This is a genomic window from Caproicibacter fermentans, from assembly GCF_009746625.1.
GTDB classification, from domain to species: domain Bacteria; phylum Bacillota; class Clostridia; order Oscillospirales; family Acutalibacteraceae; genus Caproicibacter; species Caproicibacter fermentans.
In genome coordinates this window covers 1-57671 of sequence record NZ_VWXL01000106.1, presented here as the reverse complement: position 1 = coordinate 57671, position 57671 = coordinate 1, and the positions used below count along the sequence as shown (strand labels likewise).

General features: G+C 51.6%; 54 protein-coding genes, 1 tRNA gene and 1 pseudogene (1 of these 56 running past the window's edge). 12 read left to right on the top strand and 44 right to left on the bottom strand.

Annotated elements, in window-relative coordinates; all coding sequences use genetic code 11:
* The 8 genes from der to hisH form a co-directional block, all read right to left on the bottom strand.
* On the bottom strand, positions 1 to 684 hold the 5' portion of the coding sequence (gene der, locus CAFE_RS18240; protein WP_066644077.1) for a ribosome biogenesis GTPase Der. It extends 636 nt beyond the left edge of the window; only the first 684 of its 1320 coding nucleotides appear in the window; the start codon lies at positions 682 to 684; the stop codon falls past the left edge of the window.
* Between the two features lie 153 nt (positions 685 to 837).
* Positions 838 to 1020 (bottom strand): 50S ribosomal protein L32, encoded by a 183-nt coding sequence (gene rpmF, locus CAFE_RS18235; RefSeq protein ID WP_066644076.1) that lies wholly within the window; start codon positions 1018 to 1020, stop codon positions 838 to 840.
* A gap of 30 nt (positions 1021 to 1050) precedes the next feature.
* Positions 1051 to 1548, bottom strand: coding sequence for a YceD family protein (locus CAFE_RS18230; RefSeq protein ID WP_066644075.1), 498 nt, complete (start codon positions 1546 to 1548; stop codon positions 1051 to 1053).
* Positions 1549 to 1683: 135 nt separating this feature from the next.
* Positions 1684 to 2100: a hypothetical protein gene (locus tag CAFE_RS18225; RefSeq protein ID WP_066644074.1), complete on the bottom strand. Its 417-nt coding sequence runs from the start codon at positions 2098 to 2100 to the stop codon at positions 1684 to 1686.
* Positions 2101 to 2150: 50 nt separating this feature from the next.
* A complete protein-coding gene (locus CAFE_RS18220; protein ID WP_066644073.1) occupies positions 2151 to 3485 on the bottom strand; it encodes a glucose-6-phosphate isomerase in 1335 nt (444 codons plus the stop codon).
* Positions 3486 to 3587: 102 nt separating this feature from the next.
* Entirely contained in the window at positions 3588 to 4736 is a 1149-nt protein-coding gene (locus tag CAFE_RS18215; protein ID WP_066644072.1) for a D-alanyl-D-alanine carboxypeptidase family protein, read from the bottom strand.
* Between the two features lie 103 nt (positions 4737 to 4839).
* Complete coding sequence (gene hisF / locus CAFE_RS18210; protein WP_066644071.1) at positions 4840 to 5598, bottom strand: imidazole glycerol phosphate synthase subunit HisF; 759 nt, start codon at positions 5596 to 5598, stop codon at positions 4840 to 4842.
* A gap of 2 nt (positions 5599 to 5600) precedes the next feature.
* On the bottom strand, positions 5601 to 6221 hold the full coding sequence (gene hisH, locus CAFE_RS18205) for an imidazole glycerol phosphate synthase subunit HisH (protein WP_066644070.1): 621 nt from the start codon (positions 6219 to 6221) through the stop codon (positions 5601 to 5603).
* Between the two features lie 154 nt (positions 6222 to 6375).
* On the opposite strand from hisH, the gene CAFE_RS18200 reads away from it, so the two are divergent.
* A complete protein-coding gene (locus CAFE_RS18200; RefSeq protein WP_066644069.1) occupies positions 6376 to 6960 on the top strand; it encodes a manganese efflux pump MntP in 585 nt (194 codons plus the stop codon).
* On the opposite strand, the gene CAFE_RS18195 is transcribed toward CAFE_RS18200, so the two are convergent.
* The 7 genes from CAFE_RS18195 to CAFE_RS18165 form a co-directional block, all read right to left on the bottom strand.
* Positions 6957 to 7958 carry a helix-turn-helix transcriptional regulator gene (locus CAFE_RS18195; RefSeq protein WP_066644068.1) on the bottom strand — a complete coding sequence of 334 codons (1002 nt, stop codon included), beginning with the start codon at positions 7956 to 7958 and terminating at the stop codon, positions 6957 to 6959. The two genes, CAFE_RS18200 and CAFE_RS18195, sit on opposite strands and share 4 nt — an antisense overlap.
* Positions 7959 to 8055: 97 nt before the next feature.
* Positions 8056 to 8997, bottom strand: a complete 942-nt coding sequence (locus CAFE_RS18190) for a transketolase family protein (RefSeq protein WP_066644067.1) — start codon at positions 8995 to 8997, stop codon at positions 8056 to 8058.
* A complete protein-coding gene (locus CAFE_RS18185) occupies positions 8998 to 9843 on the bottom strand; it encodes a transketolase (protein WP_066644066.1) in 846 nt (281 codons plus the stop codon).
* A 90-nt stretch (positions 9844 to 9933) separates the two neighbouring features.
* Positions 9934 to 11226 (bottom strand): uracil permease, encoded by a 1293-nt coding sequence (gene uraA, locus CAFE_RS18180; protein ID WP_156991398.1) that lies wholly within the window; start codon positions 11224 to 11226, stop codon positions 9934 to 9936.
* A 116-nt stretch (positions 11227 to 11342) separates the two neighbouring features.
* Positions 11343 to 12002 carry a flavin reductase gene (locus tag CAFE_RS18175; RefSeq protein WP_207708901.1) on the bottom strand — a complete coding sequence of 220 codons (660 nt, stop codon included), beginning with the start codon at positions 12000 to 12002 and terminating at the stop codon, positions 11343 to 11345.
* A gap of 66 nt (positions 12003 to 12068) precedes the next feature.
* Positions 12069 to 13337: a replication-associated recombination protein A gene (locus CAFE_RS18170; protein ID WP_066644064.1), complete on the bottom strand. Its 1269-nt coding sequence runs from the start codon at positions 13335 to 13337 to the stop codon at positions 12069 to 12071.
* A 20-nt stretch (positions 13338 to 13357) separates the two neighbouring features.
* The gene (locus CAFE_RS18165; protein ID WP_066644063.1) at positions 13358 to 14611 is read right to left on the bottom strand and encodes a serine hydroxymethyltransferase; all 1254 of its coding nucleotides are present in this window, start codon (positions 14609 to 14611) and stop codon (positions 13358 to 13360) included.
* Positions 14612 to 14804: 193 nt separating this feature from the next.
* Between CAFE_RS18165 and nth the strand changes: the two genes are divergently transcribed.
* The gene (gene nth, locus CAFE_RS18160; protein ID WP_066644062.1) at positions 14805 to 15440 is read left to right on the top strand and encodes an endonuclease III; all 636 of its coding nucleotides are present in this window, start codon (positions 14805 to 14807) and stop codon (positions 15438 to 15440) included.
* A gap of 244 nt (positions 15441 to 15684) precedes the next feature.
* Here nth and CAFE_RS18155 read toward each other — a convergent pair whose 3' ends face one another.
* Complete coding sequence (locus CAFE_RS18155) at positions 15685 to 16395, bottom strand: hypothetical protein (RefSeq protein ID WP_083209993.1); 711 nt, start codon at positions 16393 to 16395, stop codon at positions 15685 to 15687.
* 86 nt (positions 16396 to 16481) lie between these two features.
* Positions 16482 to 16557: transfer RNA gene (locus CAFE_RS18150), tRNA-Thr, on the bottom strand.
* 197 nt (positions 16558 to 16754) lie between these two features.
* On the opposite strand from CAFE_RS18150, the gene CAFE_RS18145 reads away from it, so the two are divergent.
* From CAFE_RS18145 to CAFE_RS18135, 3 genes are all read left to right on the top strand, one after another.
* Positions 16755 to 17153: a helix-turn-helix transcriptional regulator gene (locus CAFE_RS18145; RefSeq protein WP_066644061.1), complete on the top strand. Its 399-nt coding sequence runs from the start codon at positions 16755 to 16757 to the stop codon at positions 17151 to 17153.
* Between the two features lie 112 nt (positions 17154 to 17265).
* Positions 17266 to 17862: a DUF4364 family protein gene (locus tag CAFE_RS18140; RefSeq protein WP_066644060.1), complete on the top strand. Its 597-nt coding sequence runs from the start codon at positions 17266 to 17268 to the stop codon at positions 17860 to 17862.
* A 254-nt stretch (positions 17863 to 18116) separates the two neighbouring features.
* Entirely contained in the window at positions 18117 to 19574 is a 1458-nt protein-coding gene (locus CAFE_RS18135) for a carbon starvation CstA family protein (RefSeq protein WP_066644059.1), read from the top strand.
* Positions 19575 to 19702: 128 nt separating this feature from the next.
* Here the strand turns inward: CAFE_RS18135 and CAFE_RS18130 are convergent, their stop codons facing one another.
* The 13 genes from CAFE_RS18130 to CAFE_RS18070 form a co-directional block, all read right to left on the bottom strand.
* Entirely contained in the window at positions 19703 to 19966 is a 264-nt protein-coding gene (locus CAFE_RS18130) for a pro-sigmaK processing inhibitor BofA family protein (RefSeq protein ID WP_066644058.1), read from the bottom strand.
* A 17-nt stretch (positions 19967 to 19983) separates the two neighbouring features.
* Entirely contained in the window at positions 19984 to 20244 is a 261-nt protein-coding gene (locus CAFE_RS18125) for a DUF2508 family protein (protein ID WP_156991397.1), read from the bottom strand.
* Positions 20245 to 20334: 90 nt separating this feature from the next.
* Positions 20335 to 22440: a ribonuclease R gene (gene rnr / locus CAFE_RS18120; RefSeq protein WP_066644056.1), complete on the bottom strand. Its 2106-nt coding sequence runs from the start codon at positions 22438 to 22440 to the stop codon at positions 20335 to 20337.
* 150 nt (positions 22441 to 22590) lie between these two features.
* Positions 22591 to 22839: a preprotein translocase subunit SecG gene (gene secG, locus CAFE_RS18115; protein ID WP_066644055.1), complete on the bottom strand. Its 249-nt coding sequence runs from the start codon at positions 22837 to 22839 to the stop codon at positions 22591 to 22593.
* Positions 22840 to 23075: 236 nt separating this feature from the next.
* Positions 23076 to 25301: a DNA gyrase/topoisomerase IV subunit A gene (locus tag CAFE_RS18110; protein WP_066644054.1), complete on the bottom strand. Its 2226-nt coding sequence runs from the start codon at positions 25299 to 25301 to the stop codon at positions 23076 to 23078.
* Positions 25302 to 25344: 43 nt separating this feature from the next.
* The gene (locus CAFE_RS18105; protein WP_156991396.1) at positions 25345 to 27324 is read right to left on the bottom strand and encodes a DNA gyrase/topoisomerase IV subunit B; all 1980 of its coding nucleotides are present in this window, start codon (positions 27322 to 27324) and stop codon (positions 25345 to 25347) included.
* 106 nt (positions 27325 to 27430) lie between these two features.
* Positions 27431 to 29305: an ATP-dependent zinc metalloprotease FtsH gene (ftsH, locus tag CAFE_RS18100; RefSeq protein ID WP_175391672.1), complete on the bottom strand. Its 1875-nt coding sequence runs from the start codon at positions 29303 to 29305 to the stop codon at positions 27431 to 27433.
* A gap of 76 nt (positions 29306 to 29381) precedes the next feature.
* Positions 29382 to 29921, bottom strand: coding sequence for a hypoxanthine phosphoribosyltransferase (hpt, locus tag CAFE_RS18095; RefSeq protein ID WP_066644233.1), 540 nt, complete (start codon positions 29919 to 29921; stop codon positions 29382 to 29384).
* Between the two features lie 14 nt (positions 29922 to 29935).
* Positions 29936 to 31309 carry a tRNA lysidine(34) synthetase TilS gene (tilS, locus tag CAFE_RS18090; RefSeq protein ID WP_166525183.1) on the bottom strand — a complete coding sequence of 458 codons (1374 nt, stop codon included), beginning with the start codon at positions 31307 to 31309 and terminating at the stop codon, positions 29936 to 29938.
* Entirely contained in the window at positions 31302 to 32666 is a 1365-nt protein-coding gene (gene dnaB / locus CAFE_RS18085) for a replicative DNA helicase (protein WP_066644051.1), read from the bottom strand. The genes tilS and dnaB overlap by 8 nt, the downstream gene beginning before the upstream one ends.
* A gap of 40 nt (positions 32667 to 32706) precedes the next feature.
* Positions 32707 to 33156 (bottom strand): 50S ribosomal protein L9, encoded by a 450-nt coding sequence (gene rplI, locus CAFE_RS18080; protein WP_066644050.1) that lies wholly within the window; start codon positions 33154 to 33156, stop codon positions 32707 to 32709.
* Between the two features lie 11 nt (positions 33157 to 33167).
* Entirely contained in the window at positions 33168 to 35147 is a 1980-nt protein-coding gene (locus tag CAFE_RS18075) for a DHH family phosphoesterase (protein ID WP_066644049.1), read from the bottom strand.
* A gap of 32 nt (positions 35148 to 35179) precedes the next feature.
* Entirely contained in the window at positions 35180 to 37465 is a 2286-nt protein-coding gene (locus tag CAFE_RS18070; RefSeq protein ID WP_321173030.1) for an RNase J family beta-CASP ribonuclease, read from the bottom strand.
* A gap of 386 nt (positions 37466 to 37851) precedes the next feature.
* Between CAFE_RS18070 and rnhA the strand changes: the two genes are divergently transcribed.
* Together rnhA and CAFE_RS18060 are read left to right on the top strand one after the other, a co-directional pair.
* A complete protein-coding gene (gene rnhA / locus CAFE_RS18065; RefSeq protein WP_066644048.1) occupies positions 37852 to 38307 on the top strand; it encodes a ribonuclease HI in 456 nt (151 codons plus the stop codon).
* Positions 38304 to 39449: a cysteine desulfurase family protein gene (locus CAFE_RS18060; RefSeq protein WP_156991393.1), complete on the top strand. Its 1146-nt coding sequence runs from the start codon at positions 38304 to 38306 to the stop codon at positions 39447 to 39449. The genes rnhA and CAFE_RS18060 overlap by 4 nt, the downstream gene beginning before the upstream one ends.
* A gap of 48 nt (positions 39450 to 39497) precedes the next feature.
* Here CAFE_RS18060 and CAFE_RS18055 read toward each other — a convergent pair whose 3' ends face one another.
* Together CAFE_RS18055 and CAFE_RS18050 are read right to left on the bottom strand one after the other, a co-directional pair.
* Positions 39498 to 40580 carry a radical SAM/SPASM domain-containing protein gene (locus tag CAFE_RS18055; protein ID WP_156991392.1) on the bottom strand — a complete coding sequence of 361 codons (1083 nt, stop codon included), beginning with the start codon at positions 40578 to 40580 and terminating at the stop codon, positions 39498 to 39500.
* Positions 40577 to 41149, bottom strand: a complete 573-nt coding sequence (locus tag CAFE_RS18050; RefSeq protein ID WP_066644045.1) for a TetR/AcrR family transcriptional regulator — start codon at positions 41147 to 41149, stop codon at positions 40577 to 40579. Before CAFE_RS18050 ends, CAFE_RS18055 begins: the two co-directional genes overlap by 4 nt.
* 132 nt (positions 41150 to 41281) lie before the next feature.
* Between CAFE_RS18050 and CAFE_RS18045 the strand changes: the two genes are divergently transcribed.
* Positions 41282 to 41620 (top strand): DUF6054 family protein, encoded by a 339-nt coding sequence (locus CAFE_RS18045; RefSeq protein WP_066644044.1) that lies wholly within the window; start codon positions 41282 to 41284, stop codon positions 41618 to 41620.
* A gap of 77 nt (positions 41621 to 41697) precedes the next feature.
* Here CAFE_RS18045 and CAFE_RS18040 read toward each other — a convergent pair whose 3' ends face one another.
* From CAFE_RS18040 to CAFE_RS18000, 9 genes are all read right to left on the bottom strand, one after another.
* Positions 41698 to 42714 (bottom strand): electron transfer flavoprotein subunit alpha/FixB family protein, encoded by a 1017-nt coding sequence (locus CAFE_RS18040; protein WP_066644043.1) that lies wholly within the window; start codon positions 42712 to 42714, stop codon positions 41698 to 41700.
* 18 nt (positions 42715 to 42732) lie between these two features.
* Complete coding sequence (locus CAFE_RS18035) at positions 42733 to 43515, bottom strand: electron transfer flavoprotein subunit beta/FixA family protein (protein WP_066644042.1); 783 nt, start codon at positions 43513 to 43515, stop codon at positions 42733 to 42735.
* Between the two features lie 27 nt (positions 43516 to 43542).
* Positions 43543 to 44682, bottom strand: a complete 1140-nt coding sequence (locus CAFE_RS18030; RefSeq protein WP_066644041.1) for an acyl-CoA dehydrogenase — start codon at positions 44680 to 44682, stop codon at positions 43543 to 43545.
* Between the two features lie 36 nt (positions 44683 to 44718).
* Positions 44719 to 45558 carry a 3-hydroxyacyl-CoA dehydrogenase family protein gene (locus tag CAFE_RS18025; RefSeq protein WP_066644040.1) on the bottom strand — a complete coding sequence of 280 codons (840 nt, stop codon included), beginning with the start codon at positions 45556 to 45558 and terminating at the stop codon, positions 44719 to 44721.
* Positions 45559 to 45594: 36 nt separating this feature from the next.
* Positions 45595 to 46371 carry an enoyl-CoA hydratase-related protein gene (locus tag CAFE_RS18020; RefSeq protein ID WP_066644230.1) on the bottom strand — a complete coding sequence of 259 codons (777 nt, stop codon included), beginning with the start codon at positions 46369 to 46371 and terminating at the stop codon, positions 45595 to 45597.
* Positions 46372 to 46415: 44 nt separating this feature from the next.
* Complete coding sequence (locus CAFE_RS18015) at positions 46416 to 47600, bottom strand: acetyl-CoA C-acetyltransferase (RefSeq protein WP_066644039.1); 1185 nt, start codon at positions 47598 to 47600, stop codon at positions 46416 to 46418.
* A 216-nt stretch (positions 47601 to 47816) separates the two neighbouring features.
* Positions 47817 to 48461, bottom strand: coding sequence for a phosphoribosyltransferase (locus CAFE_RS18010; RefSeq protein WP_207708900.1), 645 nt, complete (start codon positions 48459 to 48461; stop codon positions 47817 to 47819).
* 114 nt (positions 48462 to 48575) lie between these two features.
* Positions 48576 to 49757: an alanyl-tRNA editing protein gene (locus CAFE_RS18005; protein WP_066644038.1), complete on the bottom strand. Its 1182-nt coding sequence runs from the start codon at positions 49755 to 49757 to the stop codon at positions 48576 to 48578.
* Positions 49747 to 50007, bottom strand: a complete 261-nt coding sequence (locus tag CAFE_RS18000) for an NUDIX hydrolase (RefSeq protein WP_066644037.1) — start codon at positions 50005 to 50007, stop codon at positions 49747 to 49749. The genes CAFE_RS18005 and CAFE_RS18000 overlap by 11 nt, the downstream gene beginning before the upstream one ends.
* Positions 50008 to 50257: 250 nt before the next feature.
* On the opposite strand from CAFE_RS18000, the pseudogene CAFE_RS17995 reads away from it, so the two are divergent.
* From CAFE_RS17995 to CAFE_RS17980, 4 genes and pseudogenes are all read left to right on the top strand, one after another.
* Positions 50258 to 51103: pseudogene (locus CAFE_RS17995) on the top strand (IS30 family transposase); the annotation flags it as partial.
* Positions 51104 to 51503: 400 nt separating this feature from the next.
* Entirely contained in the window at positions 51504 to 52007 is a 504-nt protein-coding gene (locus CAFE_RS17990) for a DUF2975 domain-containing protein (RefSeq protein WP_066644769.1), read from the top strand.
* Positions 52008 to 52018: 11 nt separating this feature from the next.
* Positions 52019 to 52249, top strand: coding sequence for a helix-turn-helix domain-containing protein (locus CAFE_RS17985; protein ID WP_156991391.1), 231 nt, complete (start codon positions 52019 to 52021; stop codon positions 52247 to 52249).
* 18 nt (positions 52250 to 52267) lie between these two features.
* The gene (locus CAFE_RS17980; RefSeq protein ID WP_156991390.1) at positions 52268 to 52816 is read left to right on the top strand and encodes a hypothetical protein; all 549 of its coding nucleotides are present in this window, start codon (positions 52268 to 52270) and stop codon (positions 52814 to 52816) included.
* Positions 52817 to 52863: 47 nt separating this feature from the next.
* On the opposite strand, the gene cphA is transcribed toward CAFE_RS17980, so the two are convergent.
* The 3 genes from cphA to iadA are packed head-to-tail and all read right to left on the bottom strand — an operon-like array spanning position 52864 to position 57441.
* The gene (cphA, locus tag CAFE_RS17975; protein ID WP_207708899.1) at positions 52864 to 55512 is read right to left on the bottom strand and encodes a cyanophycin synthetase; all 2649 of its coding nucleotides are present in this window, start codon (positions 55510 to 55512) and stop codon (positions 52864 to 52866) included.
* The gene (locus tag CAFE_RS17970; protein ID WP_156991389.1) at positions 55496 to 56314 is read right to left on the bottom strand and encodes a cyanophycinase; all 819 of its coding nucleotides are present in this window, start codon (positions 56312 to 56314) and stop codon (positions 55496 to 55498) included. Before CAFE_RS17970 ends, cphA begins: the two co-directional genes overlap by 17 nt.
* A gap of 5 nt (positions 56315 to 56319) precedes the next feature.
* Positions 56320 to 57441, bottom strand: a complete 1122-nt coding sequence (gene iadA / locus CAFE_RS17965; protein WP_166525182.1) for a beta-aspartyl-peptidase — start codon at positions 57439 to 57441, stop codon at positions 56320 to 56322.
* Between the last annotated feature and the right edge of the window lie 230 nt (positions 57442 to 57671).

The window sequence follows — 57671 nt, the reverse complement described above, 5'->3', positions numbered from 1 at the left end:
CAGAAGAAAACGGCCGAACTCATTTTCCACGGCGATGTCCACCGCGTCACGCGTTGTTCCGGCCACATCGGAAACAATGCAGCGCTCTTCACCGGCAATTTTATTGACCAGCGACGATTTTCCGGCATTCGGCTTGCCGATCACAGCGACCCGGATCATCTCATCGGGCCCCGCGTCGCCGTTTTGATCCGGAAATAATGAAACCACGCGGTCCAAAAGGTCGCCGGTACCATGTCCGTGAACGGAGGACACCCCAACGGGGTCGCCCAGCCCCAGATTGTAAAACTCGTAGAATTCGGCCGGCGGATCGCCGATGCTGTCACATTTATTGACGCACAGCACGACGGGCTTTCCGCTTTTCATCAGCATGGCGGCAATTTCGTGGTCGGCGGCAACCGGCCCGGTGCGAACATCCGTCACAAAAACGATCACGTCGGCCGCTTCCATCGCAAGGCGCGCCTGCGCCCTTGTCTGAGCAAGGATCACATCCTCGCCCGGTTCGATGCCGCCCGTGTCCACAATGGAAAACCGACGGGATTCCCATTCGCTTTCCGCATACACACGGTCACGGGTCACGCCGGGCGTGTCATCCACAATGGAAAGACGCTGCCCCGCAAGTTTATTAAAAAGAGTCGATTTGCCGACGTTCGGCCGGCCGACAATCGCAACTACCGGTAAAGCCATAATTGATTACCCCTCCCTGCTTATCATCTTTTCCAGCCCCCGAAAAACTATGAATCGGGGACATTTTTCCTTGGTCCGGTATTTTGGGCAGTCCCGCAGACAAAAAAGAAGAGAAGGATTGCTCCTTCTCCGACTTTCTAAAACGGAAACGAATTACGCTTCCTTTTTAATTACTTCCCTGCCATTGTAGTAACCGCAGTTGCCGCAAACTTTATGCGGGACTGTCAGTTCTCCGCATTTCGGGCATTTTACCAGAGCGGGCGCGCTAATTTTCCAAACATTGGAACGCCTTTTGTTCTGTCTGGCGCTCGACTGTTTTCTTTTTGGTACCGCCATCCTCAGCACCTCCTTACAAGATCTATTCCATTAATGAAGCAGTTTTTCCAAAACTTCCAGCCGGGGATCCGTGGGATGCCCGCCGCAATCGCAGGGCCCCTCATTCAGGTTTTTCCCGCAGATCGGGCACAGTCCCCTGCAGTCGTCGATGCATAAAAATTTGGTCGGAAGTTCAAGCAGAATATCTTCCCGCATTAGTTTGTCCAGATCCAGTTTTTCATCCCGAACCTCGATAAACCGGTCGTCGTCCTCGTTATTTTCAAGAGAACGGACAAGAACATGGGAAAAAGCAAAATCATAGTGCCTGTCGATCCGTTCCGCACAGCGGTCGCATGGAATTGAAAAATCGAACGAAACGTTCGCCTTCAGCCTTGCGGAACCGTCACGGCTCTCAACGATACCTTTCACAGCCACCGGGGAAACAAACGGAAAAACCCCGTTTAATCCGGTAGAAGACAGGTCCATGCTGTAATCGAATGAGCAGCTTTCACTTTCCTGAGAGAATATTTTTTTTAAATCCAGCAGCATACTCCACCTCGGCGCTACAGTTCTTAATTATAGAGATTTTTCCCTCTTTTGTCAATAAAAATTTATAGGTTCGGGTTTTTCCCCAAGAAAATGTGCCGGAGTACTGGTCTCCGGCACATTTTTGTTGCTTGACCCTCAGACCACAGCAGAAACAGCCTTGATTTCCTGCGGCAGAATACCCTCGTCCGCAGAAATCAACAGTGTAATTTTAATATTGGACAGAGAGGATAACGCATCCATTTTCTCCGCGAAAGAGGTGAGGCCGCCCATATCCTGGCCGATGATTTTCAGCGTGGAGTCCACATAAATATCCGTAACGTCATAGTTGCCGGCGCAAATGCCGCAGATAAACCCGCCAAGCGCATCCGCTCCCTGAATCCCGTATTCATCAATATCGATCAGCCGTGCGTCGTGGGAAATATCATAGGTCAGCTTATTGCCCTTTTCAATCACAACGACATTGCCGCTGGATTTCGAAACCGATTCGTTGGCGCGCTCAATCAGCTTTTTGGTTTTTCCGGACCCCTTTTTTCCTACGATAACATTAATCATGATGATGCTCCTCCTATATAATTTTTGCGTCCCCGGTAAAACAACCGGGTTTATTTCAGTCGGGCTTCCAACACGGCTTTTTCGTTTTCATAACCCGGCTTGCCCAAAAGAGCAAACATGTTTTTCTTGTAGCTTTCCACACCGGGCTGGTCGAAAGGATTAATCCCCAACAGATAGCCGGAAACCGCAACCGAACGTTCAAAGAAATAGATCAGTCCGCCCAGGGATTTTTCTGAAAAATCAGGAACCCGGATGACAAGATTGGGAACGCCGCCGTCCGTATGGGCAAGCACCGTACCTTCAAATGCCTTTTGGTTGACAAAGGACATTTTCTTTCCCGAAAGGAAATTCAGCCCGTCCGCATTGTCGGCGTCCTCTCCGATTGTGAAGTCGGCGGCCGGTTCGTCGACCAGGACCACGGTTTCAAACAGGTTTCTCTTTCCCTGCTGAATATACTGCCCCATGGAATGCAGGTCGGTGGAGAATACGACGGAAGCCGGGAAAAGCCCCTTGCCGTTCTTTCCCTCGCTTTCGCCGCAGAGCTGCTTCCACCATTCGCACATCATCTGAAAACGCGGTTCATAGCTGACAAGGATTTCGGTCTCCTTACCCTTTCGGTACAGGATATTCCTGGCCGCGGCATACAGGCAGGAGGCGTCGGACACGGGATCTCCGCTCAGTTCGGACCGCTCTTCGGCGGCACCTGCCATCAGTTCGCCGATATCGGCGCCTGCCACCGCGATCGGCAAAAGACCAACGGCGGTCAGAACCGAATATCTGCCTCCGACGTCGTCCGGGACAACGAAGGTTTCAAACCCTTCCCGGTCCGCAAGCTGTTTCAGCGTTCCCCGGGCACGGTCGGTTGTGCAGTAAATCCGTTCCGCAGCGCCCTTTTTGCCGTATTTCTTTTCCAGCAGGCCGCGGAAAACGCGGAACGCCACCGCCGGCTCCGTGGTGGTGCCGGATTTGGAAATCACATTAATAGAAAAGTCCTTCTCCCCACAAAGCTCCATGATTTCAGAAAGGGCGGAAGGACTTAAACTGTTGCCGGCAAAATAAATCTGAGGTCCGGCTTTTTTCAGACTGTTGTAATTCTGGGACTGCAGATACTCAATCGCGGCACGTGCCCCAAGATAGGAGCCGCCGATGCCGATGACGACGAAGACTTCCGAATCGGAGCGGATTTTATCCGCCGCAGCGCGAATGCGGGAAAATTCTTCCCGGTCATATTTTACCGGCAGATCCAGCCAGCCCAGAAAATCGCTGCCGGCGCCGGTCCCGTTAGAAAGCGTTTCTTGCGCAAGACGTACCTGAGGAGCGATTGCCGTAAATTCACTATCGTCGATAAAACCTGTAAGATGGTGCAAATCAATTTTAACAGACATTTCTTTTCCCCCTACCTATTGCAGTTCTTGCAACTATATTTTACAATAGGCGGGCTGAGTTTGCAAGGCGGATTCACATTATTCAGGAAAAATTAAGAATTTTTACGGGTCCATCATGGTCAGACGGAACAGCAGGAAGAACGCCGAAGCAAACGTAATGGCCTCCACCGCTTTCTTTGCGCGAATCTCCGATTCCTTCAAGACCTCATTATTCAACGAATAAGTGATTTTTCCAAGGACCTGCCCTTGCTCCACCGGCGCGCGGATTTCGCTGTTGAGAGAAACCTTGGATTTCACATCCCCGGCCTTTCCCTTTGGAACCAGAATGCTCTCGTTGCTGTTGACATTGGGCTCCACAACTGCGTTCATGCCGTTTTCCACAACGATCGGCACGTTTGCTTCCGGCGGTATCTGCGGTTTGACGACCGACCAGTTGGCGAAGCCGTAATCCAGCAGAGTTGATGCCGCGTTAAAGCGGTCGGATGTGCTGGAGCTTCCGAGAACCACCGCAACGAGGCTGACCCCGTCCCTCTCTGCCGTGGCGGAGATGCAGCTGCCCGCCTTGCCGGTCGTGCCGGTTTTCAGTCCTGTAATCCCTTTGTAGCTTTTCAAAAGCTTGTTGGTGTTAACCAGCTGGGTTTTTCCGCCTCTTACATTATCCATCCACGTTTTCGTGTAGTCGTAGATTTTTTTATGCTTGATTAATTCTTTTGACATCAGCGCGATATCATAAGCGGATGTTACATGCCCGTCTTCGTCAAGTCCGTTGACGTTTTTAAAGACGGTGTCTTTCATTCCAAGCTCTTTGGCACGCTGATTCATCTGCGCGACAAACTCGTCCTCGCTCCCCGCGACATATTCCGCCAGAGCCACTGCAGCATCGTTGGCGCTGGCAATTACCGTCGCTTTGAGCATGTCGTCCACCGTCATGCTTTCGCCGGGCTCCAGCCAGATATCGGAGCCGCCCATCGAAGCCGCGTGTTCACTTGCCGTTACGGTGTCGTTCAGGCCGATTTTTCCGCTGTCGATCGCTTCCATCACAAGCAGCAGCGTCATAACCTTGGTAATGGAAGCGCACGCGCGCTGCTCATGATCGTTTTTCTCGTACAGGACTTTGCCGGTCTGTGCCTCCATCAGCACGGCGGAAGGCGCCTTGACTTCCTCTTCCGACATCGCCGAAGCCCCCAGCGGCAGGCTGAAAATTACGGCCATGGCCGCGAGCAGGCAGGCCGACATTTTTTTCAACTTCATTTCCAGCACCTCCAATTTCATACTAATTCTTATGCCGTACGGGGACGTTCTATCCATAAAAAATGAGAGCCTTAAAGCAGCTCCCATCCTTTTTTCTGCAATTTTATTTTCGAACCGGAATTCCGCGCTGCGAAAGGTAATTTTTCAGATCCGGAATCCGGATTTCGCCAAAGTGAAACAAAGACGCCGCCAGCACGGCGTCCGCTTTCCCGCGGGTAAAAGCGTCGTAGAAATGCTCCGGTTTCCCGGCTCCCCCGGACGCGATTACCGGAATGGAAACCTTTTCGGATACGGCCGCGGTCAGTTCCAGGTCATACCCGTTTTTCACGCCGTCGCAGTCCATACTGGTCAGAAGGATTTCCCCCGCGCCGCGCCGCGCCGCTTCCCGCGCCCACTCTACGGCGTCCATCCCCGTGTCGACCCTGCCTCCGTTGCGGTAAACCGCCCAGCCGCCCTCCGCCCGGCGTTTCGCGTCGATTGCGCAGACAACGCACTGGCTGCCGAATTTTTCGGCTGCCGCGGAAATCAGGCCCGGATTTCGAATCGCGGCGGAATTCACGGAAACCTTGTCCGCCCCGGCACGGAGCAGAGCCGTAAAATCTTCCACCGTGCGGATTCCCCCGCCGACGGTAAACGGAATAAAAATGCTGTTCGCCACCTGCCCGACAAGATCGATGATAATGTTTCTCGCGTCCGAGGAGGCGGTGATATCCAAAAAAACCAGTTCGTCCGCGCCCTGCCGGTCATACTCCACCGCAGCTCTCACCGGGTCGCCCGCGTCGCGCAGATTCACAAACTCCATTCCCTTGACCACACGACCCTTATTTACATCAAGGCATGGAATAATTCGTTTCGCGTACATTATCAGCCCTCCGATTTCAGCGGCAGGGCAAAATTCCGGAGCATTCTCAGCCCCGCCGCCCCGCTTTTTTCCGGGTGAAACTGCGCGGCAAAGACATTGCCGCTGTGGATTGCCACATCCAGTTCCGCTCCGTAATCCGCCGTGGCGGCAACAAGACCGCGGTCGTCGGTTTTTAAATAATAGGAATGGTCAAAATAAACAAACGGATTTTCCTTCAAACCTTCAAAGAAAGCATCTTTGCGGAACAGATTTAAACTGTTCCAGCCGATATGCGGAATTTTTAGCCCGGGGGCGTCGGGGATGCGAAGAATTTTGCCTGGGAAAACAGAAAGTCCGCGCACCCCGGGCGATTCCTCGCTGCTTTCGAACAGAAGCTGCAGCCCCACGCAGATTCCGAGAAAAGGCTTTCCGGAACGAATAAAATCCAGCGCCGGCCCCACCATTTTGGAGCGTTCCAGGCAGCGCATCGCGTCCCCGAACGCGCCCTGCCCGGGCAACACTGCCGCATCCGCTTCCGCCAGGCGTTCCGGGTCGTCTGTAATGCAACATTCACAGCCGATATGCCGGAATGCCTTCACAACGCTCTGCAGATTTCCGGCCCCGTAATCGATGACTGCTATCATGATGTTTCCCCGCTTTCGTATGGTAATTCATTCTATCATGAAAGTGAAAAAAACGCAACAACAACTCCTGAAAATTCGGTTTTTGCCGAATGAATTGACAGAAAATCTGAAACAAGGTATGATAATTTTTAACGCTTGAATTCGGAGGGAAAGAATGGATTACGTTTCTCTGTGCGGGATTGGAATTGGCCTTGCGATGGATGCGTTTGCCGTCTGCATCACGAATGGGGCTATCACAAAAAAGGTAACGCCGTGGTTTGCCATGAAACTGGCGATTTGCTTCGGGCTGTTTCAGTCCGTAATGCCGCTGCTCGGTTGGTTGATCGGCAAAGCGGGAGAAAGCCTCATCAGCGCGGTGGACCACTGGGTCGCTCTGATTCTTTTGAGCTACCTGGGAATCGGCATGATCCGCGAAGCGCATAAAAAAACATACTGCGGAATCCATGACCGCAGGCAGAACGACATCAAGCCAAAAACTCTGGTCGCGCTCGCGGTGGCAACCAGCATCGACGCGCTCGCAACCGGAATTATTCTTCCCTCGGCGGTCGGTGCTTCCACCGTTTTTTTAATGGGCGTATCGGTCGCTGTCATCGGCCTGATTACTTTTTTTATGTGCCTGGCCGGCGTTTATATCGGCAAGAGATCCGGAGCGCTTTTCTCCTGCCAGGCGGAATATTTTGGCGGCGCCGTTCTAATTGGAATCGGAATAAAAATCTTTATCGATCACGTGTTTCTTTAAAACCCATAAACCTTCCCAATGCATCGCACCCGCTCCGCCACCTGATCCCGTAACTTTTGCGGCGCCAGCACGCAGATTCGGTCGCCGTACTGCAGCAGCCATTCCACCAGACCCTCGCCCGCAAATACTTTGACCCGCACACAGAAAAATCCGTTCTCTCTTTCAGAAATTTTCAGATTGCCTCCGAATTTGTCCAGCAAAGGCTCCAAAGCCTCGTCGGCGCAGCGCAGAACGACCGTCTGCAGCTCACCGTGGTACAAATGAAACGTTTTGGCCGCGTAGTCCTCCGCGTCGAAGCGGTCCCGGTAACCGCTCACTTCTTGGAACGGCCTCGCGGCCCGCGCGGTAATCTCCGCGTGTTTGATCCTGTCCAGACGATAAACGCTGACATCGTTGTATTTCTCGTAATTTCCCGCCAGATAATATTTGTCGCTGTCCCAAATCAGCGCATACGGACTGATTACAAATCTTCTTCCTTCCTCCCGCACAATCCGGTTTCCCCGGATGACATGGCGGCGATAGAGGAAGGAAATTTTTTTCTTTTGGGCAACGGCCCGGCTGATGGCATCAATCGTATAATAAATCTCCTCATTATCATATTTGGGCCGCAGATTCATGTGTGTTTTTCCCGCCGTTTCCCCGGCCTGGGTCCGGCTCATCAGCCCGCTCAGCTTCCGCATCAGTTCCGCGGTCTTTTTTTCCGTAAGAAACGGCGCGGCCTGCACCGCATCCATCAGCAGGCGGACCTCCGGCAGCTCAAACCGCCGTTCGGCGAGAAAAAATCCCGCTTTCGGCTTCCGCGAGAAAAGAATTTCAAACCCGTGCGCGCGCAGAGCGGAAACGTCCCTGTATACGGTTTTCCTGCCTGTTGAAATCCCCTGCTCCTGCAGCAGCCCGATCAATTCCTGGGAAGAGAGGGGATGTTCTTCATCCGTCAGTTCATCCAGAAGCTCGAGTAACGCCAAAATCCGGATTCTGCCGGTCTCATTTTGCCGCAAGCGATTCACCCCTGTCGTATGAAATTTTCCTGATAAAAAACGGCCGCGGGAAAAGCTTTTCCCACGGCCGTACCGGCGTTGTGCAAGCGGAACCTGTTTATTTCAAAAACTTTTCCGTCTCTTCCGCAATATGAGAAACACAAAGACCGAACTGCTCCAAAAGATCCGCCGCAGGACCGGAATGTCCAAACTGGTCGTTTACGCCGATTTTACGCAGCGGAATCGGGTATTCTTCGCTCAGGACGGCCGCAGCCGCATCCCCAAGACCGCCGATCACATTGTGTTCCTCGACGGTAACGATCTTTCCGGTTTCCTTGGCCGCCTTTAAAATCAGTTCGCGGTCGATCGGTTTGATCGTGTGAATGTTGATCACGCGGGCATCGATTCCCTTCTGCTCCAGCAGCTTCGCTGCTTCCAGCGCACGGGAGACCATCAGGCCCGTCGCGACGATTGTCACGTCCCCGCCGTTACGCAGCGTAACGCCTTTGCCCAGTTCAAACCGGTAATCGTCTGAATTATTAAAGCTTTCCACCGCAAGACGGCTCAGGCGAAGATAAACAGGGCCGTTATGCTCCGCTGCCGCGCGAACCGCCGCCAAAGTCTCGTAGTGGTCCGACGGACTGATGACCGTCATGCCCGGCAGGGAGCGCATCAGAGCGATGTCCTCCAAGCACTGGTGCGTCGCGCCGTCCTCTCCGACGGAAATCCCGGCATGCGTTCCGACGACCTTCACGTTCAGATGTGGATAGCACACGGAATTGCGGACCTGCTCAAAGGCACGACCGGTTGCAAACATGGCAAAAGAGGTCGCAAACGGAATTTTTCCGCAGGTTGCAAGACCCGCCGCTACGCCGATCATATTCGACTCCGCGATGCCGCAGTCCACAAAACGCTCCGGATACTTTTTTTTGAAAATCCCCGTCTTGGTCGCCTCCGCAAGGTCGGCGTCCAATACGACGATCTGCGGGAACTCATCCCCAAGCTGAGAAAGCGCCATTCCGTAGCTTTCCCTTGTCGCTTTTTTCACCATTTCCGCCATTTATTCCGCCTCCAATCCGGCCAGGGCCTGTTTCAGTTCGCGCACGGCAACCGCGTATTCCTCGTCGTTCGGCGCCTTGCCGTGCCAGCCCGCCTTGTTTTCCATGTAGGAAACGCCTTTGCCCTTGACGGTTTTTGCGAGAATCACGGACGGTTTTCCCTTTACGGTTTTAGCGTGTTCAAACGCCTTTTCAATCGCGTCAAGGTCGTGCCCGTCGATGCCCTGAACGTCAAACCCGAACGCGCGGAATTTTTCATCGATCGGTTCGGGCCCCGCAACTTCGGCGGTCGGGCCGTCGATCTGCAGGCCGTTGATATCGACAATCAGGCACAGGTTGTCCAGACTGTGGTGCCCGGCAAACATGGAGGCCTCCCATACCTGGCCCTCTTCCAGCTCCCCGTCGCCCAGAAGAGCATAGACCCGGTAATCTTTCCGATCCATTTTGCCGGCAAGCGCCATGCCGCAGGCAGCCGAAATCCCCTGCCCGAGCGAGCCGGTGCTCATATCGATTCCGGGCGTTCCCTTCATATCCGGATGCCCCTGAAGCATCGCGCCGATCTGTCTCAGCTTTTTCAGTTCATCCTCTGCAAAATAGCCTTTAAGCGCCAGAGCCGCGTACAGTCCGGGACAGGTGTGCCCCTTTGATAAAACGAAACGGTCGCGGTCGGGCTCTTTCGGATTTTTCGGATTGACCCGAAGCTCCTGAAAATAAAGATAAGAGAAAATATCCGCCGCGGACAGAGAGCCGCCCGGATGCCCGGATTTTGCATGATAAACGCCTTCGACGGCGCCCAGCCGGATTTTGCACGCGGCAATTTCCAACTGCTTTTTCAGTTTTGTGTCCATTGCTAACCTCCTAAATTGAATCCGCTGCAATTCACTTTCATTATAGTATGAACCGCAGCATTATTCAATACCGTCGTAAAAGTTCGGCAGTTATTCGGCTGCTTCGGCGGAATCATCATAGTCGTTCGCCGCGTGAAGTTTGTCGATGATCCAGAAAATCAGGCCGAGCAGCATGGCGACAACGGCCCCGAGAGACATGCCGGTCAGCTTTACCTGCCCCAACTGAACAAACGCTCCGGAAAGTCCCGTTACCAAAACCACGCTCGTCATGGCAAGGTTGCGGGAACGGCTGTAATCCACTTTCTGATCAACCAGCAGCCGCACGCCGGAGGAAGCGATCATGCCGTAAAGCAGGAAGCTGACGCCGCCCATGACCGGGCCCGGAATGGATTGAATTACTGCGGAGACCTTGCCTAAAAAAGAGATGGCAATGGACAGAACCGCTGCCCCGCCGATCACCCAGACGCTGTACACGCCGGTCATTGCCATAACCCCGATGTTTTCGCCATAAGTTGTCGTCGGTACGGAGCCGCAAAGTCCGGAAATCATGGTCGACAGTCCATCGCCGAGCATTGTTCGATGCAGGCCGGGAGTCCGGAGCAGGTCACGGCCGACAATTTTGCCGGTTACGATCTGGTGGCCGATGTGTTCGGAAACCACGACCAGCGTCGCTGGCAGGATAATGGAAATGGCGTTCCAGTCAAACCGGGCGGGCTGGAAATTCGGAACGGCAAAGACCGGCGCGGCGGCTGCCGCCGAAAAATCGACCATTCCCATGCCCCAAGCGACACAATAGCCGGTAAGGATCGCAATCAAAATGGGGATTACCGCGAGGAACCTGCGGAACAGCACGCTGCCGAACACAGCCATTCCGAGCGTAATCAGGAAAACCGTAATCTTTTTCGGATCGATCTGTGTGTATGTATCGCTTAAAATCAGCCCGCCCATATTGGCTGCCGAACCGGAAAGCTCCAGTCCGATTAAAGCCACGACAGATCCCATCGCCGCAGGAGGCAGAATTACATCGATCCATTTTGTGCCGCAAAAACGGATGATGACGGCAACGATGCAGAACACCGCGCCGGAAACGACAAACCCGCCGAGCGCATAAGGGTAGCCAAGTCCCTTGGTTGCTATGATGATGCCAGCCGGCGCGAGAAAGGCGAAGCTGGACCCCAAAAATGCCGGAGCTTTCCCTCCCGTTACCAAAATGTAGATCAAAGTGCCGATTCCGTTCATAAAAAGAACCACGGAAGGACTGATGCCGAACAAAATCGGAACAAGGACCGACGCGCTGAACATCGCGAACAGATGCTGCACCGAAAGCGGAATAGCTTTCAGAATAGGGGGTTTTTCTTCTACCTGAATGATATGCTTTGCCATGGAATGAACACTCCTCAAACGTAATATATCAGTAAAAAGCATTGCTTTTTTACCCTAAATTGCCCAAAAAAAAAGCCCGCCCGGTGCAAAGCAACTGCATCGGTGTGGCTTTTCTATTACTGCTGTCGTTTAAATGCCGATTTCGGCGCCCCGCAAATGGGGCACACCCAGTCATCCGGAAGTTCCTCGAACGGAACAAAAGGATCGCTGTATACATAGCCGCATACGGTGCAAATCCAGCTTTCTCCGCCCTGCTCCTGAGCCGTTTGCTTTTCTTCGCGATAGGTGGGGGCGTTTTTTGGCGCCCTGCCTTTAATGACTCTGTGATAATACTCGTATGTCATCGGTTTGCCGACAGCCTTTTCACTGCCCGCGATCACTTCCGCGAGAAAAACGGTATGAGTCGCCGTTTCCGACGAAGTCAGCACCCTACAGAGAAACCAGCAGCAGGTATTTTCCTTAATTACGGGAATGCCTTCCGCAAGGACGCGGTGCCTTACGTTCTTTAATTTATCCGTATCGCGTCCGGAGGAAAATCCCAAAGCGCCGATCACAGCGCCGGAGGTGTCCTCCGACAGAACGGAAACGGTAAAAAGACCGTTCCTTTGAATGCATCGGCAACTGTAATTGTCGTGGTTCAGACTGACGGCAATGATGTTAGGCGTATTTGCGACCTGAATGACCGTATTGGCAATGCAGGCGGATTTTTTCTCCCCGTCCTTCACGCCAATCGCATACATGCCGTAGGAAAGGCTGTTCAGAATAACATCGTTCAAGCCATATGCCCCCAAAAACGCATTTTTACTATTATATCTCAAAACCACCCGAAAATCAACAAAATTTTACTCTTCTTTTTTAATTTCCGCCCAGTATTTGCGAAAGGCCTGCTCCGTTTTATTTTCTCCCCACCGGTAGTAAACCGTGTCCTTCAAGATGTCCGGAAGATACTGCTGCCGAACCCAGTGATGCGGAAAATTGTGGGCATATTGATAAAACTGCCCTTTGCGCGGGTTATCTTCGCCGTCATAATGCTTATTTTGCAGTTGCCGGGGAATCGGCCCGGACTTTCCGGCCCGCAGGTCGGCGATGGCCGCGTCGATCGCGCAATAGGCGGAATTGGATTTTGGCGAACAGCAAACCAGAACCACCGCGTCGGCCAGCGGAATCCGAGCCTCCGGCAGACCGACCTGAAGCGCCGTGTCGACCGCCGCCTTGACAATCGGGATAATCTGCGGATAGGCCAGTCCCACGTCCTCGCAGGCGCAGACCATCAGCCTGCGGCAGGCGGAGGGAAGATCCCCCGCCTCCAGCAGCCGGGCCAGATAGTGAAGTGCCGCGTCCGGGTCCGAACCGCGCATCGATTTCTGGAACGCGGAAAGAATGTCGTAATGCTCGTCCCCCACGCGGTCGTATTTCATCGCGCTGCGCTGCGTAAGGTCCCTGGCGAGCTGTTCCGATACGTGACAGACGCCGTCTCTTTCTTCCCCGGACAAGGCGCATAGCTCCACTGCGTTCATCGCTTTGCGGACGTCGCCGCCGCACGCGGAGGCAATCACATCCAGGGCGGCCGGTTCCGCCTTGATTCCGCGGTGCTGTTCCTGCTCCAGAATTCCAAACGCCCGTTTCACTGCTTCACGGACATCCTCTTTTTGAACCGGTTTAAATTCAAACACTGTCGAACGGCTCAAAATCGCGCCGTAAACATAGAAATAAGGATTCTCCGTCGTCGAGGCAATCAGCGTAATCGACCCGTTTTCAATAAATTCCAGCAATGTCTGCTGCTGTTTCTTATTAAAGTACTGAATTTCGTCCAGATATAAAAGGACTCCGTTCGGCGCCTCCAGGGTGTCCAGCTGATTCACGACATTTCGGATATCCGCCGTGGAAGCGGTTGTGCCGTTCATTCTGACCAGTTTCCGGCTGGTCCTTGCGGCAATGATGGACGCAAGCGTTGTCTTGCCGATTCCCGACGGGCCGTAAAACACCATATTGGGAATCTGGCCCGATTCTATGATGCGAACGAGCGGCTTTCCGGGGTCCAGCAGATGGTGCTGACCGACAATTTCATCCAGACTTCGCGGGCGGATCCGATCCGCTAAAGGAGCCGACATCGGCACCATCCTTTCGCCAATTATTCATACAGCGGGTGACGGGCGCAGATTTCGCGGACGGTTCCGCAGATTTTCTCACGGTTCGCTTCAAAATCGAAAATCGCAAGAGCGATGCATTCCGCAATGAGGTCCATATCCGCCGCGTCCAGGCCGCGCGTGGTAACCGCCGGCGTACCCAGCCGCAGGCCGCTTGTGACAAACGGGCTGCGCTGCTCGTTCGGGACGGTGTTTTTGTTCGCCGTGATATTGACGGAATCGAGGCGCTGCTCCAGCTCCTTGCCCGTGAGTTCCAGCCCGGTCAGGTCGACCATCATCAGATGATTGTCCGTACCGCCGGAGACAAGTTTCACCTTGCGTTTGAGCAAGCCTTCCGCAAGCGCCCGGGCATTACCAACAATCTTATGGGCATACTGCTTAAATTCGGGTTTCAGAGCTTCTCCCAGACAGACGGCCTTCCCCGCGATGATATGCATCAGCGGGCCGCCCTGCGTCCCCGGGAAAATTGCTTTGTCGATCGCTTTCGCGTATTCTTCCTTGCAAAGAATCAAGCCGCCGCGCGGGCCGCGCAGTGTTTTATGCGTCGTCGTGGTGACAATCTGCGCCCATTCGACCGGATTCGGATGCTCCCCGGCCGCGACGAGTCCGGCGATGTGAGCCATATCCACCATTAAAATCGCGCCGCAGGCATCGCAGATCTCACGGAAGCGTTTAAAGTCAATCACGCGCGGATATGCGCTGGCGCCCGCCACGATCATTTTCGGCTTCACCTTCATTGCCGTTTCATAGACCGCTTCGTAATCGATCCGTCCGGTTTCCGGGCTGACGCCGTAGGATACGAAATTGTAATAGCTGCCGGACATGTTTACGGGAGAGCCGTGGGTCAGGTGGCCTCCTTCCGAAAGGTTCATGCCCATGACGGTATCGCCGGGTTTTAAAAGGGCGAAATACACCGCGAGATTTGCCTGCGCGCCGGAATGCGGCTGCACATTGGCGTGCTCCGCGCCAAACAGTTCGCATGCACGCTTGCGCGCCAGATCTTCCACAATGTCAACGTACTGGCATCCGCCGTAATAGCGCTTTCCCGGGTAACCTTCCGCGTATTTGTTGGTCAGGACACTGCCCATTGCGGCCATCACGGCGGGAGAAACAATATTTTCGGACGCGATCAGTTCCAGATTCGCCTGCTGTCTTCCCAACTCCTTGGCCATCGCGGCGCCGACTTCCGGGTCGGCCTTCGAAACAAAGCCGATGGTATCCATGAGATCACTGTACATCGTATTCAAACCCTTTCCCGAACAAATTTATCAATATTATACCCTGTAACATGCAAAAACGCAACGGCGTTCCTGCAAAAAAGGCCCTGAAAACAGGGACGTTTCGCCATTGCCTTACGCCGAAGAAAATATTATAATGAAAAGGCAAATATTGATGCCGAGTGAAAGCCATTCTGCCAAACGGAGGATAAAAATGACCAAAAAGCAGCGTGCCATTCTTGCGATACAAGCGTTGAAAAAAGAATACCCGGATGCGATCTGCTCCCTGACCTACGCCGACCCGCTGCAGCTTTTAATTGCGACCCGGCTTTCCGCGCAGTGTACCGACGCGCGTGTGAACATGGTGACGCCGGAATTGTTTGAGCGCTTTCCCAATCTCGACGCATTCTGTAACGCCGCGGTGGAAGAGATTGAACCGATCATTCATTCCTGCGGACTCTACAAAACCAAGGCCCGCGATATTCTCGCCATGTGCCGCATGCTCAAATCGGATTTTGGCGGCACCGTGCCGGACACCATTGAGGAGCTGACAAAGCTGCCCGGAGTCGGACGAAAGACGGCAAATCTGGTCGCCGGGGACATCTACGGGAAACCGGCGGTCGTAACGGATACGCACTGCATCCGGATTTGCGGCCGGCTGGGCCTGAGCGAAGGCAAAGACCCGTTCAAGGTGGAAATGCAGCTGAAAAAGATTCTTCCGCCCGAAGAATCAAACGATTTCTGTCACCGCCTGGTGCTGCACGGAAGGACCGTCTGCACCGCCAGAAATCCGGCCTGCAGCAAATGCCGCATGAAGGAGTTCTGCAAAAATCCCGTTCAAGCCCCCTGAAACATCCGCAATATTAAGAAAAAATTCAGGAGCCCCTCATGGTTCCTGAATTTTTTCTGTCATGCGCTCTATTTAGATGCAAGCTGTAACTATATAAATTTTACGGCTTGCTGGCGGGACCCGGCCGCGGTTTCGTGCTATGGAATTATCCAAAGTTATGCGCAGCCTGCTTTTACAAAACGCTCATGCCCTTTCCTGGGGCTGGGCGTTTTTCACACCTAACTTTCAGATAACTCTCTACTCATCATGTAAAGTAAAACGGATTCATTATGTTTTGCCCACCACACAGTTTCACAGCCATCTTGTACATTGCCTTTGCATGAATACGATCATGCCAAATAAACCTTCTGCATACCTTTCTAAGCGACCACTGTTCATCACAGCTTCCGTCATAGACCGTATTTAACAAGAAATCCGTCCTGTGCTCAAGCTTTTCAAATCCTTCTCTCCTGCATGAGAGAATGTCCGGTTCATTTGTTACAGGTATGTTGATTTCTCCAAAATAGTAGCTGTTTACATTCTTTGTGTGTTCATACATCTCTTTCGCTGTAATAGGAACATTGCCGTAAAAAGTTTTTCGAGGCTGCAGCACCGTATTGAATTTGTCTGGTATGGAATTATATAGCCGCAGAAAATCATCGGCGGATTTTAAAGCTAACTGCTTCAATTCAAGGTATTCCGACCGCGTAAGCAGCTGCTTTTCACTGTCAAATATCACATCGGAGTCTGCATCTTCAATTCGCAGAGAAGTACTCTTTTCCTGAACAACGGATATTTGGCATTCTTCTGCTGAAGGAACAGCTTTTCTTAGCCACCGTGTATACTGTTGTACTTCACTGGCGAATTTGTTCAGTGCTTCTCGTTGAGTTCTTCCACGGGCAAAAGCGCCTATATAATTTTCCGCATAAATGAGATGACCTTCAGAGTTGAACTCATCTATTGCCTTAATCAACATTTGTATGCCTCCGAAATCAATAGCATATCGTATATAAAATAGAAAAAGTCATGTGCGGATCAAATCCAACACATGACTTCACTTTCTGGAGCTACTGGTCAGACTCGAACTGACGACCTGCGCATTACGAATGCGCTGCTCTACCAACTGAGCCACAGTAGCACTTTTCACCGACTAAAGTATTATACTAAATAAACCCAGAATCGTCAAGTCCATTTTAATAAAAGCTTAAACTTTCGCAAATCTGTGAATAATAATCACGAAACTTATAACAGGCAAAAGAATGAATATATAATCGAATTAAGTTAGAAATCAATATTTACTTGGATAATATGTATTAAAAGGCGGAATTGCAATTGATGAAGATTCGCATTAATGAAAGGCTGCGCGAATTGCGTATCAAAAGCGGCTATACCCAGAATCAGATTGCCAAGATACTGAATATAGACCGTTCGACTTATTCTTATTATGAAATCGGCAAAACCATGCCGGACGTTTCTGCCCTGATGATTCTTGCAAAGGTATTTAATATCTCAATCAATGAGCTTTTAGAGGATGAATCCCGCCCGCATTCGGTTGCTGACAGCGGAATCCGGTCGGACTATGTTCACGGCAAAAAAAATTCCAGCCATATTTATGAACTGTCGCCACAGGAAAAAGAACTGGTCGGGCTTTTCAGAGCTTACCCGGACGACCAGAAAACGAGCCTGCTATTAAACCTGAAAGACCGCCTGAAAAATTCAAAAGACTCCGAATGATAACATCCCCGCTGCACGGCAGCGGGTTTTTGTTTTATATCCTGTTTTTCTCTCCTTTGCACAAACGCCATTCTGTGGTAAAATAATCAAAAAGAGGCAGGGGGCGCTTCAAGTGGCTTTTGATGCTTTTACCGCCGGAATCGAACCCGGCGGATTGAGGTCAAAAAACGAAATCAGAATTTTGATCTGCTATTTGCTTGACAGCGTTGGAGCCGCGCTGTCGAAAGCCGATATGATCAACATTATGCAGGACAACGCGCTTGCAAATTATTTTGAAGTAGCGGACGCCATTGCAGAAATGTCGGAAAAAGGGATTTTATGCAGTGACTCCGGCCGGCCGGACTTCTATACTCTTGGAAGCAGCGGAAAAATCATCGCCAAACAGCTGGATACCGCGCTGCCGCCTTCCGTCCGGCAGAAAGCCGCGGGCGCCGCAATCCGTCTGCTTGCCGATGCAAAACGCGAGCGCGAAAACCGCGTGGAGTTTATAAAATTCGACCGGGGATATCACGTGGTCTGCCATATTTCCGGCGGTGACATGGATTTAATGAATATTACCCTTTACGTGCCGGACCTTTATCAGGCCAATATGGTAAAAGAAAATTTCCACCGCTCGCCTGAAACTGTTTACCGGATGCTGCTGGCTCTTGTTACGGGCCGTAATGATATTGCCGCGGGTTTGATCCCTCCGGAGGAAAAGAATCATTAATCGTACGCTGCAATTTGTCTTTTTTGACACAGTAACCGGGAGTAAATATAACTATTTTTGTGTGGTTTTTATTGCCATTTTTGTGCTTTTATATAATTTTAACAAAGAATAACATTTCATGTGTTCTATTTTTGCTATGATTTTTTATATGGAACAAAAAATTTGAATTCTTTCTTGTTAATAATGATTGTTGAATCTTAACACCCGTTGCGTTACAATTTATTCACAATTAATTAATATTGGAGGGAGTTCAAATGATAACCTTTTTCGTAGCCTTGGTGCTCTTGATTGTTGGTTACCTGACCTACGGCAAGGTAGTAGACAAAGTGTATCAGCCTTATCAGGCGCCAACGCCTTGCGTAAAACACCCTGACGGCGTTGACTACATACCTCTTTCAACTCCACGGGCTTTCCTGATCCAACTGCTGAACATCGCGGGACTCGGCCCGATTTTCGGCGCTCTTTCCGGTGCTCTTTGGGGCCCGGTCGTGTATTTCTGGATCGTTCTTGGTTCCATTTTTGCGGGCGGCGTGCACGACTACACCAGCGGTATTCTTTCCATCCGCAACGACGGTGCCTCCATTTCGGAAATCGTCGGGATTTATCTTGGCAAAGTCATGCTTCAGGTGATGAGGGTTTTTTCGGTCATCCTTCTTGTGCTGATCGGCGCTACCTTCACAAGCGGTCCTGCCGGCTTAATTGCCATGCTGACCCCTGCGGCCCTAGGCAAAAATTTCTGGCTTGTGGTTTTGATCATTTATTATTTCACCGCGACGCTCTTCCCGATCGACAAGATTATCGGCAAACTGTATCCGATTTTCGGCATTCTGCTCATTATCATGTGCATCGGCGTCGGCGGCGGAACTTTGATTGAACGCACCGCAAGCATGCCTGAAATGCAGCTGGCTAATCTTCATCCGGCAGGCACTCCGATCTGGTCCATGATGTTTATCACCGTAGCCTGCGGCGCATGCTCCGGGTTCCATTCCACACAGTCTCCTTTAATCGCCCGCTGCGTCAGCGACGAAAAAGAAGCGCGTAAGATTTTTTACGGCGCAATGATTTCCGAAGGCGTCATTGCTCTGATCTGGGCGGCTGCCGGTATGTCTTTCTACAACGGCGGCACACAGGGACTTTATGACGCACTGAAAGCTATCAACAATAACCAGTCCCAGATGGTTTACAATATCGGTAAGGGTCTGCTTGGCCCTGTCGGCGTTGTTCTTACGGTTCTCGGCGTCGGTATTTGCCCGATTACTTCCGCGGACACGGCATTCCGCAGTGCAAGGCTTACAATCGCGGACTGGTTCCATATCGACCAGACTAAAATTCCGAAACGCCTGGCTATTACCATCCCGCTGCTGGGAGTTGGCGCGATTTTGACTCAGATGAACTTCTCCGTAATCTGGAGATATTTCTCCTTCTCCAACCAGACTCTTGCCATGATCGTCCTTTGGGCAGGCGCAGCTTATCTCTGCAAGTGGAAAAAGTCTTCTATGGTATCGCTCATGGCGGCTGTTCCCGCAACATTTATGTCTGCCGTGACCAGCACATACTTTGTCATGGCTCCTGAATGCCTGCATCTTTCCACTTCCATCGCCTATCCGGTCGGCATTATCTTTGCAATTATCTGTGTGGTGGTTTATGTCGTCAAGGGTATCCTTCCCAATTACAAAAATATTGATGATGCTCCAAAAGTTGCGAAAGCGTAATATCAATACTTTCTTCAGACGGGCGGCTCGGAAAATTTCCGAGCCGCTTTTCTTGTGTATCAAATATAACCGGCTTCGCCGGTGGTATTTGATACACAAGAAAATAGGCTGCCGGAAATCCCGGCAGCCTATCTTAAAATGAGATTCAGCAAAAGAAGCATTGTGACCCCCGAAATTCCGGCAGCGCCTGAAACGCCAAGCGTTAAAGGACTGATCGGAAGGATCACTCCTGTAAAACATCCTGTCAGATCGACAACGGCAAGAGCGCATAACCCAGTTAAAACACCTCCGATCGCCTTTCGAACCGGGCGTTCTGCCTTTACGATCACCTGAATCACGACCAGCAATGCAAATACGCCGAGCGCGCAGGCGATCGCCGTAAAATCCTGCAATTTTACACCTCCGCTTCTTATTTCTGGAAGGAAGCGCAGTTAACACCCTTCTGTTTCGCCAGTTTGAGCAAATAACGATACCGGGATTTTAATTCTTCCCGTTGATAGATGCACGCATCAATCAGATTCTCGTCGGATTCCGTTTGAAACCAGCATTCGTTATATGCCAACTTGCGGGAAACGTCTCGGATTGAATCAATGATCTGCTGTTGATCCAGACCGTTTTGTACCTCCTCACAGTCCGTGGTGTGCTGCAATAGCTTTAATACCGATTCCATACTAACAATTCCGCCTTCCGGTTTCATACTTATGTCAGTAGGATGGGCATTTATTCCATTTTTTATGCAGTATAGGGAGTCAACACCAAATTAATCCGGATTTTCACAAGGAATAAAATCAATACGGCCTCCGGCGACATCCGCAGCCGCAACCTGAATTCGCAACGGCTGCCCAATCGTCAGCTTATGTCCGGTATTTCGGTCAACCTGAGTGATCATGCCGTCAAATTGATACGCGGCGTTCTGAAAGCTGTCCACCGGCACAAAGCCTTCCACAGTATTGGCAAGCTCCACAAAGATGCCGCGCTGAGTTACCCCGCTGATCACGCCGTCGTAAATTTCACCAATGTGCTGACCGGCATACTCAGCCATATAGCAGTCTTCCGTATCCCGTTCCGCCGCCATTGCGCGCACTTCGGCATTCGAGGATGCTTTTGCGGCGCCGGCCGCAAAATTTTGGAAGCGGCTGATTTGAGAAGCATCCTTGCCCAGCAGCAGTGCCGTCAGGATACGGTGAATCGCGAGGTCCGGATATCTTCGAATTGGGGAGGTAAAATGGCAGTAATCCTCCAACGCAAGCCCAAAATGCCCGATCGGCTGCGAATCGTAACGTGCTTTTGCCATTGTTCGAAGCAGCTGATGCGAAATAATTTTCTGAATCGGGGTATCCTTGGCCTGGTCCAGCACGGCTGCGAAATCGGCGGCTGTGAGCTCCCCTTTTTTCTTCAGGGTTCGTGAATTCAAGCCTACCGCCTCGACCAGTTGGATCAGCGTCTGTACCCGTTCCGGGTCAGGCTGTTCATGAACCCGGTACACAAATGGGATTCCCTTTGATTTCGCCAGTTTCGCCGCAGCCTGATTTGCCGTAATCATCAACTGCTCAATCATCTGTTCCGCTTCTCCGCTTTTACGGGGACGAACGTCCACACAGACTCCCTTTTCATCCAAAGTAAACTCGGACTCCGTGCTTTCTATATCAAAAGACCCGTTTTCTCCCGAACGTTTCTTCAGAATTTCCGCAAGCTCTTTCGCCGCATGTAAAGAACGGATCACCGGAGAGTATTTCTTTTTCAGCTCTCGGCCTGCCTGACCGGAAAACAGCTGGTTCACTTCTGAGTATACACCGCGAACGCGGGAGCAAATCACGCTCTTTCGAAAGCGGTAGGATAAAATCTCTCCCCGCGAGCTTAGGTCGATGATCGCGGAAAAGGTCAGTTTATCCTCCCCAGCATTTAAGGAACACGCCCCGTTGGAAAGCTCCTCCGGCAGCATCGGAACGACCCGGTCGGCGAAATAAACGGATGTTCCGCGCTCGAACGCCTCCTGGTCCAGAGCGCCGCCTTCCCGCACATAGTGGGAAACATCCGCAATGTGAACGCCAAGCCGAAAGCCTTTTTGCGTTTTGCTGACAGAGACGGCATCGTCCAGATCTTTTGCGCCGGCGCCGTCTATGGTGCAGATCGCAAGCTTTCTCAGGTCCAGTCTTCCTTTCAGGTCCTTTTCGGAAATGCCGGCCGAAGATGCACGTTTCGCCTCTTCCAGTATTTCCTTTTCGAACTTCGTGCGAATTCCGTATTGATCCAGTATCGCGTCCGCGCAAATTTTCGCGCTGTTCGATTTTCCGTAAATCTTAACGATTTCAGCCTGGAGCTCGGAAGAATTCTTTTGCCTGCTGATCTTCGCCTGCACTTTATCGCCGTTTTTCGCATTGCGGGGCACGTTCTGAACGACCCGGATCGGATAGCGGATTGCGTCGTCCGGAACCATTTCGCACGTTCCTCTTCCTTTGTTGAGGGTTCCTGTGATGATCCGGCTGCTCTTTTCAGAAATGGAGTCGACTTCTCCGCTGGGCCCTTTCGGACTCTGTCTGATTCGATAAAGCCGTACTTTGTCCTTGATAAATGCACTTTTCAGATGATCGGCATGGATAAAAATATCATTCCCGCCGCTCTCCGGCCGGGCAAAAGCAAAGCCTTTTGAAAGCGAGACAATGGTTGCGTCAACGGTTGATTTTTCTCTTACTTTACGGATTCTCCGACTCTTGCTGAGAGTAATTTTGCCCTCTTTCTCCAGTTCTTCCAGGGCTTTATAATAATCGTTTTTATTTGCTTTGACTCGTTTCAGCAAGTCGCGCGACGAGATACTCTGAGAAATTTTATTTAAACATTTTATAATTTTATCTTTTGTTTCTTCCAAATTATTTCCTCCGGTCAATCATTTCATAATAATTATCATTTCCCAAAAGTACGGCGATTAACAGAAAACAGATGTCGTCATCTTATTCCCAATCATCGAGTAAAATGAGAAACGCCCCGCTTTTGCCAAGCGGGGCGAAATTGCATCTGTTTAAGCTACAAAGAATAAATAAGCATTAATTGCAATAACAAGCAAAAAGAAACCGATCGCAATAACTTTCGTCCAGCGGGCCAGAAAGGCGTCTACCGACCGCGCCTTGTTTTTCGTCAGGAATGTATCCGCACCGCCGGTGACAACACCGACGTTTTGCTCATGGCCTTCCTGCAGTAATACGACGATTGTTATCGCAACGGAAAAAAGCATTAGCACTATTCCTAATATAATCTCGGCGACTGACATAAAATACCTCCAAAATCTTTACAATTCCTTATTTAAAATGGTATCACAAACAGAGTCCGTTTGCAAGGGGTGTTCCGGATATCTTTTGAAAAACAGACAGAAAAATGAATAATGGCCCTCAAATCAGGAAACTCTATGTCATGGACAAAGAAAAGTGTTTACGTTTCGGTTTGCGTTTGCCGCTCGAATTGTCCCACCGCTGAAAAGCTATTGGTTTTTCAGCGGCGTTTTTTATTTCACAGAGTCATCTGTTCGCCCTGGGTATCTTCCGCAGCGGGCATGGAGCCGGCTGCCGGAATCGTTTTACGGTAACGGTCCGGCTTTTGCAGGGACCCTTCCCGGTACGGGTCCGCGCGGAGCAGTCTGGCGCTCCGTTTAAGCGTCATGACCGCCACGCCCTGGGTCGATCTGGTTGTTTTGCTCTGGATTGCGCCCGAATGCAACAACAGCATTCTGCCCTGAGAAGATACCAGCAGAAATTCCCGGTCCTCTTCGACCTTTGTACAGGATACCAGAGGACTTTTATCGCTGTAGGCATTTACCAGCCTGCGTCGGTTTGTTTTTGTTTCATAAGAAGTAAGATCAACCTTGGACGCCTTGCCGTTTTCATAAAAAAACATCATAAAACCGGCATAATCCGTCGTGACCGCAAGATAAACCGGCGTTTCGCCGTCCTCCATCCCGAGCCTTGCCGGGATATATTCGCCTAACACGCTTGCTTTCATATCCGGAAAATCAGAGGCTTTCGCCTTATAAACGGAACACCGGTTCGTAAAAAACAGCAGCTCGGCCGAGTTTGTGCTTTCAATATGCTGGCCGACCTCGTCGCCTTCCTTTAATTTTTGCTCTCCGCCCATCCGCAGCGAAAGCGGTGTGATCTTCTTAAAGTAGCCGTCTTTCGTCAGAAACAGGTTAACCGGGTAATCAGGAATCTCTTCCTCGTCATATTCCTCGATCTCGCCCGGATAAATCAGTTCGGACCGCCGTGGTTTTCCGTACTTTTCCGCCACCTGATTCAGCTCGTTGCATATAATTTTGCGGATTTCCGCTTCGCTGCCCAATATTTTTTGCAGCTTTGCAATCTCAAGCTCCAGCTGCGCCGTTTCTTCGGTCCGTTTCATAATGTATTCGCGGTTCAGATGGCGCAGCTTTATTTCGGCAACATACTCGGCCTGTGTGCGGTCAATGCCAAACCCGATCATCAGATTGGGAACTACTTCCTCTTCCCCTTCGGTCGAACGGACAATGGCCACCGCCTTATCAATATCAAGCAGAATTGCCTGAAGTCCTTTGAGCAGATGCAGCTTTTCCTGCTTCTTTTTCAGGTCGTATTCCGTCCTGCGGCGAACACACTTGACCCGGAATTTGCTCCATTCGTTCAGCAGTTCCCGAACGCCCATGACGCGCGGCGTTCCATTGACAAGGACGTTGAAGTTGCAGGAAAAGCTGTCCTCCAGCGGCGTCATTTTAAACAGGCGCAGCATCAGCTTATCCGGGTCTGTTCCCCGTTTCAGGTCGATGGTGATTTTCAGGCCGTCAAGACCCGTTTCATCTCGGATGTCTGAAATTTCCTTCACTTTTCCCTGCCGGACCAAGTCAACGACCTTTTCGACGATTACTTCCACCGTCGCGGTAGGAGGAATCTCCACCACGTCGATACAGTTTGCATCCGCGTCATAGCGATATCGTGACCGAACCCGAATGGAGCCGCGGCCCGTTTCATAAATTTTTTTCAGAGTGTCCCGGTTCATCAGAATCTGCCCGCCGCCCGGGAAATCCGGCGCAAGCAGCGTAGAGAAGATATCGTGCTGCTGGTTTTTCAGCAGAGCCGCTGTTGTTTTGCAGACTTCCGCCAGATTGAACGGACAGATAGAGCTTGCCATACCGACGGCGATCCCCGTGTTTGCGTTGACAAGCACGGTTGGAAAGGTTGCCGGCAACAGTGTGGGCTCCTTCATAGTCCTGTCGTAATTGTCGACAAAATCAACGGTATCGCGGTCAATATCGCGGAACAGCTCTTCGCAGAGGTTGTCCAGCCGGGCCTCCGTATAACGGGAGGCCGCGTAAGCCATGTCACGGGAATAAAACTTGCCGAAATTGCCTTTGGAATCCACATAAGGGTGAAGCAGGGCCTCATACCCCCGGCTCAGGCGCACCATCGTATCATAAATCGGAGCGTCGCCGTGCGGATTCAAACGCATGGTCTGACCGACGATATTGGCGCTCTTGGTCCTGCCAGGCCCCAGCAGACCCATTTTATACATGGTATAAAGCAATTTTCGATGCGACGGCTTAAAGCCGTCTATTTCGGGAATTGCTCGGGAAAGGATGACGCTCATGGCATAGGGCATGTAATTCTTCTCAAGCGTATCCGTGATTCTTTCTTCAACAGTTTCGCCCGCGCGATTGATCACGCCGTGCGCACCGGTTCCGCGGACGGGTTCTTTCCTCTTTTTTGGCATGTGTTCTGCCGCACCACCATTTCGTTGGGATTTAATCAAGCACTCAGCTTAAATCCGATGTATCAATGTATTGAGAGCCGTTTTGAGCGATAAAATCTTTTCTGCCCTCCAGATTGTCGCCCAAAAGAAGGTCAAACACTCTGCTCGTCTGCTCCGCCTCATCCGGAAGCACTTTAATCAACCGGCGTGTCGCCGGATTCATGGTCGTAAGGTTCATCATATCCGGCTCATTTTCACCCAAGCCCTTCGACCGCTGAATGGAAAATTTCTGACCTTTCAGCTTTTCCGAAAATTCTTCTTTCTCACGTTCCGTGAAAGCAAAATAGGTTTCATTTTTAGCCTGAATCTCATAGAGAGGCGATTCCGCGATAAAGACCTTGCCCTCCTCAATCAGCGCGGGTGTCAACCGGTACAGCATGGTCAGAAGAAGCGTACGAATCTGATATCCGTCCACGTCGGCGTCGGTGCAAAGAATGATTTTGGCCCACCGCAGAAGCTTGATATTAAAGGAGGAAAGCTCCCGGTTGGCTTTCGACTTCACCTGAACCCCGCAGCCCAACACCTTAATTAAATCCGTTATGATCTCACTTTTAAAGATTTTATCGTAATCGGCCTTCAGGCAGTTCAATATTTTGCCGCGGATCGGCATGATCGCTTGAAAATTCGGATCGCGGGCCTGCTTGCATGCGCCGAGAGCGGAATCGCCCTCCACGATAAATATTTCACGTTCGCCGGTATCCCGGCTGCGGCAGTCGACAAATTTCGCGACCCGGTTCGTTAAATCCAGACTGCTGGTCAGCTTCTTTTTCAGGTTCAGCCTTGTTTTTTCCGCGTCCTCGCGGCTGCGCTTGTTGATGAGCACCTGCGCCGCGATTTTTTCCGCGTCGGCGGGATTCTCAATAAAATAAACTTCAAGCTGATGGCGAAGCATTTCGACCATGGCTTCCTGAATTCCTTTGTTCGTAATCGCTTTTTTCGTCTGATTTTCATAGGACGTGCGGTTGGAAAAGGAGGAGATAATCAGGATCAGGCAGTCCTCGACGTCCGCGAAATTAATCTTACTCTCATTCTTATTGTACTTATTGTTCTGTTTAAGATAGGAATCAATCTGATAAACAAACGCATTCCGGGCGGCTTTATCCGGGGAACCGCCGTGTTCCAGCCAGCTGGAATTGTGGTAGTATTCAATTAAGCGGTTGCGGTTGGAAAAAGCAACCGCAACGTTTATTTTCACTTTATACTCCGGCTTGTCCGACCGGTCGCGCACCATGCGTTCCGACTGCCAGAACTGAACCGGAGTCAGGGCGTCGTTCCCTGCGATTTCCCCCGCGTAATCCGCAATTCCGTTTTCATAGAGAAATGTGGTTGTATCAAAACCGGTTTCGGTCTGGCTGCGGAACAGGAATGTGATTCCTTCATTGACGATTGCCTGACGCTTGAGCATATCCATGTAGTATTCGACGGGCACGTCGATATCCGTAAACACCTGCAAGTCAGGCTTCCAGCGAAAACGGGAGCCGGTGTCTTTCCCCTTGTATTCTTCCTTTTGCAGTCCGCCGATATTTTCGCCGTGTTCAAAATGCAGCCTATAACGAAAACCGTCCCGGCGAATATCCGCATCCATATATTCGGAGGCATACTGCGTGGCGCAGAGGCCGAGGCCGTTTAAGCCCAGCGAATACTCATAGCTCTCGTCCTCGCTGTTGTTATATTTCCCTCCGGCGTAAAGCTCGCAAAAAGCAAGTTCCCAGTTATAGCGCTTTTCATTCGGGTTGTAATCTACCGGACAGCCGCGCCCATGGTCTTCCACTTCCACCGATCGGTCCATGTACCTGGTGACTGTAATTTGTTTTCCGAAGCCCTCTCGCGCTTCGTCAATCGCATTTGACAAAATTTCAAATATGGAATGTTCGCATCCTTCGATTCCATCCGAACCAAAAATCACGGCCGGACGCCGCCGAACGCGATCAGCGCCCTTCAGAGAAGAAATGCTTTCATTTCCATAGGCCTGTTTTCGTGCCATTCAGGGGCCTCCCTAAGATTGTATTTTCATGAACTTATTTCCAATTTTTTAAGAGGCAGTCAAAAGGGGAATGCAGCTACATTCCCCTTGATTTTTATTGACCTTTTCAGCCGGCCTCTCCGACCATATGCCCGGCAGAAGCGCCGGGTGTGATTCCATCCTGCGGAGACGGTTCGGGGTCACCCTTCATCATCTTTGCAAATTCTTCTCCGCTCATCTTTTCGTTTTCAAACAGATATTTTGAAACTTCATGGAGTTTTTCCATATGGGATCTGAGAATGTCTTCCGTCTTGTTATAGGCCTCCGTCATCAGGCGTTTAATTTCGTGGTCGATCGCGGAAGAGGTATCCTCCGAGTAATTCCGGATATGTCCCATATCCCGCCCGAGGAAAGGCTCGCCTTCATCCTGTCCGTAGGTGATGGGACCAAGCTCGTCCGACATCCCGTATTTTGTCACCATACTGCGCGCCAGTTTGGTTGCGCGTTCAATGTCGTTGGAGGCGCCGGTCGAAATATCGTCGAGTGTAAGCGCTTCCGAAACACGGCCTCCAAGCATGACAACAAGGTCTTCTTCCATTTCCTTGCGGGAACGGTAAGCGCGGTCTTCCGCCGGAATCTGCATCGTATAGCCGCCTGCCATACCGCGCGGAATAATGGAAATCTGATGCACAGGGTCCTGTGTGGGGCAATAAAATGTTGCCACCGCATGACCCGCTTCATGATAAGCTGTAATTTTCTTTTCTTTATCGGTCATGACATGGCTCTTCTTTTCGGTGCCGACCACAACCTTGATCGTGGCCTCCTCAATTTCATCCATGGTGATGGCCTTCAGGCTTTTTCTCGCCGCAAGCAGCGCGGATTCATTGAGCAGGTTTTCGAGGTCCGCTCCGGTAAATCCGGCGGTGGATTTCGCGATGGTTTTCAGGTCGACGTCCGGGGCAACCGGCTTGCCGCGCGCATGGACCTTCAGGATTGCCTCGCGGCCCTTGATATCCGGGTAACCGACCATGATCTGGCGGTCGAAACGGCCGGGACGCATCAGCGCCGGATCAAGAATATCGGGGCGGTTTGTCGCGGCGATCATGATCACGCCCTCATTCGCGCCGAATCCGTCCATCTCAACCAGCAGTTGGTTCAGCGTCTGCTCACGTTCGTCGTGGCCGCCGCCGAGACCCGCGCCGCGCTGGCGTCCCACGGCGTCGATTTCATCAATAAAAATGATACAGGGCGAATTTTTCTTTGCCTGATCGAACAGGTCGCGTACGCGCGACGCGCCGACGCCGACAAACATTTCCACAAAATCGGAACCCGAAATGGAGAAGAACGGGACGCCCGCTTCTCCCGCGACCGCACGGGCAAGCAGGGTTTTACCGGTACCCGGAGGGCCCACGAGCAGCACGCCTTTCGGAATGCGGGCGCCCAGCTCGTTGTACTTGCGGGGATTCTTCAGGAATTCCACGATCTCCTGAAGTTCTTCCTTTTCCTCGTCCGCTCCGGCAACATCGGCAAATGTGGTCTTCCGCTTTTCGTCAGCCATCTGCTTGATTTTCGCCTTGCCGAAATTCATCTGCTTACCGGCGTCGCCCATGGAGGTGTTCAGGCGTTTCATCATGAACCACCAGAACAAAAGCATCACGGCCAGCGTCAGCAGCATCGGCAGCAGACTGGACAGCCATGTGGTTTCAGCCGGCCTCTTCCAGTTAAAGGTCATCCGGGCATTCGGGTGCTCCGAATTGTATTGCTCCACATAAGGACGGATATCTTCGACCATTTGTGCGGTGCTCGGCGCAACATAAGAAATCTGAGTTTTGTCCTTCAGATGGATAATCATTTCGCCGCTGCCAAGATCAAGGGAATAATCCGTAACCTTTTGGTCCTCAAAGTAATACAGAATCTCAGAATAATTATAGGTTTTATCAGAATGATTGTTTAAAACCATTGCAAGCAAAACCAGCAGCAGGATCGGTATGCCCAAAAACATGGCAATATTTTTTACGGTCTTTCTGTTGTCCAAACAAATTTCACTCCTTATAGGAATCGGCCCTCCCCTGTGCGGGTCAGCCTCCGTAAACCTCCGGTTTCAGAATCCCGACAAACGGTAGGTTCCTGTATTTTTCATCATAGTCAAGGCCATACCCGACAATAAATTCATCCGGAACAACCGTCCCAACATAATCCGCCTTGATGCCGACGGTTCTGCGGTCCGGTTTGTCAAACAGCGTGCAAAGCCGGATGCTTTTTGGCTCACGCGCCTGCAAAAGTTCCAGTATGTAGCTTAAGGTAAGGCCGCTGTCCAAAATGTCCTCCACAACTAAAACATCATACCCTTTCAGGTTGATGTCGAGATCCTTAATGATTTTGACGACACCGGAAGTTTTCATGCCGGAGCCATAGCTGGAAACCGCCATAAAATCGATGCTGCACGGAGTCGTAACGGAACGCATTAAATCGGACATAAATACAACGGAACCCTTCAAAATGCTGACCAGTAAAAGGTTTTTGTCTTTATAATCCTCACTGATTTTGGCCCCCATTTTTGAAACGATCTCGGCAAGCCGTTCCTCACTGAATAATACTTCCTGAATGTCATCGGTCATCTGATGCACGGGTTTCAGCACTCCTTGATGATTATTTCGGCCGCCCGTTCGGTGCGGTCTGTAACCGCGGCGCTTTGCGACGGGCCGATTCCTTCAATCCACAGAATTTCTCCGCCGCGTTCCAGAACCGCAAGTCTGCCGCGGCGAAACGGCGGAATTTTCCGTTCGTTTAATAATTTCTTCAAAGTTTTTGTGACTCCCCGCCCCGCGGGGCAAAACCGGTCGCCGGGCAGCCTGTTTCGAATAAAACTATTAGTATTCAATATTGTATCATAGTTGATTCGATTATTAAATAACAAATTATTAATTTTCTCATCATTTTTTCTCTTGAAAGATACCGGACGGATACAGATCGTCCTCCCGTCCGGAAGATAGGTATCCGGAAGCTGCAGCGGAACCCGCCACGGAACAGATCGCTCTTTTTCGGAATGAACAAAAAGAGTATTGCCGTTTGAAAGGCATTGTATTCCACCGGGAAGGGTCATATTCCCGCGCTCGGTACGGATCATTGCCATGACAGAAGCAACATGGTTATAATCGAGACGGGCTTTGGTCTGCTTCCGAACCGCCAGAAAAATCATACGGGAAAGGATGGAATCAGGCTGTTCCTTTAACTTTCGGATGGAATAGCCGCCGCAGACGTCGATTGATTGTTCCAGCCCGGTCCGTGCGATTTTCTGTAAATATTCCTCATCCTGCCGAAGCAGGCACGCGGCTCTGAAAAACGCCTGTTCAAAGCCGGGGTTCAGTTCCCGAAAAACAGGCGTCACGCCGTGACGGATACGGTTGCGCGCAAATTCTTCCGAAAGGTTTGAACTGTCCGTGACAAAGTCGAGGCCGTAATAACGGCAATAGGCCTCTACTTCTTCTCTTGTCACGCGAATCAGCGGACGCACGATTTCATTTCTGACCGGGGGAATCCCGGAAAGCCCCCGCGGCCCGGTCCCCTTCGCAAGATTCATCAGCGCTGTTTCGGCGCTGTCGGTCAGGGTGTGGGCGGTGGCGATCCGGCCGGCCGGCCCGCAAAGGCTGCGGAAAAAAGTATAGCGGACGTTCCGCCCGCATTCTTCCAATCCCTGTGAACTTTTTTTGGCCAGCGCCGAAATGTCGGCATGAAAGACCTTCAAGCCGACATGATTCGCCGAACACCACGCGGCGACAAACGCCTCATCCGCGTCAGACTCCGCGCCGCGAAGGCCGTGGTTGACGTGGGCGGCGGTCAGGGTCATTCCGTGCTTTCTGGAATAGCCGAGCAGAAAGTGCACCAGTGCCATGGAATCGGCGCCGCCCGAAAATCCGACGACAATCTGACAGCCTTCGGGCAGCATTTTTTCTTCCAAAATGGTATCTTCAATTTTCTGTTCCAGTTTTTTCATCCGGTCATTCACTGCGAACAACCTCCTGGGCGGTAAAGCGCATAAATTCGCCCTGCCAGTGCAGCGGCACCGTTTTGGTCTGACCATGACGGTTTTTGGCAACGATGCACTCGCTCTGGTTGCGGTCCCCGTCTTCCGAAGGCCCGCCGGTATCCTGATAGTATTCGTCCCGATATAAAAACAGGACGATATCCGCGTCCTGCTCAATGGATCCGGAATCGCGCAAGTCCGAAAGAACGGGGCGGTGATTGGTCCGTTTTTCGCTGTCACGGGCCAGCTGAGAAAGCGTCAGCACGGGCACGTTCAGTTCCTTCGCCATAATTTTCAGGTTTCTGGTAATCTGAGAAATTTCCTGTACGCGATTGTCAATTCTCATGGACGCGGTCATTAACTGCAGGTAATCGATCACAACCAGGTCGACGTCGCGCAGCCGCCGCAGTTTCGCCTTGATTTCCGGCACGGTGATGCTGGGGTTGTCGTCAAAGTACAGCTGCGCTTTTGAAAGAATATCGCCGGCTTCAATCAAGCGAACCCATTCGTCCTCGCCCAGCTTTCCCGTACGCAGCTTTGTCCCCTCGACCAGCGCTTCCGTGGATAAAAGGCGGGAAACAAGCTGCTCGTTGCTCATTTCCAGAGAGAAAAAAGCGACGCGCTTTTTTGCCTTAAGCGCCGCGTGGCGGGCAATATTCAGGGCAAAGCTGGTTTTGCCCATGCCGGGGCGAGCGCCGAGCAGGATAAAATCGGAACGATTCAAGCCCGTGATGGTCTCGTCCAATTCCCGTATCCCGGTCGGAACTCCTTTATACAGGTCAGCATCCGGAGAATTGAGAAGATCCAGACGGTCGAATTCATTGACAATGATCTCGTCGATCCGCTGCAGGCCCTGCATGTTTTTGCCGCGCCGGATGTCGAAAATACGCTGTTCCGCGCTGTCAAGCAAAGTCGCGGAATCAGCGGCGCCGGAAGAGGCTTCTTCAACAATGTCGCGCGCCGTTGTGATCAGTGTGCGAATGTCGTATTTATCACGGACAATTTTGGCGTAGGTCTCCACATTTGAAATAGAGGGCACCAGCTGCGCCAGCTGAAGGAGATAGGTTTTTCCACCGTTTTCCTCAAAGCCTTCCGTCTGCCGCAGCTTTTCCAGCAGCGTGATAAAATCCACCGGTCGGCCCTGAGTGAACAGTTCCAGCATAGAGGAATAGATCAGGCTGTTGTTGGTCTGGTAAAAATATTCCGGACGGGGAAGGATTTCCGCGACGCGGTCCAGACAGGAAGAATCCAGCAAAACCGCGCCGAGCACGGACTGTTCCGCTTCCGGACTGAACGGCAAATTCAGGCCTGCATAGGCGCCGGTTTGCATCGGTTCCATTTTACTTCCCCCTTTTTAAATTTCGGCGTTTTATATCCGTTTATTGCTGTTCCCCAACCAAAACATAAATTTTGGCGGTTACTCCGGAATACAGCTTTACCTCGCACTCATAGGTACCGAACGCCCGGATATCTCCATCCAGTGCGATCTTGCGTTTATCAACATCCACATGGAAGCTCTTCTTCAGTTCGTCGGCCACCTCTTTCGCCGTAATGGAACCGAAAAGCCTTCCTCCCTGTCCCGCTTTTGCAAACAGGCGCACTGTTTTTCCGCTGATGGAAGCAGCGGCGGCCTGAGCGTCTTCCATTTCTTTCTGAATACGCCATTTTTTGGCGGATTCGGCGCTTTTCAGCTCGCTCATTACCTGCGCGTTCGCTTCTTTCGCCAGCTTGCGCGGAAGGAGAAAATTCCTGGCGTAACCGTCGCTGACCTGAATCAGCTCTCCCCTCTTGCCGCTGCCTTTCACGTCCTGAAGTAATACTACTTTCATCGGGTACCTCCTTATGACTTTTCGTTCGTATGATTGGATGCTTTCTCTGTAAAATCGCGGATCGCCGCGATGAGCCGGTCACGGGCCTCGGATACCGAAAGGCCGCTCAGCTGAGCGCCCGCCATGGTCAGATGGCCGCCGCCGCCCAGAGTCTCCATAATCAGCTGAACATTGACGTCCCCAAGGGAACGGGCCGAAATATTGATGACGTCCCCCGCCGGGAACAGCACAAAGGACGCCTCAATTCCCTGAATGGAAAGCAGCTCGTCGGCTGCCTGCGCGGACGCGATCCGAATATCCGGAAACTCATGTTCCGTGGAAGCCACGGCGAAGCGGCCGAATATTTCCGCATTGGAAACAATTTTATATTTTGCCTTGTAAGCGTCGATGGAATCGGAAAACATACGCTTGACGCTGACCGTATCGGCTCCCTTCCGGCGCAGATACGCCGCCGCCTCAAACGTACGTGCCCCCGTTTTCAGCACAAAATTCTTAGTGTCCAGCATGATGCCGGAAAGCAAAGCCTCCGCTTCCGTCTGGGTCAGCTTGCTGTCCCCGATATACTGCAGAAGATCCGTCACCATTTCACAGGTGGAGCTGGCATACGGTTCGTGGAAAAAAACCAGGGCGTTTTCGATGTGGCGAACCATCATTCGATGGTGGTCTATGACCACCACGCGCGGCACCGTCTTCAAAAGCTCGGCACTCTCAACGAAATCCTGAGAATGAGTATCGACAACCACAAGCATACTTCTTGATGTTGCGAGCATCTGCGCTTCCTGCGGCGACATAAAGATCTTTTCGTCGGGATACGCGTTTTGAAGTGCGGTAATCTGCGGGGAGGCAAGGCTCTGCGTCAGATTCAACACGATATAGGAAGGGCGGCGCAGCGTTTTGCAGGCTACGTTCCACATTCCGATCGCCGCGCCGACGCAGTCCAGATCGGAATATTTATGCCCCATGACAAAAACTACGTCGCTTTCTTTGATATCGTCCGAGATGGACGCCGCGAAAACACGAGTGCGAACGGAGTCTCTCTTTTCCACCCCGTTGGACAGGCCCCCGAAAAACTCGTATGTATCGTTGGCCTGCTTGACCGCGACCTGATCTCCGCCGCGCCCAAGGGCCATGTTCAAAGCGTTTCTGGCCCAGTCGTCCGCTTCCTGCAGAGTTTTTGCTCCGCGGGCCACGCCGACCGAGACCGTCGCGCTCAGCCGGTCTCCCGCCTTGATGGCGCGCACGGAATCAAGAACCGGAAACCGTTTTTTCATCTCCGTCCGCAGGTGCGCTTCGTCGGTCAAAATCAGATACCGCCCGCTGCTCATGCGTTTCAGAAAACCGCCCAGCCCCTGCGCCCAGCGAGCCAGTACTTCTTCCACTTCCGAAGCAATTCTTGTTTCTTCACTGGAGCTGGAATCCCGGGTCAGCTCCTCCCGGTTGTCAAAGCTGGCCAGCATGACTATGGTACGGCTTTCCTCATAATTGCGGCTGATCTCCTGAAAAGCCGTGTCGTCAAGAAAGTACAGGACGCTTCCCGCTTCTGTCCGAATGCCGAACACCGTATATTGTCGGGAGCCAAACGTAACCTCCGTGCCGCCGGCTGAAAGAACCTGTTCCGTTGTTGCGGGATAAATAAATTTGAGAATGTTATCGCCGCGGCATTCCCGGTTCGCGCTGACCTGATCAAGAAACATGTCGTTAACCCAGATGATGTCTCCCGCTTCGCCAATCACCGCAACAGGAAGCGCAAACTGACGCAGGGAACGATACCTGTCGCCGGTTAAAACTTCCCCCACGCTTTTGAAGGCGAAGGCGATATGCGCTTTAAAATGCCTGTTGGCAATCAGCACGGCTGCAATGGACGCAGCCGCGAGAGTGATTTCCGCTGTAAAAACAACGATGTTCCAAAACCAGCTGATACCGGCCGTCAGCAGCAAAACTGCTGAAATGACAAAAAAGACAGGAGAAGAAGCCCATACTTTTCGTTTCAAACTGATTACCCCTTAAAACCGATCCGGGATGGCTATACTTCCATAATAATCGGCAGAATCATCGGGCTGCGGCGCGTACGATTGTAGAGAAGACGGGACAGCTCGTCTTTAATTCGAGTTTTCAGCGTTCCCCAGTCGTGAATTCTGTTCTCCGCGCATTCCTGCAAAACGGATGAAACCAGATCACGGGCCTCGTCGATCAGCGGTTCGGATTCACGGACATAGACAAAGCCGCGGGATACGACATCCGGGCCGGAAATGATGTGACCATCCGTGCAGGAAATGGTGCAGACAACCACAATCAGCCCGTCTTCGGCAAGGTGCTTGCGGTCCCGCAGAACAATGCTTCCCACGTCGCCGACGCCCAAGCCGTCTACCAGGATCCGACCGGCCGGAACCGGAGCAAGGCGTTTCATATAATCCTCGTTAAGCTCGACAACGTCGCCGTTATCGCCGATAAAGACGTCTTTCGGGTCCCTCCCCATGGCATAGGACAAGTCCGCGTTTTTCCGCAGCATCTTCTGCTCGCCGTGAACCGGAATAAAATATTTGGGCTTTACGATTCCCTGCATCAGTTTGAGTTCCTCCTGACAGGCGTGGCCCGAAACATGCACTTCATACATGGATTCGTAAACAACGCGGCAGCCGCGCTTCATCAGCTCGTCGATCACATTTCCGATTGTTTTTTCATTTCCGGGAATCGGGCGAGCGGAAATGATGATAAAGTCGCCCGGACCTACTTCCACTTTGCGGTGGTCGGCAAATGCCATGCGGGTCAGGGCGCTCATCGGTTCTCCCTGACTTCCGGTTGTAACCAGAACGATCTGTTCCTTCGGATAACGGTTGATCATGTCAATGTCGATCAGCACTCCCTGCGGGACGTCGAGATATCCAAGCTCCACGCCGATCGTCATGACATTAACCATACTTCTGCCGGACAAAGCCACTTTGCGCCCGTATTTAACCGCGCAGTTAATGATCTGCTGAACGCGGCTCACATTGGAGGCGAAGGTTGCAATGATAATACGGCTGTCCTGCGCGCGTTTGAACAGCATGTCGAAGGAGCTGTCGACACTTTTTTCCGACTTTGTAAAGCCCGGCCGCTCCGCATTGGTGGAATCGGAGAACAGGGCCAGGACGCCCTCGTTGCCAAGCTGAGCAAGACGACCCAAATCAATCATTTTACCCATCGCGGGTGTACAGTCGATTTTAAAATCGCCCGTGTGGACGACTACTCCGGCCGGGGAATGAATAGCAACGGCAACCGCGTCGGGAACGGAGTGGTTGACATGGATAAATTCGATATCCATGCAGCCAAGCTGCGCGTGCTCGCCCGGCTGGACGACAACAGCCTTCACGGAATTCTGAAGGCCGTGTTCCTTTAATTTGCTGTTGATCAGCGCAAGTGTAAACGGCGTGCCGTAAATCGGAAGATTCACCTTTTTCAGCAGATAAGGCAGTGCTCCGATATGGTCCTCATGGCCGTGGGTTAAAATAATGCCGCGGATGTTTTCGGCGTTGCGTTCCACAAATGTGAAGTCCGGAAGCACAAGATCAACGCCCAGCATATCACCGTCCGGAAAAGCCATGCCGCAGTCCACGATCACCATATCGTTTTCGCATTCAAACAGCGTAAAGTTTTTACCAACTTCGTTCAATCCGCCAAGGAAATAGGCTTTGATCGACGGTTTCTTCTGATTCTGACGTCCCCTGCGTCCGCGTTTGCTCTTCTGTGCGGCGGCTTCTTTTTTCTCTCTTGCCGCCTGTTCCGTCAAATACTGCTGTACGGTTTTTTGAATCGCCGTAAGGGGCTGCTGCTTCGCACCGTTTTTCTGCCTTCCGCCGCGCTGCTTTTCTCCGTTCAGCGGACGGATTCCCTTCTTCTCCTTTGGTCCGGCCTGTTGCTGTCTATCGGCAGCAATTTGTTTTCCAGGAACCTGCTGCTTTCCATCGGCAGCAATCGGTTTTCCAGGAGCCTGCTGCTTTCCGTCGGCAGCAATCTGTTTTCCAGAAGCCTGCTGGTTTGTCTGAGCAGGCTGGCGTGTCTGAGGCTGGCGTTCATTATTCTGGCGTTCCGTATTCTGACGTTCCCCGTTTTCCTGTGCAGCAGAGGGCTTTTGGGTGCTTCTTCGTCTGCCCTGTCTGGCTGCGGCGGGACGCTGCTGCTGCTCCTGCTTCTTCTGCACCGGAAGCTGAGGCGGCGTGATCTTCTGATAAAGTTCGGGACGTTTTTCCTTGCCGGCTTCGGTGTTTTGATTTTCAGCGCCTTGACGGCCAGCCGAGCTGCTAGTGCTCTTATTTAATTGTTTTTCTGTCACAAAATGACCTCCATCATATTTTGGGCACAACCATTAAAATCCGTCGACAATCGGGTCAAACGAATCTGGTTTACCTCTATTCATTTTACCTTTTACGCTGCACCGGGCCCGCGCAAAAATGTATTAAATGCTTCTCTATGTGCTAAATAAACGGGAATAACCCGTGAATCGCTGAATCCGGACACTAATATCTTATTTATTGTACCTTGATTCACAAAGACTGTCAATACAGTTTTCTTTCCGCAGACTTTATTATGACCAATCCTGCGCTCTCTAATCAAATGAAAGAAATGAAAAAACGTTTCATACCGTCTTTCCCCGCGATTTGTATGTGCCCCTCCTTTGTGCTATAATAACAGAAAAATCAAAGGACTTATGGTGATAGGATGAAGCGGGTTGAGATCTTTACGGACGGGTCGTGCAGCGGAAATCCCGGACCGGGCGGCTGGGGCGCGGTTCTGCGCTACGGCAGCCACGAAAAAAGGCTGAGCGGGGGCGAACGCGAAACCACAAATAATAGAATGGAGCTGACCGGCGTCATCGAGGCGCTGCGCCAACTGCGCGAACCCTGCGAGGTGATCCTGACCAGCGATTCCCGCTACGTCTGCGATGCAATCACCAAGGGCTGGGCCATAGGATGGCAGAAACGCGGCTGGATCAAGGCCGACAAAAAGCCTGCTCTGAACAGCGATTTATGGGAAATCCTGCTCGGTCTTCTTGAGACGCACCATGTGACGGTCAACTGGGTAAAAGGGCATGCAGGACACCCTGAAAACGAACTTTGCGACCGCATGGCGGTCGCAGAAACAGAGAAGCATAAAAACGGAGGCACTGCAACATGATTTATGCGGATAACGCGGCGACGACTCCCGTCTCCGATTCCGTACTGCAGGCGATGCTTCCGTATTTTTCAAAGGAATTCGGAAATCCGTCCAGCCTGTACGCGTCGGGCCGCCGGGCAAAAAGAGCGCTCGAATCGGCAAGAGAAACCGTAGCCGACTGCTTAGACGCGCGTCCCGATGAAATTTTTTTCACTTCCGGCGGTTCTGAAAGCGACAACTGGGCGATTAAGATGTCAGCGAAAAAGGGGAAAGAAACCGGAAAGACGCACCTGATTACCTCTGAATTCGAACACCACGCGGTGCTGCATTCTCTTCGGTCACTGGAATCCGGCGGTTTCACGGTTTCGGCGCTGTCCGTCCATGAGGATGGAATCATAAGGCCGGAGGAATTAAAGGCCGCGCTCCGCCCGGAGACCGCGCTGGTAACCGTTATGACCGCAAATAATGAAATCGGAACCATTCAGCCGATTTCGGAAATCGGGGCTCTCTGCCGCGGCGCCGGCATCCCGTTGCACACGGACGCGGTTCAGGCGGCCGGAATTCTTCCTCTGGATGTAAAAGCGATGAATGTGGATTTTCTCTCTCTTTCCGCGCACAAATTTCACGGTCCGAAAGGCGTCGGCGCCCTTTATATCCGAAAGGGCGCCGGCATTTCCGGCCTGATGGACGGCGGCGCGCAGGAACGCGGCCTGCGCGCCGGCACGGAAAACGTCGCGGGAATTGTCGGGCTGGCTGTGGCCCTGAAGGAAGCCTGTGAAAACAGAAAAGCCTGTGCGGACCGTTTGACGGCCATGCGCGACAGGCTGATTCAAGGGGCGCTGAAAATTCCCGGCACAAGGCTGAACGGCGATCCCGTCAAACGCCTTCCGGGAAACGTGAACCTGAGCTTTGAGCAGGTGGAAGGAGAAGCCCTTCTTCTTCTGCTGGACCAAAACGGAATCTGCGCCTCCGCGGGCTCCGCCTGCACGGCCGGTTCGCTGGAGCCGAGCCATGTGCTGCGCGCGATCGGCCTTTCGGAACCGCTGGCACACGGTTCCCTGCGCCTGACGCTTTCCTGTCAGAATACCGAAGCGGAAGTGGATGAGATTCTGCAGATTCTGCCAGACGTAATCATGCGGGTACGTTCGTTGTCTTCCCAGTAAGTTCGAAAGGTGGAACTGACTTATTTTGTCCGCTCCCTGTAAATCGGTTTATTTACCGAGCAGGGCGCGGACTTCTTTTTCTTTTGCAAACAGGGTGCATCCGCCCGCATGCTCCGCAGTTTCGATTCCGCTTTCCCGGATCTTTCTGAACAGTCCGGAGTCAAGTGCATGTTTCAGGCCGCCGGACAGAACGCTGGTGTCGGAAAACGGAGAGAACGGACAGGGCTCCGCGGCACCCATGGCGCTGATATGAAAGAACCCGCGCCCCGCCGCAAGACAGCCGCCCAGCGCTTTTTCGTCACCCGGAAAAGAGAGGAAGATGATCGAATGAAATTCTTCCCGCAGGCGGTCAAGCCTTTGCTCAAGCAAAATCCGTTCCCGCTCACCGGGCGCCAACTGTTCGGAGCCGGATTCGACCGGCACATATTCAACATAGAACACAAGGCCGCACCCGGCGTGCTTAAGCAGGCTCAAATATTCCTGATCGGTAACCTGATATAAGTTATCCTTTGTGACGGTGATGGAAACTCCATAAAAAATACCGCGTTTTTTCAGCTGCTCCATGGTTTCCGCAAGCATATCGTAAATTCCCTTTCCGCGCCTTATATCCGTATGTTCCCTGTTCCCCTCAATGCTGAGAACCGGAATCAGATTCCGGCTGCGGTCAAACCGGTCCAGAAGTTCCCCCCGAACCAGCGTCCCGTTTGTGAAAAACGGAAAAATCAGATTCTGATGAGAAGCCGCCGCCTTCAGGATGTCCGCACGGGTCAAAGGTTCGCCGCCGGCCAGCAATAGGAAGGAGACTCCGAGTTCTTCGGCTTCACGGAAAATTTCGTCCCAGCGTTCGGCGTTCATTTCATTTATTGCCGGACGATCCATGCAGGAATGGTTTGCCCTCGCATAGCACCCTGCGCAGTGAAGGTTGCATTTCTGGGTGATGCTGGCGATGAGAAACGGCGGAACATGGGTTCCGTTCTTTTCATAATTGCCGCGAAGCTCCGCCGCTTTTTTCTGTGCTGAGCCGGCATGAAGCAAGAACCTGCTTTCTTTCGGATTTCTCAGGCTGGCCCGCAGGGCGGATGAAATAATTTCGCCAATTGCTTGATTCATGTACTCCGCTAAATCAGTCATACTTTCGCCTCCGGTAAAAATAAGTCCATTTCCAGATCGATCAGAGTTTCACAGGCGCTTTCGTCGGTCAGATTGATCCCCGCATAACGCAGGAATGCGTCGGAACGGTAAAACACGAGCTGCAAAAAGGAAATCATCTGGTACGCAATGACTCTGCATTCCACTTCGCTTTTTTTCGTTCCGAAATGTTTTCGCAGCAGGGGAAGAAGATAGACGGGGCTGACGATTTCATCTTCGAGCAGAATATGCGGAATAAAAATTTTCGAGAACCGACGATAATGCAGTACCATTTGCGACAGATGAAGCAATATGTTCCGCAAAGCCTTTTTGGGGGATTCCATTGAATCCGGCGGGGCATAGAACCATTCCGCTTCCGATTCAATCACCTTGCCTACCGCCTCTGTCAGCAGCTCATCCTTTGATCCGAAATAATAATTGATCATCGCTGCGTTCGTCCCGGCAGCTGCGGCAATTTGGCGGGATGTAATTCCCGTCGGATCCTCGCTTTCGCGCAGCAGGTCCGACGCCGCTGAAATCAGCTGGCTTTTCAGGTCTTCTTTCTCCTTCATGTCTCCTCCTGTTAAACGTGTTTAAAACATGTTTATATACTATTCCCCTTTTCCTCTTTTGTCAAGCGAATTTCCGGACTTTTTGAAGATGTTATGATATACTGAAAGCAAATGAAAATCGGAGGGATCGATATGGCTAAATTTGAAAAACTCGTAAACGGGGATTTTGAGTCAATTATTTCGACTCTGGAAAATGATATTCTTCAAAGCGGAGTCAGCATGAATCTTGTGGATGAAAGCAACTATCAGTCCGGGGGAACAAAAGTTGCCGTTCGGGTTTACGACAAATATTTTATGAGAAACGGCAATCGGGCAAGCCTGAGTCTAACCGTAGCGGGTGCTGATCGCAGTGTATTCATTGCCGCGATCGGAGCCGGGGGCGGCTCCGGTGTGTTTTTGAATTTCAGTCTTGGCGCGGAAACGGAGCTGACGGATCTTGTCGCGGACAGTGTGCGGCGCATGGGGCTCTAGGCTTGTAAAGCTCTCACATGAGAAAAGGCCCGGCATACCAATCGGTATGCCGGGCCTCAGATTCATATTGATACAAATTATTTGCGGGCAGCCATTGCTTTCTTGACTTCTTCCGTAAGAAGAGGAAGAACTTTAAGGGCATCGCCGACAACACCGAAGTCCGCAACTTCAAACATCGGTGCGCCTTCGTCCTTGTTGATGGCCACAATAACATCGGACTCTTCCATACCGGCAAGGTGCTGAATTGCACCGGAGATGCCGCAGGCAAGATAGAGGTTCGGGCGAACCGTTTTTCCGGTCTGACCGACCTGAATATCTTTTTCCACCCAACCCGCATCGACGCAGGCTCTGGAAGAGCTGACGGTTCCACCGATAGCATCCGCGAGATTCTCAAGTAGCTTGAAGTTCTCCGGGCAGCCCATGCCGCGGCCGCCGGATACCAGAATCTTCGCGTCCTGGATATCCATCTTCTGTGATTCTTTCTTGATGACTTCCAGAATCTGAACATCCTTTTCGGAAGCGGGAATTTCCATGTCAATCGAGTCAGTCGGAGCGGAAGCGCCGTCGATCGGCTTAATTTTCTGCATGACGCCCGGGCGGACCGTCGCCATCTGAGGACGATAATCCGGGCATATGATGGTTGCCATGATGTTTCCGCCGAATGCGGGACGGGTCATTCTCAGGTTCTTTGTGCCGTCGTCTGCAACGTCAAGCTTCGTGCAGTCCGCGGTCAGACCGGTACGGACTCTGGCGGCCACACGCGGAGCGAGGTCACGGCCGATTGCGGTAGCACCGTAAAGAACCACGGCGGGTTTGTACTTTTCAATGATATGGCACATGCAGTATGCATACGGCTTTGTGGAATAAAGCTCTAAGTCCTTGTTGTCGACCATGATGATCTTATCAGCGCCGTAGCTTGCCAGGTCCTTGCAAAGGCCGGAAACATGGTAGCCCAGCAGAACCGCGGTAACTTCCGTTTCCATATCTTTTGCAAGCTCTTTCGCTTTGCCGAGCAGTTCATGGGAAACGCCGGCCACCTGACCGTCGACCTGCTGGATAAATACATATATGCCTTTATATTCCTGAATATCCATGTAGCTCACCACTTTCAACTATATAATGAATTTTTCTCTGAGCTTTTCGAGTATGTACTCGGCCGCTTCCTGAGGATTCAGATTATTGACAACGGTACCCGCAGCTTTCGCGCTCTTAGTAAAGGTCTTCACGACATGAGTCGGAGAGCCCTTCAGGCCGAGGCAGCTGTCGTCCACATCGAGGTCCTTGCGGGTAATGACCTTGATCTCTTTCTGATAAGCGTCGAAAATTCCGCCCGGGGTCATGTAACGGGGCTCGTTCAGTTCGCTCAGAGCGGTAATCAGGCACGGCATTTTGGCTTTGATGATGTGATAGCGGTCTTCAAACTGCCGCTTCACAATCACAGAGTCGCCTTCTACCTTAATGTCTTCCGCATAGCTGATGTTGGTAAGGTTCAGGTTCTCGGAAATCTGCGGGCCAACCTGGGCGGTATCGCCGTCGATTGCCTGACGGCCCGTAATAATCAGATCATAATCCATGGTTTTGAGCGCAGCGGCAATCGTGTAAGCGGTAGCCCATGTATCGGCGCCCCCGAAAGCGCGGTCCGTTACAAGCACGGCATCATCCGCGCCCATGGCAAGCGCTTCACGCAGAGCGGCATCCGCCTGCGGCGGACCCATGGAAAGAACGGTGATATGTGCGCCCTTCGCGTCCTTCAGGCGAAGAGCCGCCTCCAGACCGGCCTTATCATCCGGGTTGATGATGGACGGCACGCCCTCGCGGATCAGGGTGCCGGTTTTGGGATCCAGCTTCACTTCATTGGTATTCGGTACCTGCTTTATGCAAACGACAATATTCAACGAATTTCCCTCCTTAGAGTTTCCGCCTTACTTCAAGGCATATTTGGAAATGACCATCTTCTGAACTTCGCTGGTGCCCTCGTAGATCTCGGTGATCTTCGCGTCGCGCATCATGCGTTCCACCGGGTACTCGCGTGTGTAGCCGTAGCCGCCGTGCAGCTGTACGCAGCGAGTGGTCACATCCATCGCAACGGTTGCGCAGTAAAGTTTAGCCTCAGCCGCTTCAAGCGAAACACTCTTCTGGTGATCTTTAGCAACGGCAGCTTTATAAAGGAGCAGCTGCGCAGCCTGGATCTTGGTGTACATGTCGGCGATTTCAAACTGAGTGTTCTGGAATTTTGAAAGAGGACGGCCGAACTGCTTTCTTTCCTTAACGTATTTCACAGTTTCGTTCAAAGCGCCTTCCGCGAGGCCGAGCGCCTGAGCCGCGATGCCGATGCGTCCGCCGTCCAGCGTCGTCATGGCGACAACAAACCCCTTGCCTTCCTGACCGAGCAGATTTTCTTTCGGAACGATGCAGTTTTCGAAAATCAGTTCGCAGGTTGCGGAACCACGGATGCCCATCTTCTTTTCCTTCTTGCCGATGGAAAAGCCCGGGAAATCCTTTTCGACAATAAACGCGGTAATGCCGTGGTTGCCGGCGCTCTTGTCGGTCATGGCAAAGATTACATAAACATCGGCGTAGCCAGCGTTGGTGATGAAGATCTTGCTGCCATTGATCACATAGTGGTCGCCGTCAAGAACCGCCTTGGTCTGCTGCGCGGAAGAATCGGTGCCCGCGTTCGGCTCCGTCAGGCCGAAAGCGCCCAGCCATTCGCCGGAGGTCAGTTTCGGTATGTATTTCTCCTTTTGCTCCGCCGTGCCGTATTTGTAAATCGGCCAAGTGCAAAGTGAGGTGTGGGCGGAAAGCATTGTGCTGGAGGTGCAGCATACCTTCGCCACCTCTTCCACGCACATTGCATAGGTCAGCGTATCGCAGCCCTGACCGCCCATCTCCTTCGGATAAGGGATTCCCATAAAGCCGTACTGACGGAATTTTTCAAGCGCCTCCTTCGGAAAGCGTTCGTTCTCATCCACGTCCTGCGCATATGGTTTTATTTCTTTTTCCGCAAAGTCCCTAAAGAGAGTGCGGGCCATTTCATGTTCTTTACTCAGTTGAAAGTCCATACTCGTTCCTCCAAATTCATATTAGCTTTGCCAGAGTCACTTGCTGTAATCGTAAAAGCCCTTGCCGGTTTTTCTGCCGAGCAAACCGCCGCGAACCATTTTCCTGAGCAGCGGATGCGGGCGGTATTTCGGGTCGCCCGTCTCATTTTGAAGAACTTCCATAACCGCAAGAACGATGTCTAGGCCGATCAGATCGCCCAGAGCCAGAGGGCCCATCGGGTGATTCGCGCCGAGCTTCATCGCGGTGTCGATGTCCTCGGCGGCGGCCGTCCCGTCGGCGTAAATGCCGACCGCTTCATTGATCATAGGAACAAGAATACGGTTTACGACAAATCCGGCGGCCTCTTTGACCTGTACCGGCGTCTTGCCGATCTCCGCCGAAATCGCCTTGACCTTTTCCACTGTGGAAGCGGGAGTCGTAATGCCGGCGATCACCTCAACCAGCTTCATGACCGGAGCAGGATTGAAGAAATGCATGCCGCAGACCGCCCGGTCAAGGCCGCTGGAGATTTCCGTAATGGAAAGGGAAGACGTATTTGTCGCAAAAATGCAGTCTTTTTTGCAGATGCTTTCCAAATCCTTGAACAGTGCCTTTTTGACGTCCATGCGTTCCAGAGCCGCTTCAACGATCAAATCGCAGTCCGAAACAATTTCTTTGGTGCCGGTCGTGATTTTTGCGAGAATCGCGTCCGCCTTAGCCTGTTCCATTTTCCCTTTGGAGACGGCTCTGTACAGCGTCTTCTCAATCTTTTTTTTGCCGCCTGCAGCCAGCTCTGCGTTAATATCACAAAGCTTTACGGAATAATTCTCTGTCTGAGCGAATGCCTGAGCAATTCCGGAGCCCATTGTCCCCGCACCAATAACGCCAACGATCATAGAAAAAACCCCCTTATATATTTTTACAATCAAAAATCATTCGTTGATAAACGGATCTGGCTTTCTCTTTTCGCAGAAAGCGGTCATCGCATTTTTCTGGTCCTTGGTATCCAGGCAAAAGCTGAACAGCTCCGCTTCCAGGGACACAGCCGAGTCAATATCCATCTGCAGACCGAGGTTAATCGCTTTTTTGCACTGGCGAACCGCGATCGGAGCGTTCCGCGCGATTTTCCCGGCCAGCTTTATGCATTCTTCCATCAGCTGATCCGCCGGATATACCGCGTTGACCAAACCGATTTTCAGCGCCTCTTCGGCTTTGACCTTGCCACAGGTATAAATCAGTTCCTTTGCCTTGCCGACGCCGATTGTGCGCGCCAGGCGCTGTGTTCCTCCAAAGCCGGGCGTAATGCCGAGGCCGGCTTCCGGCTGCCCGAACAAAGCGTTTTCGGACGCAATGCGGATGTCGCAGCTGAGCGAAAGCTCGCAGCCTCCGCCCAGCGCAAAACCGTTGACGGCCGCAATGACGGGGACCGGCAGGCTTTCAATCTTGCGGAACACATCATTGCCGCGCTTGCTGAACGCCCGGCCCTGTTCCTTCGTCATGGTGCTCATCGCGCCGATGTCCGCTCCGGCGACAAAGGCCTTCTGGCCGGCGCCGGTAATAATCACGCAGCGAGTTTTCCCAAGGTCAATCGCGTCGACCACTGCCTCCAGATCGGCAAGGACTTCGGTGTTGAGGGCATTCAGGGCCTTTTCTCGGTCAATGGTAACGACCCCGACCAGATCCTTCTGCTCATATTTCACATACCCCATCTTCATTGCCTTCTTTCCTAAAATGTTTCAGGTTTGATGACTGGTTAGCCTTCCATTTTAACAATGGTGGCAACGCCCATGCCGCCGCCGACGCAAAGAGTCGCAAGGCCCAGCTCATTCTTTCTCCTCTTCATTTCATAAAGCAGGGTGGTAAGGATACGCGCGCCGGAGCATCCGACCGGATGGCCGAGAGAAATCGCGCCGCCGTTTACGTTCGTCTTGTCCATATCAAACTTCAGATCGTGCGCAACCGCAAGGGTCTGCGCCGCAAACGCCTCGTTGGCTTCCACCAAATCCATGTCCGAAACGGTCATGCCGGTTTTCGCCATGATCTTTTTTGTTGCCTCAATCGGGCCAAGTCCCATGTAAGCCGGATCGACGCCTGCCCACGAGCCCGCAACCCACGTTGCCAGAGGCTTCACGCCAAGTTCTTTCGCTTTTTCTTCCGACATGATAACAACTGCGGAACCGCCGTCGTCAATTCCGGAAGCGTTTCCGGCCGTAACGGTTCCGTCCGGTTTGAATGCCGGCTTCAGCTTTGCAAGGGTTTCCACGGTCGTGCCGGGACGAATGTCCTCGTCCGTATCGAACAGGACCGTCTGCTTCCTCATTTTAACTTCCATCGGGATGATTTCTTCCTTGAATTTGCCCTCTTTTAACGCTTTTTCGGCACGGTTCTGACTCATTGCGCCATATTCATCCTGCATCTGACGGGTAATTCCGTATTTCTCCGCGACGTTTTCCGCCGTAATCCCCATGTGATAATGGTTGAATGTGTCCTCAAGGCCATCGTAAATCAGGGAGTCGACCAGTTTGCCGTCGCGCATACGATAACCGAATCTTGCGTTTTTCAGCAGATATGGGGTGCTGGACATGTTCTCGATACCGCCCGCAACAATGACATCCGCTTCGCCGGCCGTAATCATTGCCGCAGCGACATTGATGCTTTTCAAACCGGAACCGCACATATTATTCAGAGTAAAAGCCGGTACCGGAATCGGAATGCCCGAGCCGACAGAGACCTGGCGCGCAATGTTCTGGCCAACACCGGCCTGGTAAACGCAGCCGAGAATGACTTCATCCACCTGATCCGGCGAGATACCGGCGCGTTTCATGGATTCCTTTACAACCGTCGTGCCGATATCGACCAAAGGCACACCGGAGAGAGTCCCACCAAATTTACCGATTGCCGTACGGCAAGCACCTGCTAAAACGATTTTCCTTGACATAGGTTTTTCCTCCTTAAAATTCCAATAAAAATTTCCGAACTGCTGTTTACAACAGACTATGTTAAATATATCACAATATACCCCGAGTTGCAAGGCTAGATTTGAAAAAATTAACAAAAACTCTTTTAAAAAACGTTCAAATTATCCATAATACGAAATGAATTTCACATCGTGGATAATATGAAAACAGGCGCATATGGCATGCGCCTGCCAGCCTTAAATTTTAGAGTATCCGTAACTATTCACAATCGCGTCAATCTTCTGCCCCTTTTGACAATACGGGCAGTCAAGAACGGAGCAGGTAAAATAATTCGGCAAATTATCACTGGTAAAGATGGAGTTGACCTCGATGCCGCCGGTCTCTCCGATCGCGCTGAAAATCGCAGAGGTTCCTACGATTTTGCCGCCGTAATAACGGATGCATTCCAGCGAGCGGTTAATCGTCTTGCCGGTGGTTGCGGAAGCCACAAGCAAAAGAATGTTTTTGTTCCAGATCCGATCCTGGACATTGTCGCGGAACAGAAGCTGCCCATTTGGATATTCGGGGGTTATAATGCTGATGTCGGTTCCCTCATTCAGGGAGGAAACGCCTGATTTTGAGAGTTCCTCAGCCAAAAAGGCACCGATTATTTCGCAGCCGTCCATACAGATGATCGTATCGACGGATACGGAATTGACGTACCTTTCAGCCATGAATTCCGCTGCCTGTTTGGCAATTTTCTGCTGGTGTTTAATGCCTGTCATGTCAATGTAATAGTTTACGTGAGAATGCGAGGTTGCAAAATGCCCCGGAATAAGATTCAAGACAATATCCCGATCCCGGTTTTTATCGCAGCGAACCTGAACAGCTCTGCTTTCCATGACCGGCACACCACTTTCCCAATAAAAGTCGTAATTATTATAGCATTGATTCCCCAAAGGTGCAAGATTTTTTTACGCAATCTAGGGTATTCTGCATAATTTCACATCGCGGTTTTAAGTCTCCCGGCAGCGGAACGCCCTTTGCTCGAAAAACAATTTAATTTCTTTTTGCAGTCCGCTTACCGAACCCTGAACCAGTTCCTTCGGTCCGCCTCCCCTTCCCGAAAAAGCGGCGGACAGCTCTTTTGCATAGGGTCTGGCATCATTCGCGGGGTCGGATACGGCATATCGGTACCCTTTTGAATCGTCGCCGGAAAAAACCGCGGCCGTCGCAAAACAGCGTTCCGACAAAATCAGCGCAAACCGGCGAAGCTCGTCCGGAGTCAGGTCGTCATCAAAGATCAGAATATTTCCGCAGCCCGGAGCGATGGCGCCAGCCTTCAACCGGAAAATTTCCGTCCGAAGGGCGGAGAGCCTCCGCTTTAAATCCGCGTTCTCGCGCAGAACCCGTTCCACAGACTGTTCGATCTCCGCCGGCTTTGCGGAAAGCAGCGCGGAAACGGCAGATACGCTGTTTACCCTCTCCCCGTAATCCCGAAGGGCCTGGCCGCCGCAGGCCATGGTCAGTCTGGTCCCGCCTTTGTACCGCTGGGAAGACAACATCTTAACCGCGCCGATTTCTCCGGTACGCTCCACATGGGTGCCGCAGCAGGCGCAGATATCATAACCGGGAAACTCAACAATCCGAACCCGGCCGGTGAGTTCCTTTTTGCTTCTGTAAGGAATCCTTCCCAGCTCCTGCGCGGAAGGATACGACACTTTTACCGCAAGGTTCTGCCAGACCGCGCGGTTTGCCAGCCGCTCGATCAGCGCAAGGTCCTCCGCGGAAAGCTCCCCGTTCAGGTCAACCGTCAAAGACGTTTCGCTCATATGAAATCCGACGTTGTCAAGCCCAAACAGCCGGTGGGCCAGCCCGGAAACAATATGCTCGCCGGAATGCTGCTGCATCAGCCCAAAGCGGCGCGGCCAGTCGATTCCGCCGGAAACCATTTCTCCCGGCTGGAACGACCGGTCCGAGGTATGGTAGACGATTCCGTCCTTTTCCTGAACGTCCAGTACGTTTGCAAAATTCAGGACCCCCCGGTCGGAAGGCTGACCGCCCCCTTCCGGAAAAAAAGCCGTGCGGTCAAGAATGACCAGAAACCGGTCTTTCTCGGGGACACACTCCAGCACACGGGCTTGAAAAGTTCTCAGCTTTGAATTCAAATCGTAAAGTTTTACCGTCTCACGCTTCATTCTTCTCCTCCATTTCTTTCATCCATTCATAAAACCGCGTGCAGGCCGGAACCACAATTCCCTGTCGGCACATGTCTTCATATTCCTCGCGGCCAACCCATTTGGCCTGTGTCACTTCCTCGGGCTGAAGCCGAAGCTCGCCCACATATACTACAAGACGGTAATCTCCGGGCCGCATCGAGACGCCGCGGGTCCAGACTCTGCCGGTCCTGTTTTTGTTTTGATCGCAAACGTCGCAGAGTTCCGGCAAGCAGGCTCCTCTTTTCTCATTTGACTTTGAATTTAATTATACTCCTGCTTTAGGATTCCGGCAACCGCATATGGCCAGATCCGTTTTGTTCCTGAATTGTAAAGCGAGAATCCATACTCTCCCGCAAGAGTAGAATGCAATTGTAATGAAACTCCCGTGCGGAAGATGTATGGATTTTCCGGTTACAAGGAGTTTCGTCTGTAGTTACGGCCCCGGAAAGCTTTTGAAGCGTAGCGAAAAGCCTTCCACAGAGCTGGAAAGATTGAATCTGCTGATTACTCCGTTGATTCGGAACGGCCAATCGGTACATCAGATCTACCTTACTCACGCGAATGAAATGACCTGTAGTGAGAAAACCCTTTACAATTACATCGACGCTTCTTTGTTTGACGTCCGGAACATTGATCTGCCGAGAAAAGTGAAATACCGTCCCAGATACAAAAAGCCGGAATTCAAGATTGACCGCGGGTGCCGTATCGGACGCAATTATGAGGATTTCAAAAAATACAGGGAAGGCCATCCTGATACTCAGATTGTGGAAATGGATTCCGTACTGGGAAACAAAGGCGGAAAAGTATTGCTTACCGTTCATTTCGTAAATACCAGCCTAATGCTGGCTTTTCTGCGGGACGCAAACACCTCGCAGTCTGTGATTGATTCTTTGGATGCCATTTACAGGCTCTTGGGCCGGGAATGTTTTGAAAACCTGTTCCCAGTGATTCTGACGGACAACGGCAGTGAGTTTTCGAATCCCAGACTGATGGAATACGGTCCCTCCGGAAAAGACATCCTCCGCACGAGAATTTTTTACTGCGACCCCAGCAGTCCCTACCAAAAGGGCTCTATTGAGGTGAATCACGAACTGATTCGGCGGGTTTTGCCTAAGGGAACCTCTTTCGACAATCTGACCCAACCGGACATTTTCAAAATGATGAATCACATCAACTCCTACAAAAGGAACAAGCTGAATGGGCGCAGTCCCTATGAGATGTTTCGTTTCTGCTATGGGGAAGGAATCCTTCAAAAGCTTGGTTGCCTCCCCATTGCTTCCGAAAATATCGTTTTGAAGCCGCGCCTTCTCAAGCATTCAACCTGATTTTATCTACTTACACTGTCCGCCAGCCATTGTTCCCCTGCAAGGCGGGATTCTCCAGTTACAAAAAAACTGAGCGGGAGTTGCGCCTCTATTTACTGTACCCTTTTGCAGCCTTCATGAGCTCCGAAAGTGCTCCTGCGGTACGCTTTTCCAGAGACTTTCGGGAAAGTTGATTACAAAACGGGATTTTCATTTACAAATCGGGACTTTCGTTTTCAAAATTGGATTCTCATTTGCAAAGTGGGATTCCTGTTTTACAAACGGGATCCTTGGGCTACAATTCACCCCCGTCTGCCGGAGGAATATTAAAAAAATTATCGATAAACATTAATTTATTATTGAATAGCGTAATTAATTATGGTATACTATGGTTATCTTTTCGATTAAAGGAGGATTTTTAATGAACCCAAGTTGTTTAAAAATTGAAAAAAGCGGAAAAATCGTGCTGATTGCTGTAAGAGTCGTGCAGGCTGTCATCGTTTTGTCCATTGCGGCGTCCACTCTGATGCTTGTTTTACCCGAAGAATTTTTGTTTCCCAAGATGACTCGATCGGGTGATTTCTGGATTACCACATTTTCCAATCTTTTTACGAACGCTGTTTTTCTTTTCATTTTATTTTTAACCGGAAGATTTTTACAGACGCTGAGAAAAGCTTCTCCTTTTTTGCGGGAAAATGTGAAACGGTTGAAAACAATTTCCGCATTATTAATCGCGGTGGAACCGGTTCAAATCATTTTTCAATGGATTTCCAATGCCGTTCGGCCGGCAATCAATGGGCAGAAAGAAGTATTTGTTACATCTTATGGCGGGATTATTTTTGTTTTGGGTTTCGTGGTGTTCTGCCTTGCGCTTGTTTTTGAATACGGGATGGAATTGCAGAAACAATCCGACGAGACTCTGTAAGGACGGGAACGATGGCAATTATTCTTAGATTGGACCGTGTCATGGCGGACCGGAAAATCTCCTTAAAGGAACTTTCGGAAAAAGTCGGAATTGCGAATGTTAACCTGTCAAAAATAAAAACAGGAAAAATCAGCGCGATCCGTTTTTCGACGCTCAACGAAATTTGCAGAGTTTTAAACTGTCAGCCCGGCGACCTGTTGGAATTCGAAAACGATGAAAAAGCCGATTCGGAAACGGATTAATGAACGGAGGCAATGCCTATGCGCCGGCGAAGCCCGGTTTTGACTGCGGTTTTGATTGTGCTGGGGACGGCACTCATCGGATCGGCGGTTCTCTATCCTTTAATTTTTTATGCTTTTGACCCTCAAGCGCAAGAAATATCTCAGATTGAAAACACGTTAAAGGTTGCCATTCCGCGCGAATCTTCCGTGACTGAGTACAGCGATTCCACCGGCTGGTTCGGAGACGGCGAAGTCGATCTTGAAGTCGCGCTGCCCGCCGACGCGGACAAAGAGGAAATGGGGATCACCGATCAAAACGGTTGGCTGCCCTTGCCGATACCGGAGGACCTTGCTCTCCTGATTTACGGAGGAAACGGAGCCAATGCGATTCATTATGGGGGGATTGGAGACGATTGGATCAAGAAAACGAAAGACGTTTCAATCGGCTACTACTTCTTTCTGAACCGAAACGAGCAAGACATCCGCAGCAAAACAAGCCCACTTCAAAACCAGTATTCTCATGACTTTATATTTGCGTTATACGACCCAATCAAGCACATTTTTTACTTTTATAAATACGACTCTTAATCCCTTAAGAAGCAGCAGGCCCTGTCGCGCAAACGGCAGGGCCTTGCTTATGATATCTGCACTTTTTCCCGACGCGGCATCTCCGGCGGACAAAAACCCACTTTTTCCGCTCCCGCAGATTCCAGGTACTGTTTCAACGGTTCCAGCTTTTCATAAAAAGCGACAATCAGATCTCCGTCTTTCGCCTGAGCGACGGCGTTTTTCAGCGCCTCCAATTCCCGTTCGAAAACTGAAATCCGGTCCTTTGGAAATCCGTCGCCCGTAATCGTCCGGTAGAACAGATCCGCAACTTCGCCTTTTTCCCTCCCCCGCAGGTCTTCATCCTCTTTCACATAAATTCCGTCAAAGGATTTTGCACAGAGGTGAGCGGTATCCCGAATCGCCGCGTCACTGCGATCGCCCGGCATGCCGATCACGCCGATCAGTCTTTCATGCTCCATTCTTCCGCAAGCCTTTATGACATTTTCATAACCGGGCCGGTTGTGTCCGTAATCCAGCATGACGTGAAACCCGCCCAGCCGAAACAGATCAAACCGCCCCGTGTTCATCAAAAAGCTCTTCAGTCCTTTTCGAATCACTTCCAAAGGCACGCGCAGCGCGTAGAGGGCCGAAACGGCGGCAAGACAGTTTTCAATATTGCACTCGATAAGACCTCCGCCCGTCACGGGAATCTCGGATATCTGAATCAGATTCAGTCTTTCACGGGGCGCGCTGATTACAATTCCGCCGTTTTCTTCATATACCCTGACACATCCTTTGGGAACAAAAACGTCTTTTGCGGGATGCCCGGAAAAAAGAATCACGTTGGAATGTACTCTTTTCAAAATCGTCGGAGTCATCGGGTCCCTCGCGTTCAGCACCGCATGCCCGTCCTTTTTGACGGCCTCGACGACCAGTGATTTTACAAAGGCCAGATCCTCCAGAGTTTCCACACCGTTCAGTCCCAAATGATCGTCCGCGATATTGGTAATGACCCCGACATCCGCCAGATCATAGCCCAGGCCCTCCCGGACAATGCCGCCGCGCGCCGTTTCCAGAACCGCGGCCTCCACCGTCTGGTCGGACAACAGAGATTCCGCGCTGCGCGGCCCCGAATTGTCGCCTTTGCAGACGCACTTATTCCCAATGTAGGTTCCGCAGGTACTGGTCATGCCGACGTTGAGCCCCGTTATGGAAAGCACATGGTGAATCAGACGCACGGTTGTGGTCTTTCCATTCGTCCCGGTGACGGACACAATGGGGAAACAGTATTCCGTCTGCGGAAACAGCCGATCCACAATATCCTTCGCAACGTTTCTGGGAATGCCTTCGCTCGGATACAGATGCATGCGGATTCCCGGCGCCGTGTTGACTTCCACGATCACGCCGCCCGTCTCCTGAATCGACCGGGAAATATCTTCCGTGACAAAATCGACGCCCGCAACGTCAAGCCCGATGACCTGAGCCGCCCTGACGGCAAACTCCGCGTTGTCGGGATGGATCAGGTCCGTGCAGTCGGTAGCCGTCCCCCCCGTACTGAGGTTTCCGTTTTTTCTGAGCAGGACGGTTTCACCCTTTTCGGGAACATCCTCCGGCTTTTTCTTTTGTTTTTTCAGTTCGTCCAGCGCAACTTCGTCAAGGCGGATCTTCGTCAGCGGCTTTTCATGGGCCTCTCCCCGTCTGGGATCGCTGTTTTTCAGCCGGATCAGTTCCTGAATCGTATGAATCCCGTCCCCGGTCACACAGGCCGGAAGGCGTTCCGCGACGGCGCAGACCCGGTCGCCGACCACAAGAACGCGGAAATCCTTCCCTTTTACATACTGTTCCACAACGGCGCCGGTTCCGAATTTCGCCGCGTTCCGGTACGCCGCTTTGATTTCTTCCTCACTGTTCAGGTTCAGGGAAACGCCCTTCCCCTGATTTCCGTCGATCGGCTTAATGACGACGGGAAGTCCGACCTGACCGGCGGCCATGACCGCGGACAGTTCGGAGTAAACCGTTTTTCCATACGGCACCGGAATTTTATTTTCACTGAGCATGGATTTCGTCAGCTGTTTATTGGAGGAAATATCGGCGGAGATGCAGGAGGTCAGGTCGGTCAGAGTCGATTCGACCAGATGGCTGTATTTCCCGTAGCCGATTCGCACCAGACTTTCGTGGCCGATTCTGGTCACGGGAATTCCGCGCTTCCGGGCTTCTTCCACAATCGCCGTGGTGCTGGGTCCCAGTTCGGCGTTGATGGATATTTCACCCAGATAATCCAGGAAGCCCTCGATGTCGACTTCCTTATTGTCCAGAAACCGGTTCAGGATAAAAACCGCGGCCTTCCCGCACTCCAAACCGCATACTTCGTTTTTATACTGATAGACCAGGTAGTATCTGGACGGCTCCTCAATGGTTCTGGTCCGCCCGAAGCTGACTTCGTAACCCAGCATGGCCTGCATTTCAAGAATCGTGTGTTCCAGCACATGGGCCAGGTAGGTCCCCTCTTCCAGACGTTCCAGAAAGCCCCCTTCATAACCCAGACTGCAGTAGTTTGTTTTCAGCCCCGGAAAACAGGAAAGAAGTTTTTGGTTGAATCCGGGAATCTCCTTCGTGGGAATCAGACCGTATTTACCGATATCCACGATCATCTTCATTACCGGTTTATGACTGTAAATATTCCTGCCGCGGTAATAGCGATGGTCAAGGATCTGAATCTTATTGCTTTCCATCATTCAGTCGCAAAACCTTTCTATCCTTTAGTTCAAATCCATAGCCTGTTGGCAGCGTATGCACCGTAACTCCGGTGATCATCAGGAGCTCGTTCTGATTCAGTTCCGAAACGTTTGAGCTTTGAATGGTCTTTCCATCCATGATGGTCACGGCATTGGAACCGATCACCTCAAAGTGCTGGTCAGGATAAAGTTTGATCGCCGTATCCTCATCGATTCCGATTCCAAGGACGTCCGGATTTTCCGCCACGCCGCACAGCAGCCTGCCGAACCGGCCTCGCTGATCAAAGTGCTGATCGATGATGACGCCGCTCAGCAGCCCGAGGCCCGGCGCCATTTTCAGGGTGCATTTCCTTGCCGGCTCATTGTCGTTGCCCTGAACAACCATCGTGGACGTCATCGCGGAAGCTCCGGCGCTGGTTCCCATGATGATCCCCCCGTCAAAATACAGCCTTTTCAGTTCATTATTCACCTTGGTTCCCCCAAGAATGCTCGTAATTCTCAGTTGGTCGCCGCCCGTAAAGAAAACGCATTTCGATTTTGAAATCGCGCTGCAGTTTTCCGGGCTTTCGGCCTGTTCCCGATTGCTGATATCAAGAATGCTGACATTTTTTACTCCGAGGCCGCTGAAAACATCTTTGTATTTCTTCCCTGCTTCCTGCGGCTTTTCCGTTGCCGTGGTCAGCACGGTGAGCCAATCCGAACCGGAAAGCATCTCCGGCGCCTGCCTTAATATAACGCTTTCTCCCTTTTTATCCTCCGCTCCTCCGATAATAATCAAATACCCTTTCGGGGGTTCAGACATCTTACTCACTCCTCTGAATTTACCCTGTGGCCGTCATCCACCGTCTGTTTGCCCAGACAGAACAATTTGCGAAGGCGATAACCGCAGTCAAGCAGCGCAATATCTGCGTCCGCACCCTCTTGGAGCGTCCCCTTTTCAGGATAAAGCTTCAATATTTTAGCAACATTCTCCGTTACGAAGCTAAAAGCGGTTTCCGGACGAATTCCCTTTTTGACTATGCATCCGCGGATGTCGTCGTACAGCTCCTGAATTTTACCGACCCCTCCGGTGGGAATGCTCCCGTTGGAGTCGGAGCTTACAGTAACCCTTGAGAGATCCATTCCGCTGTCCACAAGCATTTCAATCGCGTCCGGGACTGGTATTCCGTGCGTTTCCCCCGCCGTCAGGTCAATATTTCCGCCGTTTCTGCAATATTCCATCGCCTGCTCGAAGAGCTTTGGCTGGCGGTTGACATGTGTGGGAACAAACATCTCCTTCGGCAAATCCGTTTGCTCAAGCACATCCAGCAGCAGGCCCATCCCCCGCTTCCCCTCCCCGAGGTGAATATGAACAACGCCCGCCTTCCCGCCGATCATGCCGCCGGCATGAACGGCGGAGGCAAGCTCCGCCAATTCCAGAGCACTGGGCTGTGATGAACGGTGGTCGGCAATCGCAACTTCGCCCACGCCAATCACTTCGTCAACCAAAATGAGGTCCCTCAGAATACTTTGGGTCAAAGAAGGCATGGGAAAAGTATAACTCCCGGAATAAAGATAGGCCGTCAGCCCCGATTGTCTCAAGCTCTTTGCACCTGCAAAAAGGTTGGCGGGATCTTTGGTACAGCTGTCGAATCCGAGAAGACCGACCAAAGTGGTAACGCCGGACAAAAAAACATGATCGGGATTAATATCGCCGATCCGGCTGGCAAAGCCGTGTTCGCCGCCTCCGCCCACAATGTGAACGTGCTGATCAATCAGCCCGGGAAACGCCGTCAGGCCGTCACAGTCAATAATCCGGTCAAGAAAGGGACAGTTCTCCCATCTTCCGACCGGATCAATCCTCTCAATTTTTTCGTTTGCGATCAATATATCCTTTTGCCCGATGTGCTTCGGGCAAAAACAATTTACATCTTTTAAAAGTGTAATCATAATGACCTTCATAAAAACGTTATTTGCAGGATAGTTTTTGCGAATACGAGATTTTTATACTCCCGCAAAAGAGAGAAACAGCCGAACGAGTCACTCGTTTTTCTAAGGAACCTCTGATTTAATCCGCCCCTCTACCGAAGAGAGGAGAACTCTGGTAAAATAGAACTATCAATTCACAGGCGGTGCAGAGAAATGAAAAAGCAACAAACTTTTACGGATATCGAATATAG

Excerpts from the sequence above, each read along its gene's own strand:
- rpmF (WP_066644076.1), bottom strand. The coding sequence starts at position 1,020 with ATGGCGGTACCAAAAAGAAAACAGTCGAGCGCCAGACAGAACAAAAGG.
- CAFE_RS18230 (WP_066644075.1), bottom strand. The coding sequence starts at position 1,548 with ATGCTGCTGGATTTAAAAAAAATATTCTCTCAGGAAAGTGAAAGCTGC.
- CAFE_RS18225 (WP_066644074.1), bottom strand. The coding sequence starts at position 2,100 with ATGATTAATGTTATCGTAGGAAAAAAGGGGTCCGGAAAAACCAAAAAG.
- CAFE_RS18220 (WP_066644073.1), bottom strand. The coding sequence starts at position 3,485 with ATGTCTGTTAAAATTGATTTGCACCATCTTACAGGTTTTATCGACGAT.
- CAFE_RS18215 (WP_066644072.1), bottom strand. The coding sequence starts at position 4,736 with ATGAAGTTGAAAAAAATGTCGGCCTGCCTGCTCGCGGCCATGGCCGTA.
- hisF (WP_066644071.1), bottom strand. The coding sequence starts at position 5,598 with ATGTACGCGAAACGAATTATTCCATGCCTTGATGTAAATAAGGGTCGT.
- hisH (WP_066644070.1), bottom strand. The coding sequence starts at position 6,221 with ATGATAGCAGTCATCGATTACGGGGCCGGAAATCTGCAGAGCGTTGTG.
- CAFE_RS18200 (WP_066644069.1), top strand. The coding sequence starts at position 6,376 with ATGGATTACGTTTCTCTGTGCGGGATTGGAATTGGCCTTGCGATGGAT.
- CAFE_RS18190 (WP_066644067.1), bottom strand. The coding sequence starts at position 8,997 with ATGGCGGAAATGGTGAAAAAAGCGACAAGGGAAAGCTACGGAATGGCG.
- CAFE_RS18185 (WP_066644066.1), bottom strand. The coding sequence starts at position 9,843 with ATGGACACAAAACTGAAAAAGCAGTTGGAAATTGCCGCGTGCAAAATC.
- uraA (WP_156991398.1), bottom strand. The coding sequence starts at position 11,226 with ATGGCAAAGCATATCATTCAGGTAGAAGAAAAACCCCCTATTCTGAAA.
- CAFE_RS18170 (WP_066644064.1), bottom strand. The coding sequence starts at position 13,337 with ATGTCGGCTCCTTTAGCGGATCGGATCCGCCCGCGAAGTCTGGATGAA.
- CAFE_RS18165 (WP_066644063.1), bottom strand. The coding sequence starts at position 14,611 with ATGTACAGTGATCTCATGGATACCATCGGCTTTGTTTCGAAGGCCGAC.
- nth (WP_066644062.1), top strand. The coding sequence starts at position 14,805 with ATGACCAAAAAGCAGCGTGCCATTCTTGCGATACAAGCGTTGAAAAAA.
- CAFE_RS18155 (WP_083209993.1), bottom strand. The coding sequence starts at position 16,395 with ATGTTGATTAAGGCAATAGATGAGTTCAACTCTGAAGGTCATCTCATT.
- CAFE_RS18145 (WP_066644061.1), top strand. The coding sequence starts at position 16,755 with ATGAAGATTCGCATTAATGAAAGGCTGCGCGAATTGCGTATCAAAAGC.
- CAFE_RS18135 (WP_066644059.1), top strand. The coding sequence starts at position 18,117 with ATGATAACCTTTTTCGTAGCCTTGGTGCTCTTGATTGTTGGTTACCTG.
- CAFE_RS18125 (WP_156991397.1), bottom strand. The coding sequence starts at position 20,244 with ATGGAATCGGTATTAAAGCTATTGCAGCACACCACGGACTGTGAGGAG.
- secG (WP_066644055.1), bottom strand. The coding sequence starts at position 22,839 with ATGTCAGTCGCCGAGATTATATTAGGAATAGTGCTAATGCTTTTTTCC.
- CAFE_RS18110 (WP_066644054.1), bottom strand. The coding sequence starts at position 25,301 with ATGCCAAAAAAGAGGAAAGAACCCGTCCGCGGAACCGGTGCGCACGGC.
- CAFE_RS18105 (WP_156991396.1), bottom strand. The coding sequence starts at position 27,324 with ATGGCACGAAAACAGGCCTATGGAAATGAAAGCATTTCTTCTCTGAAG.
- ftsH (WP_175391672.1), bottom strand. The coding sequence starts at position 29,305 with ATGTTTTTGGGCATACCGATCCTGCTGCTGGTTTTGCTTGCAATGGTT.
- hpt (WP_066644233.1), bottom strand. The coding sequence starts at position 29,921 with ATGACCGATGACATTCAGGAAGTATTATTCAGTGAGGAACGGCTTGCC.
- dnaB (WP_066644051.1), bottom strand. The coding sequence starts at position 32,666 with ATGGAACCGATGCAAACCGGCGCCTATGCAGGCCTGAATTTGCCGTTC.
- rplI (WP_066644050.1), bottom strand. The coding sequence starts at position 33,156 with ATGAAAGTAGTATTACTTCAGGACGTGAAAGGCAGCGGCAAGAGGGGA.
- rnhA (WP_066644048.1), top strand. The coding sequence starts at position 37,852 with ATGAAGCGGGTTGAGATCTTTACGGACGGGTCGTGCAGCGGAAATCCC.
- CAFE_RS18060 (WP_156991393.1), top strand. The coding sequence starts at position 38,304 with ATGATTTATGCGGATAACGCGGCGACGACTCCCGTCTCCGATTCCGTA.
- CAFE_RS18055 (WP_156991392.1), bottom strand. The coding sequence starts at position 40,580 with ATGACTGATTTAGCGGAGTACATGAATCAAGCAATTGGCGAAATTATT.
- CAFE_RS18050 (WP_066644045.1), bottom strand. The coding sequence starts at position 41,149 with ATGAAGGAGAAAGAAGACCTGAAAAGCCAGCTGATTTCAGCGGCGTCG.
- CAFE_RS18045 (WP_066644044.1), top strand. The coding sequence starts at position 41,282 with ATGGCTAAATTTGAAAAACTCGTAAACGGGGATTTTGAGTCAATTATT.
- CAFE_RS18040 (WP_066644043.1), bottom strand. The coding sequence starts at position 42,714 with ATGGATATTCAGGAATATAAAGGCATATATGTATTTATCCAGCAGGTC.
- CAFE_RS18030 (WP_066644041.1), bottom strand. The coding sequence starts at position 44,682 with ATGGACTTTCAACTGAGTAAAGAACATGAAATGGCCCGCACTCTCTTT.
- CAFE_RS18025 (WP_066644040.1), bottom strand. The coding sequence starts at position 45,558 with ATGATCGTTGGCGTTATTGGTGCGGGGACAATGGGCTCCGGAATTGCT.
- CAFE_RS18020 (WP_066644230.1), bottom strand. The coding sequence starts at position 46,371 with ATGGGGTATGTGAAATATGAGCAGAAGGATCTGGTCGGGGTCGTTACC.
- CAFE_RS18015 (WP_066644039.1), bottom strand. The coding sequence starts at position 47,600 with ATGTCAAGGAAAATCGTTTTAGCAGGTGCTTGCCGTACGGCAATCGGT.
- CAFE_RS18010 (WP_207708900.1), bottom strand. The coding sequence starts at position 48,461 with ATGGAAAGCAGAGCTGTTCAGGTTCGCTGCGATAAAAACCGGGATCGG.
- CAFE_RS18005 (WP_066644038.1), bottom strand. The coding sequence starts at position 49,757 with ATGAAGCGTGAGACGGTAAAACTTTACGATTTGAATTCAAAGCTGAGA.
- CAFE_RS17990 (WP_066644769.1), top strand. The coding sequence starts at position 51,504 with ATGAACCCAAGTTGTTTAAAAATTGAAAAAAGCGGAAAAATCGTGCTG.
- CAFE_RS17985 (WP_156991391.1), top strand. The coding sequence starts at position 52,019 with ATGGCAATTATTCTTAGATTGGACCGTGTCATGGCGGACCGGAAAATC.
- CAFE_RS17980 (WP_156991390.1), top strand. The coding sequence starts at position 52,268 with ATGCGCCGGCGAAGCCCGGTTTTGACTGCGGTTTTGATTGTGCTGGGG.
- cphA (WP_207708899.1), bottom strand. The coding sequence starts at position 55,512 with ATGATGGAAAGCAATAAGATTCAGATCCTTGACCATCGCTATTACCGC.
- CAFE_RS17970 (WP_156991389.1), bottom strand. The coding sequence starts at position 56,314 with ATGTCTGAACCCCCGAAAGGGTATTTGATTATTATCGGAGGAGCGGAG.
- iadA (WP_166525182.1), bottom strand. The coding sequence starts at position 57,441 with ATGATTACACTTTTAAAAGATGTAAATTGTTTTTGCCCGAAGCACATC.